The following is a 57,671-nucleotide window of genomic DNA, read 5'->3' as shown; positions in this document are numbered from 1 at the left end:
CAACAGGAGCGGCAAAAGCTGTGGGATTGGTCTTGCCAGAATTAAAGGGATTGCTTGATGGTGTATCGATTCGTGTTCCGACCCCTAATGTTTCTGTGGTTGATTTGACATTTATCGCTAAGCGTTCCACAACAATCGAAGAAATTAATACAGCTATTGCTACTGCTGCACAGGGTTCTTTGAAGGGCGTTTTGGACACTACAGAAGAGAAACTCGTGAGTTGTGATTTTAATCATAATCCTCATTCAGCTATTTTCCACAATGATCAAACCAAAGTGATTGATGGTAAGCTCTGTCGCGTTCTGGTTTGGTATGATAATGAATGGGGCTTTTCTAACCGTATGAGTGATACGGCAGTGGCTTTTGCTAAGACAATATAAGAGGACCTCAGGGTCCTCTTTTTATAGGGAAAAGTCTCATTTTTGTGCAATTTTGAGAAAAACAGATAGAGGCTGTTGTTCTCATGCGCTAGAGAGAAGAGGCTATTGAAAAATTGATGATGTGTTTTGTTTTAATACTGTGTCAATACGTGCTTTTAAAAGATGCATGAAAGAGTAAACTTTTAAAAAGTAAGATCTGAACGAGATACCTTTTGAGAAAACGTTAGAAAACAGAAACAGGAGATGTAAACTCTTTTTCCTAGAAGTAAAAGGAAGCTTTAATAGAGATCAAGTTGAGCCAATGCATTTGTTTGCCACAATGGAATATGAAGATTAAGAGCAATGGTGGGCTTTTGTACATTTGACGATAAAAGCTTTGGATTTTTATTAAGCAAAGGGTGAGAGATAGGCTGTCGTGGATCTCTTGTAAAAGCAAAGAGGGGGATAAGTGGAAAGAAAAGTGGGCAGGGTTGTTGGATGCGTTTTTATTTGAAACAATGGAAAGTGAAGAGGAAGCAGTGATGGGGTTTCGTACACTTGATGATGTTGATGTTTTGGGCAAACGTGTTCTGGTGCGCGTAGATTTTAATGTTCCTATGGCACAGGGCAAAGTTTGTGACGAGACGCGTCTTGTACGGCATAAAGAGACACTCATTGAGCTACAAAAATGTGGTGCTAAACTTATTCTGCTTTCTCATTGTGGTCGCCCCAAAGGAAAGGTAGAGCAAGAGTTTTCACTTCGTCCTGTTGTGCAAGTGCTGGAAAAGATCATTAATCAGCCGGTTGCTTTTGCTCCGGACTGTATCGGTTCGGCGGTGCAGGTTGCAGTTGAGTCATTACAAAATGGTGGTGTTTTACTGCTTGAAAATGTTCGTTTTTATGCTGGTGAAGAAAAGAATGATTGTTCTTTTGCAGAAGCTTTGGCTCATAATGGAGATCTCTATGTTAATGATGCTTTTTCAGTTTCTCATCGTGCCCATGCTTCGGTGGAGGGAATAACGCATTTGTTGCCTTCTTATGCAGGACGCTCTTTGCAAGGTGAATTGCAGGCATTAGAAAAAGGACTTGGCAATCCAGCACGTCCTGTGGTTGCCCTTGTGGGAGGAGCAAAGGTTTCTAGTAAGCTTTTTGTGCTCAATCATTTGGTGGAAAAAGTTGACTCCTTAATTATTGGTGGGGGGATGGCTAACAGTTTTTTAGCTGCACAAGGTATCCATGTAGGAAAATCACTGTGTGAACATGCATTGATGGAAACGATAAAAAAAATCATTAAAAAAGCGCAAGAGTGTCACTGTACGCTTCTGCTCCCTCAGGATGCTGTCGTTGGATTTCGTTTTGAAAAAGATGCACCGCATCGTCTTTATGACATTGAAGATATTCCACAAGATGGCATGATATTGGATATTGGGACGCGCTCTATTGCGCATATCAATGCTGCGATAGATGAAGCTGCTACTCTTGTGTGGAATGGACCCCTTGGTGTTTTTGAGATGTCTCCCTTTGATAAGGGAACCATTGCCGTTGCACGCCATGCAGCAGAACGTAGTTTGACGGGAAAGTTGGTTTCAATTGCGGGAGGGGGCGATACGGTTTTTGCCCTTAATCATGCCGGTGTTGCCAATGATTTTACTTATCTCTCGACTGCTGGAGGAGCTTTTTTGGAATGGATGGAAGGAAAGACTCTTCCTGGTATTCTTGCCCTCATGCAGGCTTAAAGGGCTTCTTTGAAGGGAAGGTTAAAGAAAAACTATACAGTCGTGTAGAGTGTTTTTTGATAGTGTTGCGCATTTTTAGAAATTAAGACAAAATAAAGAGGAATTTTTTATGAATGAACGGCTTGAAGATATTGCACTTGCTTTGGTGCATGCAGGTAAAGGTATTTTGGCGGCAGATGAAAGTACGGCGACCATTGGAAAGCGTTTTGAAAGCATTGGTGTTGAATCCAATGAAGATAAGCGCCGTGCTTATCGTGAAATGCTTTTTAGTACAAAAGAAGCGATGGAAAACGCCATCTCTGGGGTTATTTTATTTGATGAAACCATTCGGCAAAAAGCATCAACTGGGAAAATGTTGACGGATCTTATTCGGGATTCAGGCGCTTTGCCAGGGATTAAAGTTGATACCGGTGCAAAACCCTTGGCTGCTTTTCCCCAAGAAACAATTACCGAAGGGTTGGATGGTCTTCGTGAGCGGCTAAAAAATTATTATGCTTTGGGAGCACGTTTTGCTAAATGGCGTGCGGTAATTGCTATTGATGAACACACTTTGCCAACAAGAGGCGCCATAAGACAAAATGCACAAGCTCTTGCACGCTATGCTGCCTTATGTCAGGAGTTCAATATTGTGCCCATTGTTGAGCCGGAAGTGTTGATGGATGGATCATCGTGTGGGCATTCAATTACACGCTGCTTTGAGGTGACACGCACTGTTTTGCAGGCTGTCTTTAAAGAATTGTTTGAAGCTCGTGTTCTTTTGGAGGGGATGATTTTAAAGCCCAATATGGTGATTGATGGAAAGGATGCTCGCAAGGCTTCTGTTGAAGAAGTTGCTGAAAAGACTGTCCAAGTGCTTAAACAAACGGTTCCTGCTGCTGTTCCCGGAATTGCTTTTCTTTCTGGAGGGCAGTCTGATCAGGAAGCAACGGCGCATTTATCTGCTATAAATTCTTTGGGCGTATTGCCTTGGAAATTGACCTTTTCCTATGGACGAGCACTGCAAGCAGCTGCCTTAAAAGCATGGGCGGGAAAAGATGAAAATATTGCTGTTGCACAGAAGGCATTTCGTCATCGGGCTCGGATGAACCATCTTGCGGCTTTGGGACAATGGACAAAAGAACAAGAAAAAGCGTGCGATTGAAGCACAAGCCCTGTTTTTAAATGCGGAGAGATTTTGCATGTTTCTGCGTGATTTTTTGTGCCCTCATCATGATAAAAATGGCGGGGGCGTTTTAGACTTGAAAGCTTTCTCAGAGAGTTTTTTCCTTGGACCTTTTAAAAGTCTTTAATGGGTGCTATCGAGAGATAAGATTGCGGGAGAGGTGCAATTTCGAGAAGGGGAGATAATGCTAGGAAATTTGTGAATGCACAGCACTTTAGTATGGTGTCGTTCATGGGTGGGCACTTGCTTTTTGAGTGAAAATCATAAAGCTCATACTGTATTGAAGAGTTTGATATTGTGATATTTTTTCTTTTTCATGTTATCATTACTTGTCATCAGCAGAATTTATTTGATTGCAGTTTTAAAGGTGGATTAAGCGGGTAGATTAGAGAGTTGCGATTTCTGAGCGGATTGGAATACAGCTTATGAAGCTTTTCTGCGTCAGGATAGCTTCCTCTTCAATGGGGGTAGTTTTTCTATTGGCGAACGAATTGAATAACTCTTGCGAAAGAAAATAGATTTGTACCTCAATAAAACACCTATTTTTTGATGATATAATTAAAGATAACTAACTTCATAGCATCTTGGCTTAAAACGGGGGGAGTTGTGGACGGTATCTCTTCTAAGAAGATAAGCATCAAAAGAAAAAATCGATACGCAGAACAGAGCTTTTCTGCAATTATGATGCGAAAATTGTGCAATATGGTGCGTGGGGTATTCGAAGGGGTCTTTACAGTATTTACTTTCATAATTTTTATTATCTTGCTCAACATACGTGGGCCGGTTCATGCCGTACTAAGCTTCTTTGCAGGTGCGAGTGGATTAGCGTGCTTTTTGTTTTTTTCGGATACCTCATAGAACGCCGCGAAGCCACAGATGAAGCCCCGCTATATCGTCCGCATTGATGTTAACAATTGGTGAAGGCGTTTCTTCTATTTGCTCCCTGTCTGCTATTTGGGGTTACGACGCTCTCTTATTCTGTTTAGCACCTCCTGGGTATGTTCTTATTCTCCCTGAATAAATAGAGTGCACTTCGTTTGCATACAAATCAAAATGAGAGGCTGTCTGCCTCTCAAATTCTTAATAATTGCTCTCCAAAATAATGACATCAGACCCGCTTTTAATGAAGGGGCTAACAAGCTTTGGGTCCTTAAGCCTCAAGGCAACCCTTTACAAGTTGCGCCTAACGGCATTCTTGACCTTAAGACAGCAAAACGGCTTATGAACAAACTCTCTTATTAAGCCACATCATCTTTTATTCTTCTCATGCGGTTCTGAAATCATGATATAAAGGGCAAGCTTCTCATCGTGCCTAAATGGTAACTTATCGTGTGTTAAATGGAAAAATGAGAAAAAGCATCTTTATGCAATATAATCCAATTATGATTTTTTGATTTAAACATAAAGGACTTAAAGTTCTACAAGACTGATACAATAAAAGGGGGAAAATCGCCTATTCTTAGAAACTAAGTCGTATTCTCGGTGCTCTTGATATAGCTATCTCACCAAATGGTTTTGAAGACTTATCCTTTTAGCTCTATTTATTAAAAGGTCATTTTGAGGGGGCTTGGCTAATGAATGTAAAGGAAAATTAGCACGTAATATTTCGCTTTGCTGGTATAGATGCTGAATGAGTTAATTATCTAGAGGATCACTGAAGAGGGAGCGCTAAAAAATGATGAAAATCCTCCGTACTTCGGTGAATTCGTGGTTGAAGATATAATCGTAGAACTTGGCTTATCTGTTCCTGAAACAGCTGAATGGTTTGAAATGGTTAGGGTGTCAGTTCTGCATATGCTTGACTCGCTATACAAAAAAATTACGATTTCGTGCAAGCTTTAAAACATAAATACCCTAAAGATATATCCTCTTTGTACATGTTCTTATCATCGTTAAAATGCCTTCTTAAAGCACGACAGGGGATGCTATAAAATTGAGAGCTGTAAAATATATGGGGCAGGGGGTGAGAAGATGGTGTTCAATCGAAGTACTCTATCCTTATTTTTATGGGCTATGCCTGAAAGAGAGAGCTGGAGAGACGATTTGTGAGCAAAGAGAAAGTGTTTTGAGGTTGCGTGTCTGCAAGAGCAGAACAGTGGTCGTGGTGATATTTAAAAACAATAAATTTGATAAAATTTTACAATTTTGCCAAAAGCCAGTTTATTATAAAAGCTGTTGCTTATACGCGCTCATACAAAAGTTATAAGAAGCCCAAAAGTGCTAAAAAAGTCTTTGCTCTTTTTCAATAAGACGGATCTGCAAACAATATTCAAAAAGTGTTCGTGTTTTTGAAAGAGCATAAAAGGATACTCTTGCAATAGAGAGAAGCGTATTTGTGAGTTACAATTTGTCATGATTTTCGGTAAACACTATTGTTTAGAGCGGTGAGAGAGGGCATGAAAAAATTTTAATATTCAGTTTTTTAAAGAGTGTGGTCAGTCTTTAGGATAGAGCTTGTGTCCCTAGAGCCTATCAAGTGAGCCCGCATAAAGGCTTCAAGAAAGCGAGCACCTATTATACTTTTTGCCAGCGTATACTCTTTTGTCAGCGCCCCAATGTTTTGACAGCCCTTAGAACGTAAAGGGGCAAGGGAGGTATTTTACCTCTTTCTTGTACTGTTTTACTCCACACACCAACTCTGCTTGTGATGTGCAAGCCAAGAGATTTTGTTTGACTCACTATGAGGGTTTGACATGAGAAAATCCTATGGTATTCATGATCTTTCATGAAAAACAATGAATTATCCTTATAAATCAACGTGACAGTGCTGTTATGAAGAGAACTCCTTGCACATCTTAATAGCCCATAGAGATTAACTTGGTATCATTTTACATTCTGTACACAGAAGTGTCTTTATAAAATGCTCCATCTTGCGCAGAAAAAAGAACAGCCCGTTAAAAAAGAAAAACATCTCAATGCTTGCTTTTCTTTTTTCCATGAGAGATTTAAATTGATAAGCCTGTCTGAAAAGAGTGCTGTTTATGCCCTTAAAGATACTGCTCTTGTATCAAGATCACTTACTCAGGCGAAAATTGGAGTTTTGCGAGGTAAGCATAAACGCCATTTTTTGCCACAAGTTCGGCATGGGTTCCTTCTTCCACAAGGGCGCCTTTATCCATCACAAGAATACGATCTGCTTTTAAAATTGTTGCCAAACGATGCGCAATGACCAATGTTGTTCGATTTTGCATCAATCCTTCTAAAGCGTCTTGCACCAACTTTTCACTGTTTGCATCTAAAGCAGATGTTGCTTCATCAAGCAGCAACAGGGGTGCATTTCTTAAAATTGCCCGTGCAATACCAATGCGTTGTTTTTGCCCCCCAGAAAGCATGGTACCACGTTCTCCTACTTGCGTATCCAAGCCATCTGGTAAAGCTTGAATAAATTCAAGTGCATTAGCCGCTTTAGCGGCAGCAAGGATTTCCTCTTCATGGGTAGTTTCAGTTCCAAAAATAATATTATCACGCAATGTTCCATCAAAAATGGCGACATCTTGTGGAACATAGGAAATTGCACTGCGTAAATCTTGTAAAGAAAGGCGATTAATTTCCATGCCATCCAACCGAATTGTTCCATTTGTCGGATCATAAAAACGAAGGATCAAAGAAAAAATGCTGCTTTTTCCTGCTCCAGAAGCCCCAACAAAAGCAACCGTTTCGCCTGCTTTTACAGAAAATGAAAGCGAGCGTAAAACCTTCTCTTGTGGTCTAGAAGGATAGGTAAAATCAACCTGATCAAAAACAAGTTCACCTCGAACAGGTTGCTCTAATGATAAAGGATTTTTAGGTGCTACAATAGTAGGTTGTTCTTGTAACAATTCGGCAAGCCGTTCAGCAGCGCCTGCTGCTTGGATTAATTCTGCTCCCAGTTCCGATAATTGCGCAAAAGTAGAAGCTCCAAAAACCGCATAAAGGACAAATTGCCCTAATGTTCCTCCTGTCATCGTTCCATTCAAAACATCACGCGATCCAATCCATAAAACAGCAACCACACTGCTAAAAACCAAAAAAATTGCAAACCCCGTAAAAAAGGAGCGCAAGATTACAGAAGCACGTGCTGTTTGAAAAGCACGTTCTATCAATTGTGAAAAACGTATTGTAACGAGTTTTTCAGCGGTAAAAGCTTGCACAGTGCGAATAGCGCTTACCTGCTCTGTAGCAACAGCATTGGCATCTGCGAGACGATCTTGCGCCGCGCGGGTACGAGAGCGAACTTTACGTCCAAAGACTACCAAGGGAATGGCCACAACAGGAATAGCCGCTAAAACCAACAAAGACAATTTAGCATTGGTGATCACCATCATCACGACGGCTCCGATCACGATAATCAGCTGACGTAAAGCGGTAGAGGCGGTAGAGCCCACAGCTAATTTTATTTGTGTGGTATCTGTTAGAAGCCTTGAAACAATCTCTCCTGAATGTGACCGATCAAAAAAAGCAGGAGAAAGTTTCATAATATGGACAAACACATCACGCCGTAAATCGGCAACAATCCGTTCTCCCAAGGTGATAACACAGTAATAACGGGCTGCTGAAGCAAATGCGAGAAACAAGGCTAAGATAAACAAAATTCCAAAGTAAAAATTGATATGTCCATGGCTTGAAGTAGAAAACCCATGATCAAACATTTGGCGGATAGCCACAGGCAAAGCTAATGTGACAAGAGCAGCAACAGATAACGCTAGAAAAGCAAAGATAAACAACCAACGATAGCGCAAAAGATAAGGAACAAAAATTGCAAGCGAAGAGAATGAAGATTTCTTAGGGGAAGACTTTGTCGATTTTTCTGAACGAGAACGTAATGTCATAAAATTTTGCTCACTGTATTGGATTTGTAACACTTGATACAATGATGTATCTTGAACACTTGTTTTTTGATGCGTGCTCAGTTATAGGAATAAATACTTTAATCAATGTATCAAAAAGACAAAGGAAGTGCACTTAAAAAAACAAGCAAGTGCTATTTCATTCTATAAACGCAAAAGGTTTGACGCATGAAAGCGAATATTCACCCCAACTATCACAAAATTACCGTTGTTATGACGGATGGAACCCAATATACGACGCGCTCTACTTGGGGAAAAGAAGGCGATACTCTTAATCTAGATATTGATCCAAGAACGCATCCGGCATGGACAGGTGGCTCCCAAACGCTCGTAGATCGTGGTGGTCGTCTTTCTAAATTCAAAAATCGTTTTGGTAATATTGGCATGTAAAAGCCTCCTCTTTATGGGGTACAAGGGTTTTAAACAAAACGATTGCAAACGATGAGTTTTTGATCCTATCAAAGAGTGCACTTTAAATATTAATTCAAAAACGCATCCGACATAAACAGATGGGTCTATAAATCATTGTGGTTGCGTTTTTTAAATTCAAAAATCATTTTGAAATACACGCAAAAATCCTTTCTTCCCTAGAGTATAAAGACTTGAAATAAAATAATTGCAAACTTTTCTTCTTTTTTGGAACTGAACATACCCACGGAGAGGAAGTATTTTCCGCTTCTAAAGCTGCCAATGTATTTGAATTTATTCAAGCTTTACCAAACGTCTTTGATACGCAAGTAGAAGAACGTGGTACTATGCTTTCTGGGGGCAAAAACAACGCATCGGTATTGCACGGGCGATTTTAAGAAATGCAGCCCTCTTGTTGCAAGCCGGCACCATCATTGTATTTGCCAACTCGTGGATGTTGCTACAGCCCTTGGCACTTGAGACGATTTACTATAGGCATTTTAAGTCCTTTCTTAATAGTTTTTTTATTCACGCGGGCTCTCTCCGCTTGGTACGTGCAAAAGACATGGTTTTGATTGGTTCACCATGGAGCAGGTTTGAAATGAGAGAATCTTACGGTATTCGGGATTCTCATTCAACATACAAGACAATGAATTATTATTATAAATCAAAATTTTGCTACTTGATGAAGCAAGATTTGCTTTAGATGCAAACAGTGAAAAGTTGGTGCAAAATGCCTTAGAAGGATTGATACAAAATCCTAAATCCTGGTCATTGCACATCGTTTGGCAACAATTTTAAAAGCTGATCGTATTCTCGTGATGGATAAAGGCGCTTTTGTGGAAGAAGGAACACACAACTCATTATAAAAAATAATGTTTATGCGCATTTGGCTAAACTGCAATTCTCATCTGAGTAAGTGATCTTGATACAAGAGCAGTATTTTTAAGGGCATAAACAGTACTCTTTTCAGACAGGCTTATCAATTTGAAACTCTCATGGAAAAAAGAAAGGCAAGCATTGAGATGTTTTTCTTTTTTAATAGGCTGTTCTTTTTTTTTTTGCCTGAGATGAAGTATTTTTATAAAGACACTTCTGTGTACAGAATATAAAACGATATCCAGTTAAATCGCTATGGACTATTAAGATGAGCGAGGAGTTCTCTTTATAACAGTATCTTCACGTTGATTTATAATGATAACTCATTGTTTTTCATGAAAGATCTTACATGGAATTTCTCGTTTCAAATTTGATTATGTTGCATTAGTCAAAACCATGTCTCTTGCATATACCAAGCAGGGAAGATTGCGTGAAGTAAAAATACTTAAAGAAAGAATAAGTCTTCTTCATGAAGCGTCTCAAGTTTTAGGGGCTGTAGTAATATTGAGGGGATTAGGAAAGTGTATGATGATGTCGCTTTACTAAAAAAGAGCCGATAAATGAGTAGAAAGACGCTTTTTATCAATTTTATAAAACAAGGTGAGCACGCAGCCATGTTTTGCTGTGTTAGGCTTTTGAGTACTTTGAACCAATATTGTGGGAGTGCATTTTAAGAATTATAAAGCTCTTCTTAAAAGTGCATAAATCATTAGAGCAGTACAATTAAATACAAATTGTTTTATTTTACCAGAAAAAATATCTATATTTTATGTATTGTTTTTATTAAAATATAATATGTAGTTATTTTCAAATCATATGTACACATAATGATACAATATCGAGAAATCGATAAAAGAGCTGCGTTAAATATTGGTGGGAATAAAAGAGAGCAAGAATGGAAGAAGACATAAAATTGGCAATAGCTTTCATAATAGCTACAATTAAGGTCATTTGGAAATGGGGGAAAAAATGTGGGAGCGGAAGATTCGGCGTTATGATTTTGTGCATCATATGGATGGGGAAGTCGTGGTATTTGGGATACTCAGTGGATTTTTTGTTCGGTTTGGCAATGATAGTGTGTTGTGGGGGAAGCTTAATGCTTGCATTGGCAATTTATCAGAACAAGCATTTAACTAAACAACTTGAGCAAAAAGAGCAAGAGTGCGCTGGATATCAAGATATTATTGCTCAAGGGGAACAAAGGCTTGTTAAAAAAACTCAAAAAATATCGCAGGAATGGTTGAAACAATGGGATGAGGGAGTAAGGCTATGGGAAAGAGACGTACTGGGGATAAAAAATCCTAGGGAAGATATGAAATTCAGTGGAGATCGGCTTCCATTTGTAAAGGATATTTGTGTTCGAGGGGAGCACGAAGTGCGTTTATTGTACAAACAAGCACTCGAAAAAAAACTTACTTATGAACATTACAAAAAAATATGTAGTCTCTTGGATACCTCGTATTTTAGGAAATTTTTTATAAAAGCAGTGCGATTAATGAGAAAGAATGGAATAACTCTGCAAAAGTTTGTAGATCCTTTTACGAAAAAAAAACGGAGTCAACCTACGATGTTATTACTTCATTGGTGGTTATATGTTCTTGATGATATGATTACAGCTGAATGCAAACAGCACCAAAAGGAAAACTTTACAGGGGAGGATGAAAAGAAAAAATTTACAGATACTTTGTGGGACAACATATCTATAAGTATAGAACACAAAGAGATAGAGAAAATGCTAAAGCTTTCGGAATCTTGGTCTGGTGAGTGTACTTTATTATTATATTGTAAAAAGAATGTGTTGTTGTTGTTGTTGTGTGATATTTCCAGTGATTATAAGGCGGCAAGAGAAACTTTCATTTACTATAAGAAGCTTATTAAAACAGTGAAAAAAGGCTATGTTGCCTTTGATAATGGTTGCCATTCTGTCACAGTTAGAGATGTAATCAATACTTGTAAAGAGAATGACACAAATAGAGCAAAAAAGCTTTCCATAGCTGAGGGGAATCCAACATTTGAAGAAGCTTACAAATTAGGAGCCAGAGAATGGATAAAAGCAGCAAATGAGACATGTGATAACCGATTGATCTTTTGGGAGAAGCTTGTTGAGGAAAAAAAGTTAAAAGAAAAATTAAAAATTATCTTCGGTAATGAGAAGGTAAAGGCGCTGAAAGAGGCTGTTGAAAAAGATAAAGAGCAGCTTGCAAGTGAAATGCAGAAAGCAATTTTGGAAAACAAAGATTTTTGTTACTATAAATCTCGAGAGTATTTCATAGACTATCTGAGATAATGGTTAAATGAAGGGGGGGAATGGCTGTATAAATCAATGGATTTGCTAAAATTTCTGTTGTCATGTAGAGGTGAAAACTATGAGAGGCATATGTGATAGCCCTTAGCAGAGAGGGGATATTTTAAATTATAGTCAATCTTTTTTGCTGTGTAGGCGGTGATTTCTTAAGAGAAGTAGGGGAGGATGTTGGCTTCTGATGTCGTTGTTGCTTCTTGGGGCGTTTTGTTGTGATGATATTTTTTTTTGCGAAATATATCGCTGCTGCCTTCTTTATCAGTGACAAAACCACCGGTTTTGCGAAGCATCAGTATGCTGGTAGTTTTATCAAAAATGTGCAGATTATCTTCCCAAAAGCTATCGGTTTTTTCTGCGGCGACATAAGCTAAATTCGAGAGCAGCAGCACCAAAACGGCGAAGTTTGGCAACTTCCATCATTATATTGCGTAATTCAATAAGATAGGTTCCATGATTTGGACGACCAAAATGAGGCATTTCCCGTGGCAATGACACAATCTTCTAGTCTACGCCGTGCAGAAACGCGACAGCGTCGGTCATTGAAAAAAGCACCACACCCGCGTTCTGCGGTGAAGAGTTCATCACTCACGGGATTGTAAATGACACCAGCAACGATTTTTCCTTGGCTTTCTAAGGCAATGGAAACAGCAAAAAAGGGAATGCCATGGAGAAAATTTGTGGTGCCATCTCAAAGGGTCAATAATAAAACGGTGTTGTGAATCTTCTCCAATGATTTCTTCTGACTCTTCCATCAGAAAACAAAATTTGGGGCGCGCTTTGCTTAATTCATTAAAAATAATTTTTTCCGCTTTGCGATCTGCTTGGCTGACATAATCTGCTAGATCTTTTTAGGTTTAAATGCCTTTTTTGAGGGTTTTTTCTAATTTTAGGCGAATGTGTTCATTGCCGGCAATGATATTTTTTTTGCGGAATATATCGCTACCGCCTTCTTTATCGGTGACAAAACCACCTGCTTCACGAACCATCAGTATTCCAGCAGCCATATCCCAAATTTGCAGGTTATCTTCCCAAAAGCCATCGGTTCTTCCAGCAGCAACATAAGCTAAATCAAGCGCAGCAGCACCAAAACGGCGAAGTCCGGCAACCTCTGCCATCACATTACGTAATTCAATAAGATAGGCTCCATGATTTGGGCGACCAAAATGAGGCATGCCTGTGGCAATGACACAATCTTCTAGTCTGCGCCGTGCAGAAACGCGACAGCGGCGGTCATTGAAAAAAGCACCACACCCGCGTTCTGCGGTGAAGAGTTCATCATTCACGGGATTGTAAATGACACCACCAACGATTTTCCCTTGGCTTTCTAAGGCAATGGAAACAGCAAAAAAAGGAATGCCATGGAGAAAATTTGTGGTGCCATCTAAAGGGTCAACAATAAAACGGTGTTGTGAATCTTCTCCAATGATTTCTTCTGACTCTTCCATCAGAAAACCAAATTTGGGGCGCGCTTTGCTTAATTCATTGAAAATAATTTTTTCCGCTTTGCGATCTGCTTGGCTGACATAATCTGCTGGTCCTTTCAAAGACACTTGCAAATTTTGCACTTCACCGTAATCACGTACCAACGAGCGTCCTGCTTTCATTGCAGCTTGCACCATGACATTCATGACTGCAGAATGGGCCATTTTTTATTCCTTTATTTATCTTTTTCATTTGCACGACGCAAATAAATCAACTCATTGGTGTCTACAATGATACGTTCACCAGCATTCATAAAGGGGGGAACAAGAATACGAATCCCGTTTTCAAGAATGGCGGGTTTATAAGAGGAGGTAACCGTTTGTCCTTTGATGGCAGGATCGGCTTCCGCAATCGTGACAGCAACTTGATCAGGAAGTGAGATGCCAATAGGCTTTTCTTGATAAAGTTCAACTGTGACAGTCATCCCATCTTGGAGAAACGCAGCACGTTCACCAACAAAATCCTTTTGAAGTTCAAGTTGTTCATAAGATTCTGAATCCATAAAGACCAAAGCATCCCCTTGTTGATAAAGAAATGTGAAATCCTTTTGTTCAAGGCGCACGCGTTCAACGGTCTCAGCAGCGCGAAATCGTTCATTAAGTTTTGTACCATCAATCAAATTTTTCATTTCAACTTGGTTAAATGCACCACCTTTTCCTGGTTTTACAGCGTTGCATTTAACTGCAACCCATAAACTTCCTTGATGTTCGATCACATTACCAGGGCGAATTTCATTGCCATTAATTTTCATCGTTTCTATCCAATTCTATTCTTGCAAAAAGAACTCTCTTGTTGTCTTTATGGTGCTTTTCTTTGCTGCCTTTAACAGTCAAGCTCTTTTGTTATTTTCGGGCTAAAATCCCTTTGATTAACCTTGCGGCTCTCTCATGGTCCTGTGTGCTCTTTATGGGCTTTCTCCTGCTTTTTGCAAAGAGAAAAGCTTAAGTAAAAAAGGACCTTTATGTATTTTTGCTTTTCAGTTCTTTGCAAGACCATAAAAAGCGCTCAGACGCAAGCTTTTTAAAAATTTGCACAAAAATTTTTTAGAATTTTTGGGGAAATTTATCCCGTTGTGTCGTAAAATATCATCATTGATGGCAATGATATAATTGATGGTAATGATATAAGTTCCCTAAAACCATGAGGTGTTTTTAATTAAGAATATGTGAATACGGAGTTTATTATGAGTGTCTCATGGGATAGAGCGTGGTGTGTGTTATCGCGGGGTGTTCGTTTGTATTCTTATCAGAGATCAGCTGTAAAAAGGCTTTCTGTTTTATCGAGATTAGGACTCTAAATTTTTTGAGAAGCAGGTATTTTTCTGTACTTGATGCGATTTCATCATGAGAGTACGGGGGCTGTTGTTTTGTTAAGATATCAGCATAGAAAAAGGAAAGTAGAACATTTGAGATATCGTCCATTTCTTTTAAACGCCCTGCGCTGACACGATTTAAGCCGTTTTCATATTTCTGGATTTGTTGGAAAGTAACACCTAAATGTTGACCTAATGTTTTTTGAGACATCTTTAGCATTTTTCGTCTCAAACGAATTTTTTTGCCAATGAATGTGCCACTGAAAATGTCGTTATAAGGATTTTACCAAGACCCTAGAAAATGCTACACGGGATATAGAAAACTCTTCAGCTGCTTCAATCACAGATAGTCCAAGTTTTGCATTTACATCTTCGCGTAACAATTCACTAGGGTGTGGGGCATTTTCATTATTTTTAGTATTCTTCTTTTCTTAAATCTTAAAGCTATAATTTACACTATTTTGTATTGTCACAATCTATAATAAAATTTATCCACTCTGGCTAAAAATGAGGGTTTTTATTGAGGTGCAAATCTCTTTGCCTTTCGCAAGAGCTTTTAAGTCTTTACGTGTAAAATATAGAGAATGTTTACATTAAATAGCGGGTTCATTTGGGCTGAGTACTTATATGAGCACGTGGTTCTCCGTTCACACTATACTGAAGAAGAGACACTATAGTGCTACTATTTAATCTTATTCTATAACTCAAATTCACACCCATGTTTTGCTGCTTTTGAGGTTGATCTGTATAGATCACATTATATCCATTCCGTCGCAACAGATTGATAAATAAAGGAGTAAAGCTGTCTGCTGTATTATTTTTCTTTATAAGAAGTGTGGTTGTAGCTGGTGGTAGAGATCTCTTGATATCGCTAATAAATTTGTTAGCAACTAATTGTGCCTGACGCTTTGTAAGATTTTGATCAACATAATTTGATGAATAATTGCCTACAGATGCGCAACCAGCCACCAACACAACCGGTGACAGCAATAAATATTTTAACATCTTTAATTCCCCTTACTTATTGTTGCTCTTTATTTGCGAAGCTCCTTTTCCAGAAATAAGAGCAACTTTACTTATGGCACATTAACAACATATCGGTATCTAATCAATCGGTTAAGTAATCAATGAATAATGGTTTCAGCTGTAAAGGTTTCTTGAAGTGCTTCTGGTGGCGTATATTTTAATAAACTGCTGCTTTTAGTGATTATGATAAAAAAGCAAATTTTTGCGTTTGCATGTTAAGATCACGTCCTCTATCACCATTATAAAATGATGCGTTAGGTTCTGTTTCAGATTGATCAAAAAAATTTTCAAGCATTGCTTTTTGAGGGCTATCTTTTTTTAAATACGCATGAATGCTTATCCTGTTTGCTGTAAAATGCTATCGTTTTAGGTGTGGTGCTATAAGGTATCAAACTTTGCATATGTGATGTTTTTATGAGAGTGTGTGGTGAATATTTGAGGGGGGCTTGTCCGGATAATCTTGTGAAATGAACCACATAAAATGGGAAGCTAAAAGAGTTCTTTTCTGAGAAGATGGATTGTTTACCAACCGGATAGGGAAGGGGCTTCTGTCCTTTGAGGGGTGGGAGGCAAGTCAAGAACAGAGAGTGTAGTGCCCTATATTATGATGTTAAAAGTTCTCATTCTGATCAGAGAGTAATTGTAAAATGGCTCTTTGTTTTATCGAGGTTAGAACTCTAAATCTTTTGAGCAGTAGGTATTCTTCTGTGCTTGATGCGATTTCATCATGAGGGTATGGGGGCTGTTGTTTTGCTGAGGTGTCCGCATAGAAAAAGACAAGTGGAACATTTAAGATATCGGCAATTTCTTTTAAACGCCCTGCGCTCACGCGATTTAAGCCTTTTTCATATTTCTGGATTTGTTGGAAAGTAACTCCTAAATGTTGACCTAATGTTTTTTGAGACATTTTTAGCATTTTTCGTCTCAAACGAATTTTTTTGCCAATGAAAATGTCGTTATCAAGATTTTTGGCTCGCATTTTAAAGCCCCCTCCGAGTGCGAGCGCCCTCGCATTGGTATTCCGGGAGTTAAAAACACTGAGTCCGAATCAGCATTTTGCTTTTAGTGCTTAAAGCACCTGGACATAGCAAAATCTCCCGGAATTCCGGGATACCCACAGAGTGGGTTCATTTTTATGTATCGGACCTTAGGGTTTTTAATCCCCGTTGATCGTTGCGTATACGATCAAAAATACCTTTAAATATGTAAAGTAATTTAGGAGGTTTGGCAATAAAAAATAGTTTTTTTATAAGAGACGGCGTGTTTTTCATCTAAGCAAAAAGAATGAAAAAATAGAGCTTTCGGAATTTTCAGGATAGCCTAGCTCTTTTGCTTATTGGATATTGTTTGCTTAAGCAAATGATACCAGTGCGTTTTCTTTACCAATGAAAATGTCGTTATCAAGATTTTTGGCTCGCATTTTAAAGCCCCCGCCGGTTGCGAGCGCCCTCGCGTTGGTATTCCGGGAGTCTAAAAACACTGACCTCAAATCAGCATTTTGCTTTTAGTGCTTAAAGCACCTGGACAGAGCAAAATCTCCCGGAATTTCTATAAATTTTATCTTTTTGATGCAGAGAGGAGTATTTTAAAAAACAGGAAGGAGCTTTATTGCTTCTTTGTGCGCTTTTTCTAGTTGTGCCTTATCCATGCCTTGGAGCATTATTTCAAGATCAGGAGCTTGCATTTTTGCCTCCTTTGCGAGCATATACCATGCCGCTGCCATTATTATATCGCCTTTTGTTCCTGTGCCATCTCGATAAAGCCTTGCAAGGGAAATCTGTGCTGGTGCTACCATGTTGATAGCATTTCTTTGAAGTAAATGAAAAGCACGCTGAAAATCTGTTTCTCCTCCACGCCCCTGTACAAGCCATTGTGCTAAATGAAGTTGAGCTTTTAAGTGATTGTTTTGAGCCGCTACCTCCATGAGCTTGCGGGCATTGCGATCATCTTTTGGTCGCTTTAACGTGCCTAAGGAAAGAATTTTTGCAGCAGAAAAAGCAGCATCAGCATCCCCAAGAGCAGCACCTTTTAAGTACCATTTTAAGGCTTGCTCTATTGCTTCATTTTCACGACTTTGGGAAGAAACACCAGGGAGAGCTTGTTTTTCCTGTGAGGCTTTATAAAGAAGCAGTTGTCCATAATAAAAATAGGCTTCCTTGACGCCTGCTTTGACAGCTTTTTGAATGAATTTCTCACCAAGTCCTTGATTTTGTTTTATAAAGTTACCATCAAACAACATAAGTCCATAGCGTAGTTGTGCTTGGGGTTCCCCCTGTTTTGCAGCGCGTTCAAACCATAAAGCAGCACGCGCACCGTCAATAGGAACAGCACATCCTTCCATATAAATTCGGGCAAGAAGAGTTTGTGCAAAAGGATCATTTTTTTCAGCACGTCGGAGTGCTTCACGAAAAGCTTTTAAATAATAACCTTGGATGTAATAGTCATAGGCTTGGTCATAGTCTCCAGCTTTTAAGGGCTGAAAGGGTTCTTGAGTGTTTGAAGCTTCTTGAATCGTATTGAAAGAGCTTTCAGAATTTGAGATTTCTTCAGTGTTTCCCGCTGAAATTACAGCAGAACTTGCAAGCCCAATCACGCCTAAGATAAGCAGCTTCACGCTTCTCTTGATCATGGTGTTTTCTCCTCATTACCGATCAGAATTTTCACATTTTTTTTTCATCATTACAAGCCGTATAAGAATTTCATTTCTATATTACTTTTTATCTCTCAGTTTTTCGTCTTGGTTCAAGGTAGGGTTGGGTAAGTTAAAAAAGTAGCATAAATGTCGACGAGAGACAGACTGTTTAAAACAGTTCTGTTAAAAATAATACAGTCCTGTTAAAAATAATAATGATGAGGGGTTATCGTATGTAAAGATGCTTATCTTCTATTATATCAATGGCTTATCCCCCTAAAATGAAAAAATGCTTACAATGGAGGTTGCTTTTTAAAATACGTATGAATGCTTATGAATAGCGCACGCTATCCGTGTGATGTTAGCTTGCATTCTCATTAGAGATCAGCTGTAAAAAGGCTTTCTTTTTTACCGTTGTTAGAACTCTAAATCTTTTGAGCAGCAGGTATTCCTCTGTGCTTGATGCGATTTCATCATGATGATATGGGGGCTGTTGTTTTGTAATGATATCGGCATAAAAAAAGGCAATGGGAACATTCAAAATATCAGAAATTTCCATTAATCGCCCTGCGCTGACACGATTTAAGCCTTTTTCATATTTTTGAATTTGTTGGAAGCTTACGCCTAAAGCGTGCCCTAAAGTTGTTTGAGACATTTTTAGCATTTTTCGTCTCAAACGAATTTTTTTGCCAATAAAAAGATCAATATTAAGATTTTGAGATTGCATTTTTCCCCGCCGGTTGCGAGCGCCCTCGCATGAGTATTCCGGGAGCTTGAAAGTACTGAAATCTAATCAGCTTTTTTTGCTTTTAGTGCTTAAAGCACCTGGACATAGCAAAAACTCCCGGAATTCCGGGATACCCACAAAGTGGGGTAAATTCATGTTTAGATTTTCGGGCTTTCAAGACCCTCTTGGTCGTTGCGTATGCGACCAAAACATCTTTTAATTCATAAAGTAATTTTAGAAAATTTACAATAAAAATTAAAATAGTGTCTCTTAACGTGTCGTTTCTTAAAACAGGGAGTTGGCATGTTTTGCATTCAAGCAATAAAGTGTTCACAAAGGGGACTTTGAATAGCACACACTATCGCGTTATGTTAGCTTGCATTCTCATCAGAGATCAGTTGTAAAAAGGCTTTCTTTTTTACCGTTGTTAGAACTCTAAATCTTTTGAGCAGCAGGTATTCCTCTGTGTTTGATGCGATTTCATCATGATGATATGGGGGCTGTTGTTTTGTAATGATATCGGCATAAAAAAGGCAATGGGAACATTCAAAATATCAGAAATTTCCATTAAACGCCCTGCGCTGACACGATTTAAGCCGTTTTCATATTTTTGAATTTGTTGGAAAGTGACACCTAAAGCGTGTCCTAAAGTTGTTTGAGACATTTTTAGCATTTTTCGTCTCAAACGAATTTTTTTGCCAATGAAAATATCATTATCAAGATCTTTGGTTCGCATTTTAAAGCCCCCGCCGGTCGCGAGCGCCCTCGCATGAGTATTCCGGGAGCTTGAAAATACTGAGTTCTAGTCAGCCTTTTTGCTTTTAGTGCTTAAAGCACCTGGACATAGCAAAAACTCCCGGAATTCCGGGATACCCACAAAGTGGGCTCATCTTTACGCTAGAACTTAGGGTTTTCAAGGCCCCTTTTGGTCGTTGCGTATGCGACCAAAACATCTTTTAATTCATAAAGTAATTTCAGGAAATTTACAATAAAAATAGTTTTTTACTTACAAAATTTGTTTTTTATGAGAGGCTATCCGCTTCTTAAATCTCTCTGGAATGATTGTCAAAATCATGACATTAGCCTTCGTGTTTTTTGAGAGGGTTAAAAAGCCTTAAGTTTTAAGATCAAAAGAACTTTGGACGCTTAAAAGTTAAACATTTTCAATTCGCTAATATTGACAACATAGACAAGAGTAATTATCTCCAATATTCAGGAATAGAAAGGACATATATTATGAAGCCCACCCTTTCTCCGCTAATTTCAGAGTTCGAAACCGTTGAACAGGAAAGCAGCTACACTGCATGGCTGCGCGATAAGGTAGCGAGCAGTCTTGCAAATCCATATCCTCCTATTCCGCATGATGAGGTTATGGCTGAAATGGAAGTTATAATCAGTCAGCTTGAAGCTGAACAGGACAAGTGATGCTTCCGGTTGTTTGGTTGTCTTCGGCGCGTGACGATTTGCGTCAGATGTTACCTATATTGCTCGCGAAAATCCATCTGCTGCGCGCCGCCGAATGAAAAGGTTTTTGGAAGCATCCGTACTGCCATTGGCTGAACATTCATATTTATACAGACAGAGTGAGAAGGTATTAGGATTACGAGAAATTGTAGCACATCCAAATTACCTTATATTGTATCGAGTAGCTGCAAATCAAATCGAAATTGTAGCTGTAGTACATGCTCGACGTGAATTTCCTATTTTTCTTTAATCTAATCAGAGGCTGCCTCTTAAACCTTTCTGGAACAATTACCAAAATCATGACAACAGCCTCCGCGTTTATCAAAGAGACTAAAATGATCTTCTACGGTAGTGAATTCACGCGCGGTCTCTTCATTAAAATTTGCACAATCGCTTGCTGTTTGAATAAGAGTGGGGGGTGATCGTTTCTCTGTGCTATAGGATGTGTGTCTGTGGAATGTGGTGGAGTGCCTTGTGGTTTTGGGCGTGCGCTTTAAAAAATAAACATAAGCATTATTCAAATTGAATTTAATGCATGAGTAACTTTCTTTTCATCTAATTTCTTTGCATCTAAATTGAAGCCGGCTTCACATAGTCGATGAGAAAGATCTTTAAGTGTTTCTTTTACGTGTTCTTTAAAAGGAAGGTATATAATTCCATTAATATCTGAAGGGAGTTCAAGGTCTTGTTTTTTTAGAATAGCGACATTTTTGCGAGAAAGCGCAGACATTAACATGCCCATTTCGAAAATAACGTTTTGTCGCGCACGGGGTTGTGCTGCTTTTTTGCCGGCAGATTTGGCATAGCCTATATCATCGGGAGTAAGCAGCACAATACCAAATTTTATGAAATCGCTACAGATTCCTTTTTCTAAAGCTTCAATGATGGTTAAGCCATTCCCGCCAGTATTTTGTAAAATGTATGGTTCAAGATTAAAATCATTAAGAATAGATGTAAGTTGCTTTAGGGCAGTACGGTCATGACCATGAACGATAAAAATTTTTTTAGGAGAAGATTCTAAGGTATTGGAAGCAGTCTTTGGAGAAGGATTCGTTGATGTTTCTTGTATGTGTTTAACCAAAGCTTTTTCTAGATTTGTCACAGCGGATTCTTTGCCTTGAACGTTGATTGTTCCTGTGCTTTCATACCAATTAATAACGCCTCCTTCGGAGGTTTTGATCTGATATCCTTTAGAAGAATTAAGTGATAGAGACTTAGTTTCTATGATTTTATATCCAGCTGTTTTAACTATATCTTTAAGGTCTTCGAAGGTGCCGCTATATTTCACTGTTTATATTCTTTCAATATCGCTGGTTATTAATATAAAATGTTGATTTATTTTTATAACTATTTGAATTTAAATAGCTTTATGATTTCATTTTCTTATACAATGCACAAAAAGAGACGGTCACCTTCCATTCAATTGATTGAAACGTGGGAAAACTTGACTAAATGATGGGAAATTTTACTGCGTGATGAAGCGATCTGATTGAATTGTGAATGAACGAAACGAATTTTTCTCCTATTTATATATTCCATTATGTTCTCTATATAAGGAACACGAAAGTTAACGCTTTATTTATAAATTTTCTTCCTATATTACAAGGGGGTTTTCTCACATTTTTCTTGCATTGTTTTAAGCAGTATTAAGGGGTTGTCGTTCCCCAAAATGACTTCTTCTACAGCAATGAATTCACATCCAGTCTTTAAGACTTCATCAAAGGTTGAAAAATCGCTTCCTGCTTGGATAATGGCGGGGGTTTGCATAATTTCTGCCCACCATGTTGCTAACTGGAGATTGCGGGGGTGCGCTTGGGGTTTTTTATCAGCACCGAGTTTTCCAAAGAACAGGTAATCAACACCTGTTTCCGCTGCAAGCATAGCACTATGGCGATTGCGTAAATTGCCAAAGCCTATGATTTTTTGTTCCTTTTGCTGATTTTTGAAGCTTTCAAGAGCGTTAAGATCATCTTCTATGTGCAATCCATCAGCCTTTATGCGCCCAGCAATGCGGCTGTCATCAGCGATGAGAAGGGCTGCGTCATGATGTTGAATATCTTCTGCGTAAGTTTGCGCTTGTTGTTGTAAAAAAGAGCCATCATCTTTCAACCTTTCAGAATCATGGAGGATGACGCATGCAAAAGACTTTGTTTGCAAAATTTGCTGCAAAAATGTGTGTGGGGTGTTGCGCCGAACATCAAGTGTTAAAATCAACTGAGGGAAAAGAGGTGGATCAATTGGTTTATTTTTTTGTTGTGTCATGTCAAATCCCTATTTCTTAGAAAAAATAATGCTTAAAAATTAAAGTTTCATTCTATTATGCTTATTTGTGATAAAAGTGCCCACCATTTTCACGTAATTTAAAGGATTTGTGGGTGTGTGGGAGCCTGCTTATGAGAAATGAAAGTGTTTTAAAGCATAATATGTTGCCTTTTTGTTGTGATACACGTATGGACGCTTTTCGTTCTTTTGCCTTTAAAAAACTTTTGCCTTTTAAAAAATAAACGCTTAAAATGAAACTTGACACTTAAAAATTAAAATTTCATCCTGTTCATGCTTGTTGGCAATAAGGGTAAGCACCATTTTTATGGGACTTCAAGGGGGGTGTGACGTGTGGGAGTCCACTGATGAAATACCAAGGTATTCTTGAGCATAATACTCAACCTTTTCGCCGTGATACACGTATTGATGTTTTTCGTTCTTTAGCCTTATTGACGATTTTCATCAACCATATTCCCAGAACGATCTATGAGTCTTTTACTTATAGAAATTTCGGTTTTTCTGATTGTGCAGAAGTGTTTGTTTTGCTTTCAGGGATTGCTCTTGGGTTAAGCTTTCATGGACGGTTACAGCAAAAATCCTTTGCTTTTATTATCCGAAAACTTTGGTACAGAGCTCTGCAGCTCTATGGTGCATATCTTTTTACTACTTTTGTCACGTTAAGTCTTTTTTTTGCTGCCTTTTTATTATGGAAAACAGAAAAACTTTTATCGATGAACAATGTGGGACTCTTTTTTAAAGAGCCTGGTATCGCATTTTTGAGTACCTTAAGCTTTGGGCATCAATTGGGATATAATAATATTCTTCCTCTTTATATCGTTTTGATGTTTTTTGCGCCTTTTATCCTTTATTTGAGTTGTAAGCAGACAAAATGGCTGCTTTTGGGCTCCTTTACACTGTATCTTATCTGCGGATTTTATAAAATTGCTCCTCCTTCTTATCCTTTAAAGGGAAAGTGGTTTTTAAATCCTTTGTCTTGGCAATTCTTATTTGTCATAGGATTGACCAGTACTTTAGCGCTTAAACAAGGAAAAAAAATCGCTTTTCAGTCTTTTTGGATTGTTTGTGCGGCAGCGTATCTCTTGTTGGCGCTGTTATGGGTTCGCTTAAACTGGTGGGGCATTTTGGGGTGGCTTGGCTGGTCTTCCCCATTGTTGAACTTTAATAAAACCTTTTTAAGCTTGCCACGTTTACTCCATGTTCTTGCATTAGCCTTTCTCATTCTTTCTTTGCCGTGCATCAATAAATGGTTTTATGTCTCTCAGAAACATCCTTTAGCAATTTTAGGAAAACATAGTTTACCGGTCTTTGTAACGGGAACCATTTTTGCGATGTTTGGACAAATTATAAAAACAGTGATGACAGAAACGTTTTTTTCCGATACCCTCTTAATAATAACGGGTATTGCTTTGCAATTTGGAGTCGCTTATTATTGTGAAAAACGGCAATCTTGGCAGTGGTCATTTTCAAGGAAAATGATCCGTTTATAAAAAACATTCCTATAGTGTTTGTTGGGCACGTTAACCTTAGTATAAAAAGTGCGTTGCGCAAAAAAATTAAAAGAGGTAGCAGTTTTAAAAAAAGCGTTCTATACAGCAACAAAAGAAACTTTTTAATACTCTGTTCGTTGAGTGGTATAATTTTGTGCTGATACTTGGAGTATAAAAGCGTGAGTGTACATAAACGTCCATATGATGAACCTATTATCATGATTGAGCATAATGCTTTTGAAAATGCTTTTAATCGTCTCTATGAAGAAACAATGGCGCTGATTGAAAAAACCGCAGCGTATATTGACTCAGAAGGGAAATTAGTAGCACGCTCTCTTTCGGCAGAGGTTTCTGCAATCTATGCAAAAGAGGCTATGTATTTAAGTACACGACTTATGCAAATCGCTTCTCAACTCCTTCTTCTTCGCGCAGAGCGTGAAGGGGAAATGTCATCAGAACAAATAAAAAAAGAAATTGTAAAAGTGTCACTTCATACACCGACATTGGAACTTGAAACCCCGCATTGGCATGAATTGCCAGAAATTTTTCGCCAATTTGTTTCTCATTCATTGCGTTTAGAAGCGCGGATAACCTATATGCGTGCTGGGTGGGAAACTGCGGCCTCCTGTGCTCTAGAAGATGATAATCCAGTGGGAAAACAAATCGAATTGCTCAAAACAGCCTTTGGGCGTTCTTAGAGGTACTCCCTTGCTTTGTGCGAAGGGGAAATGTCATCAGAACAAATAAAAAGAAATTGTAAAAGTGTCACTTCATACACTGAGCATTGGAACTTGAAACCCCTCATTGGCATGAATTGCCAGAAGTTTTTCGCCAATTTGTTTCTCATTCATTGCGTTTAGAAGCGTGCATTTTTTTCATTTAGAGATGCTGCTGTAGTTTAAGCACTTTGGTCAATAAGCGGCGGCTTTATCTTGAACGATGATAATCCAGTGGGAAAACAAATCGAATTGCTCAAAACAGCCTTTGGGCGTTCTTAGAGGTACTCCCTTACTTTGTGCGAAGGGGAAATGTCATCAGAACAAATAAAAAGAAATTGTAAAAGTGTCACTTCATACACTGAGCATTGGAACTTGAAACCCCTCATTGGCATGAATTGCCAGAAGTTTTTCGCCAATTTGTTTCTCATTCATTGCGTTTAGAAGCGTGCATTTTTTTCATTTAGAGATGCTGCTGTAGTTTAAGCACTTTGGTCAATAAGCGGCGGCTTTATCTTGAACGATGATAATCTAGTGGGAAAACAAATCGAATTACTGAAAACAGCTTTTGGGCGTGCTGAGAATAATAGCTCCTTGCTTCTTTCTTGCGATATTTAGAGCAGTATACCCATTTTTTTTTACAACCGAAATTTCACAACTAAAACTAATCTAGAGTGCTTTTTTCTGCCTAATTTCTATTTGAGCGTAGGAAATATCTTGAGCTTATAGCTGAAGGGTATAGGTATTGATTGTAAATTATGGCATGGGATGGAGTATGGTTGGTTTTGTGGGAAATCGGCTTTGGTTGATTGCATCTGGAACACTTTCTGTTGATCTATCGTGTGATTTTGTTTTGGTTATGATAATGATCTGGCTCTAAGATAGAGTAGGGGCTTGTACATCAATTTATTTATGCTCTATAATTTATGCCTATAAAGCTGCTGTAAAGTGTGTGTTAATGAGGATGATACACATTGTTACAGTTTTTGGGCTTCTTTTGTTTTGAATGGAAGGTATTTTCCTTCGCGTAAAATAAAATATCCAAAATAAAATGCCATATAGTGCCATATAATGAATGTCCCATGGGTTCCTTGTGCCCCTATGCATGTTCCTCTCTATGAAATGTCCCTCTCTACGCAATGTCATTGTGGTGTGATGAGTATATTCAAAAATATCTCTCAGTTCTTATTCACATCCGTTGAGCCTCTCTCATTTTTACGCTTGCAAAGGAAAAAGCCGGCACTATCATCATCTTTACCACTCCCCAATGTTGCGGCAGCCTTTGGAACTTGAGACAATTCATTAGAAGCATTATTTTTAGTCCTTTCTTGTACAGTTTCACTCTATACGGCAATCCCACGTTTCATATGTAAGAGAATGGTTTTGATTGCTTCAATATAAACAGATTTGTAATGAGAAAATCTTAGGATATTCGGGATTCTTATGCAACATACAAAATAATTAATTATCTTTATAAATCAACGTGTTGTCGTGTTATGGTAGCGTCATGCTATAATGTAAAAAGTTTTCGCAAAGTGTGTAGCATCTGTTTCATAGCCTCTTTATACTTATGAATGTACAATCCAGCACTGATCTATTTGCTCGCTTGCGATGTTTAACCGTTATGGCATTGGATATGATATAGAAAGGGAATTTTTATGCTTTAGAGGGTGCTTGATAAGGTGCTTGCTTGTGATGTGTGAATGGTTTTGATTGATTTCAGTTATGCTTCATAAAGTATGTTTCATAAAGATGCTGTTCGTTGCGTGTTATAATTGTATAAATTTGGGGGGATGATTATCTTTTTACTGGTTTTGTCTTGGGTTGCTGTTTTCTTTGTGGTCTTGTCTTTATTCACATCTTTATTCACAGGGGGGAAAAGTGTATAGACTGTAGTTTATGGCAGAGACGATTCGTATTATAGGCATTGATCCCGGATTACGGCGTACAGGGTGGGGCGTTATCGATGTTGCGGGTAATCGTCTTCAGTTTATTGCAGCAGGGACGGTTTCTTCTGATGTAAAGTGTGAGCTGGCTTCCAGACTATGTCAGATCCACAAAGGTCTTTCAGAGGTTGTGCATCAATTTATGCCCCATGAAGCTGCTGTAGAACATGTGTTTGTCAATAAAGATGCTACAGCAACTTTAAAACTTGGGCAAGCACGTGCAATTGCACTGCTGGTTCCTGCGCAAGCAAATCTTCCTGTTTTTGAATATGCGCCCAACAAAGTGAAAAAATCGGTTATTGGTGTTGGACATGGGGCTAAAGAACAAATCCATATGATGGTCAAAGTTCTCCTCCCACGGGCTGAATTTGATAGCAGTGATGCGGCTGATGCTCTTGCTCTTGCTCTTTGTCATAGTATGCACCGTAACAGTATTGACCTATCTTATCAGGCAAGGAAGGCGATATGAGTGGGGTGGCAACATGATTGGCAAATTAAAGGGCACTCTTGAACATATCTTTGATGATCATATCCTTCTTGATGTGCACGGTGTGGGTTATGTTGTTTTTGTGTCAAATCGGCTGCGTCCTTCTTTACCCTCTGTTGGGGAGGCGTTAAGCCTTTTTATTGAAACGCATGTTCGGGAAGACGCAATCCGCCTTTTTGGTTTTGCTACAAGAGCTGAACAGGAGTGGTTTTGTCTTCTACAAAATGTTCCTGGAGTAGGGGCAAAGGTTGCTTTGGCAATCTTGGGTACTTTATCGCCAGATGAACTTGCACAGGCTATTGCCTTAAACGATGTTGCGATGATTAGTCGAGCGCCGGGCGTTGGTAAAAAAGTCAGTGAAAGAATTGTGGGTGAGTTGAAAAGTAAAACACTCCCCTTTGAACAAGCGCTCAAGACTGTTTCGGTTCCTCAGCGTGAGATGACCAATCAACCTGCGCATGATGCGCTTTCCGCGTTGATGAAGCTAGGGTTTGAACGGGAGCATGCATCCCGTGCTCTTGCTCTTGCGATGAACGCTCTTGAGGGGGAAACTGTTTCTTCTGCCCTGCTGATCCGCCATAGTCTCAAATTGCTTTCTTCTCCTACTTAAAATCAAGGTAACAATGCATAAAGATGAAGATAAACGCCTTCTGGGTTCCGCTTCCCTTCCTAACGATCCAGATCGTTCCTTAAGACCACAAGTTCTCGATGACTTTATTGGTCAAGAAGCGGCACGGGCTAATTTAAAAATATTTATTGAAGCAGCAAAAACGCGGCAAGAAGCGCTGGATCACGTTTTGTTTGTAGGACCACCGGGGTTGGGAAAAACAACGCTTTCACAGATTATGGCAAAAGAATTAGGCGTTAATTTTCGCTCTACTTCAGGGCCGGTCATTGCTAAAGCAGGAGATTTAGCCGCTCTCTTGACCAATCTTGAAGAACGTGATGTCTTGTTTATTGATGAAATTCATCGCTTAAATCCGGCGATTGAGGAAATTCTTTATCCAGCCATGGAAGATTATCAACTGGATTTGATCATTGGGGAGGGGCCGGCCGCACGCTCGGTGAAAATTGATCTGGCTAAATTTACTTTGGTAGCGGCAACCACACGTTTGGGGCTTTTGACCACACCGCTGAGAGACCGTTTTGGCATCCCAATTCGTCTCAATTTTTATACGATAGAAGAATTAGAATATATTGTGCAGCGTAATGCGCGGCTTTTTGCCGTCAAGATTAGTGATGATGGTGCCCATGAAATTGCACGCCGAGCACGGGGGACCCCTCGTATTGCCGGACGGCTTTTACGACGCGTTTGTGATTTTGCTTTGGTTAAACAAGCAAAACAAATTGACCAAAAAATCGCCGATGAAGCGCTTTCGCGCCTTGAGGTCGATCATCTTGGTCTTGATCCGCTTGACCGTCGCTACTTGCTTCTGATTGCGGAAACTTTTTTAGGGGGACCGGTGGGGATTGAAACGATTGCTGCTGCTTTATCAGAACCACGCGATGCCATTGAAGATATTGTTGAACCGTATTTGCTCCAACAAGGTTTTATTCAAAGAACTGCTCGTGGACGCATTCTAACTGAAAAGGCTTGGAGCCATTTAGGGCTTTCTGCTCCAGCCTCTACAACGTCTATACAAAGGCGTTCTCAACTTTCTGATGCTCAAGACAATTCATTACTTCAGACGTCTTTATGGGATGGGGAAGATGACTAAGGCATTTCTTCATTAAAAGAAACTATTTGAACATTTTATAGCAAGGTCATAAAATACAAGAGACGTGCTTCCTTTAACATATTCTGGTCGAAAAAGTTTGGCACTATTGAGGGTTTTTTGCTTTTGCTTTCCACAACTTCAACACAAAAATGTGTTCAATCTTTTGATTGATAAACAATTTGCTATATTAGCTATATTAGATGATTTTATGGGGCATGAAGTCGATGACAGAAATAACACCTTTTAAGAGCAATCATACAAACGCTTTTCATAATTTTCAGGTCCGCGTTTATGTTGCTGATACAGATTTTTCCGGTGTGGTTTATCATGCGCGTTATCTTGAGTTTTTTGAACGAGGACGTTCAGAGTTTTTACGAGATGCCGGTTTTAATAATAAGATGTTAGCAGCAGGGGTTGAGGGAGAAAAACTGTTTTTTGTTGTTCGTCATATGGAAATTAATTTTTCAAGACCAGCTAAAATTGATAATCTTTTAGTCGTTAAAACACGTGTTACTCATATCCAAGGGGCACGCTTTTTTATGGAGCAATCTATTTTGCATGAGATGACCACGTTGGTAACAGCCAAAGTTGAAATTGCTCTGATTAATGAGGAGGCAAAACCGCGACGTTTACCCAAAGAACTTTTTGCAAAAATTCTTGGTTAAAAGTATTATTCATTGAACCAGCAGCTTTAGGAGAGATCGGCAGATATAAAGTAATCTACAATCTAAAACTATACATTTATCATAGCCTAAATGTTTTCCAACAAGGTTACACGATACAGCAAAAGAAAACAGCTCTGCTACAACACTACAATAAATTGAAGATGATATTTCACAAAATTAAACACGCCTCATCCATGTTATGATTCAAAAACAATGTCGCCTCATCCATTTTCTGCTATAAACTCAAGATATTTTCTTTCTTTTGAAGAAAGGTTTATTGGCATCGGAAAACAGCGAAAAGTACAAAAAAATAAATAAAAAATGGATTAAGATTTGTTTTTATAAAAATGCACATACCCAGCGCAATATTGCAATAAAGTGATAATAAGCCATTAGGTCGAAAATTGTCTAAAAACGCCCAAAGGGTGTTTTTAAGCAATTTGATTTGTTTTTTTACTGGATTGTCATTTGGCATCACAAGAGCGCGTGTTTCATCCATTTCTATCTATAATGCATCACTTTATGTGCGCTTCTAAGCGTAGTAAATGAGTGAGAGATCAATGTATATAAAGCAGAAATGCATTCTTGATTTAAAGTTTCAAAAGCATATTATTATATAATATATTGACTTAGAAAGATAAATTATCACTTCTCACGGGTACAAACCCTAATAGAGGAATAAAATACTTTGCATTTCAAATCTGTTCATGTTGAAACAATTAAAATCATTTGCTTACACATCATAAGAGAGCAATATAAATCATTGAAAAAATTGTAAAAATGTTCCTTATGTATCATTTTCAATGCAATAACGATCAAATATCGCAAGAGAGCAAAGAGAGCGAAGAAGCTGGTTTTCATGAAGTAAAGACGTGAAAAGGCTTTTTTCATATCACAGAAGCTTTTACGTTATACCATAGTGCCAGAGAGATGATAGGCATTGAAAGAGGCAAATTCACAACACAATGAGATTACATGAGACTTACACTAGATTATATAGGACTTGTAGGGGTGCGTGGGGGAGGCGCATTGTCGTGAGGTATGGTAGGGTGGTTTAGTGTCGTTTTTTTGCCCGATGGTGTGATCTTATTAAAGAATGAGAGAAACAATAGCCTGAGGCAAAGCATAATTTTTCATGATGATAACATATTTATTTATAATGATAATTCACTGCGTTGCAATTTTTAGATAATTCTGAAACTTGTAAGATTTTTTCTTTTCAAGCTCTATTGCTGCGAATTAATTAAAAACATTTTCTTACATGTCACAAGCGGGGTTGATGAGTGGGTACAAAAACACTTAAGAAAGGAATAAAATGCTTCTTATGAATCTTTTCAAGTGCTAAGACTTATTGCAGCATTTTAAGCTTAAAACGCGTATGATGGTTTAGCGTTCTTTATCATAAGCGTAAAGATGGTGGTGCATAATAGATTTTATATTATGCATTTTTATATCTTTTATTTTTATAGTATTTATGGAGAAGTTCTTATCGTTATATTTTTCATAAATGCTGTTGTGAAATGAGGAGGGGCCTGCATTGAGGGATGTCTCTCGTCATCACTTTTTAAGGAAATTTAAGAAACAAGTCTTGTTTTAGCGCATGGATTTATGTGAGACTAGAGTTTTTACTTAAATTTAGAAACTATAAAATAATCTGTTTTATAAAACTTTTAAAAATACACCTTTCATTTAGAGGGACAAAAATTATGCCGCATGGTGAACTAACAAATCCGGAAACAATTGGAATGTTGCATTTGTTTATGCAAGCGAGTTGGATCGTGAAAGGTGTTATGATTGGGTTGCTGCTCGCTTCCATCTGGAGTTGGGCAATTATTTTTGATAAAATTTTTACGTATCGGAGAATACGGCGTGAAATAAAGCAGTTTGAACGTACATTTTGGTCCGGCAAAGCGCTAGAAGATCTTTATGCATCATGCAAAAGTCAACGTACAAATAGTATATCCGCAGTTTTTATAGCAGCAATGGTTGAATGGAAAAAATCTCTTGAAAAAGGGACCCATACATCGAAAAGTTTGCAGAGCAGAATTGATAAGGCTATGGATTTGACGCTGGGACGTGAAAGTGAAAAAATAGAATCAAAATTAAGTTTTCTTGCGACACTGGGGTCTGCTGGACCTTTTATCGGACTTTTTGGAACAGTTATTGGTATTATGGAGTCTTTTCTTTCTATTTCAGCTTCTCAAAATACATCACTTGCCATTGTCGCGCCGGGGATTGCAGAAGCGCTTTTGGCAACCGCTATTGGTTTGTTTGCAGCAATTCCAGCCGTTATTGCTTATAACAAGTTGACTCATGAAAGTGCGCGCATCATTGCACAAATAGAAAATTTTGCCGATGAATTTTCAACAATTGTATCGCGGCGTATTGATGAAACACGCACAGCACCTTCCTCTTTATAAAAAGGAGCTTATCCATGGGCGTTTCTGTTGCTTCTTCTTCTCGCAAAAATACACGTAGGCGGCATCATTCACGAAGCCAACTGATGAGTGAGATCAATGTCACTCCTTTTGTGGATGTCATGCTGGTCTTGTTGATTATTTTTATGGTCTCTGCTCCCCTTTTAGTGAACGGTGTTCCTCTAGATTTGCCTCGTAGTCAAGCGGGTCCCGTACGAGCTCAAAAAACACCCCTTACGGTTTCACTTGACGCGCAAGGGCGCTTTGCCATTAATCAAGATTATTATGAAACGTCACAGGCCCTGATTGCACACCTGAAAACTCTTCTGGAAGCAGATGTTACACAAAAAGATCAACGGGTTTTTGTGCGGGTTGCTAAAACTGTTGAATATCAGCAGGTATTAAAATTGCTGGCGGATATTCAAAAAGCGGGGTTTTCTCAAGTTGCGTTAGCAAGTCTAGCACAATAAATAATAAGTAATAAAATTGCGCATAACCGGTTGTTTTTAATTTTTTTTTTAAAAAGAGCATAGAGTGATTAAAAATGAAAAAATGTAAGGCATAAATAAGGCATAAAGAATGAATAAAGACTCCTATCATAGTATGAAACGAGGCTTGGCTTTATCCCTTGTGGTCCATGTCATTTTTCTCAGTTGGGGAGCCATTCAGTTTACAAGCTCTGTCTCTTTACCACAACCATTGGAAGCAATTCCCATTACTCTTGCTCCTTTAGTGGACGAGTTTTCTTCTCAACAAGGAGCCGTGAAGGCTCCTATCCGTGCAATCCCTGCCATAAAACCAACTATGCAGCCACAAGAGAAAGAAGATGCACGCCATATTGGAGAGGGACAAATAGATAGTCTTGCACCATTTCAACCAAAGGAAAAGCCGCGTCCCGTTGAAACAGCATCGCCACCATCAAGCGAGAACACATCAGAAACATTTGCACCAGAACTTACAAAACCAGAATTATTAGAAGCAAAAACAGAGGATGCGCCCAAGGTTGCACCTGAGATGCCTTTGGAGGCACCACCGGAGGATGCGCCCAAGGTTGCACCTGAGATGCCTTTGAGAGCGCCGGAGGATGCGCTCAAGGTTGCACCTGAGATGCCTTTGGAGGCACCACCGGAGGATGCGCCCAAGGTTGCGCCTGAGATGCCTTTGGAGGCACCAGAGGATGCGCCCAAGGTTGCGCCTGAGATGCCTTTGGAGGCACCAGAGGATGCGCCCAAGGTTGCGCCTGAGATGCCTTTGGAGGCACCACCGGAGGATGCGCCCAAGGCTGTACCTGAGATGCCTTTGGAGGCACCAGAGGATGCGCCCAAGGTTGCGCCTGAGATGCCTTTGAGAGTGCCGGAAGATGCCTCTAAGGTTGCGCTCAAGCTTGCGCACAAAAATGAAGAGATGATATTGCCAAAAGAATTGGCTCCAACGGTCCCAAAAGTACCAGCAGAGCAGATTGTTCATCAAGCGCCCAAAATTGTACTTCCAGAAAAATCTCTTCTTCCACAGTTTAAACCAAAGTTTGACGAAAAATCTCCAAGGAAGAATGAGGCTGCATTGAATCAAAATACGCCAAAGCTTAACAAGAAAAACCAAGAGAAACAGACCATTGAAGATATTTTAGCTCTGGAGGAAAATAATTTGCTTAATCGTGCGCGGTCACAAGGAGGGGGGGCAAAACGTTCTCATACACCAGAAGCTTTGGGTGCAAGAAAAAATATTAATGATACCACAAAAATGGCACAAACATTGGTCAATATTGCGGGGGGATGTATTCAACAGAAGCTTAAACTTGTGGCGCTTGGCGGCGATTTAAAAAACCGTCCGGTTGTGCGGTTGCGATTTTACTTAGACCGTGAAGGGATGGTTGTGGGTGATCCTATCATTGATCCCGTAAGCGGCCTTGAGAGTCAACAAGCTATTATGATAAGGCAGGTGTACGCTGCTGTCTTTTCATGCCAACCTTATGCAGATCTCCCACGTGATCAATATGATCTATGGGGGCAAGGTTTTGACTTTAATGTTGATCCCCTCCAAGAAATAAGATGATAAACGAGAAAAAAGCGCTTAACGAAAGGACACATTCCATGATGACTATAACGAGACATAAAGTTTTTGCTTGGTTTATTGTCACTTGTGGGTTGTGGCTTTCAAGTATTTCATCGGGTTATGCGCAATTGAAAGGAACTATTTCGAGCGCTGATTTTAATCCCATTCCCATTGCAATTACAGACTTTATTTCCAATGATTCGATTGGGTTGAAAATATCTGCTGTGGTGACAGCCGATCTTGAACGGTCGGGGCTTTTTTTACCGCTTGATAAAGCAAATTTTTTTGAAAACATTTCTAATCCTAATAAACAACCGCATTTTGCTTCTTGGCAGAAAATAAAAGCGCAAGGTTTAGTTACTGGGCAAGTCATGAGAGAAATCGATGGACGTTTGAGGGTCGATTTTCGTTTATGGGATGTTTTTGGACAAAGACAATTGAAAGGACGGCGTTTTTATACCGCGACAGAACGTTGGCGGCGTGTGGCACATATGATCGCAGATGAGATCTATAGTGAGATGACAGGAGAAAGTGGTTATTTTGATACACGAATTGTTTTTATCGATGAAACAGGACCCCAAAATGCACGCATTAAACGCTTAGCAATGATGGATCAAGATGGCGCAAATTTGATTTATATGTCTGATGGAAGTGAATTGGTGCTTACGCCGCGTTTTTCTCCAAAAAGACAAGAAATGACCTATATGGCTTATGAGGACAATCAAGTACCTCATGTTTATCTCCAACAAATTGAAATGGGGCAAAGAGAGTTGATCGGAACGTTTAATAACATGACAATTGCTCCACGTTTTTCTTCTGATGGACAAAAAGTTATCATGAGTTTGTTACAAAATGATGGGAGTGCCAATCTTTACACCATGGATTTACGAACCCGTACGATGACGCGACTTACAACAACTTCTGCTATTGATACTTCTGCTTCTTATTCACCGGATGGAAAACAAATCGTCTTTTCTTCAGATCGTAGTGGAAAGCCGCAAATCTATAAAATGAATGCGGATGGGAGTGATATTCAGCGTATTTCTTCAAACGATGGGAGTTATTCAACACCTATTTGGTCTCCACGGGGTGACTATATCGCCTTTACAAAACAATTAAACGGACAATTTTCTATCGGTGTTATGCGCCCTGATGGACAAGGAGAACGAATTTTAACCACGGGGTTTCACAATGAAGGACCAACTTGGGCCCCTAATGGTCGTGTGCTGATGTTCTTTCGCAAAAATCCCGGTATGGGACCAAAAATTTATACGATTGATATTACGGGTCGCAATGAACGTCAATTACCCACCCCCAATGATGCTTCAGATCCAGCATGGTCGCCTTTGCTCAATATACAATAAAACAAAATGCTTAAAAATAGAATATAGAAGGAATACAGTCTCAAGTTTAAACAATCTCAATAGTTTTTTAATTATTTAAAAGAAGGAATTGATTATAGTGGGCATGGGGAGTTATGTAGGTTTCATCTATCATCTACGGTTGTTGATCGATAATGGAATTTCCTTGGGGGAAAATGCTTAAAAAAATTCAAAACAATACCTTGAAAAAATAGAGTCGAAAATTCTGAGATCTCTAGATTTCAATTTTTTATTCAAAGTGTCGCTATATATATTTTTTTAAGCTTCCTCTTCGATTTTGTTTGTGAAGAGTCCTCTTGTCAGGGGGGGCTGTTGCTCTTTGATGTGTTTTATTCAAGTACGCGGTTGTTTTAGGTCTGAATATTGATTGATTGGTAAGAGCAAAAGGACAGATTTTTAAGATAAATGACGTTATTTTAGAAATATACGATGCTATAAAGTTAATGCCATAAAGTCAAAAATTTATCCGCAACAGATTAGAGAGATGTACCGCCTTTTTGTACAATACTTTGCTAAACAATCAGCTCTGGCTTTCTATTTGCTTATTTTTATTCTGTGATGTTGTAAAAACACTGTCCTTTGAAGTGTGGTGATATAGGGCGTATAAATAGGACGTATAAACCTCCTTGATATATTCTAAGTGTTTTTAAGTGCGTGGCGAATATTTAGGGGAGTGCATGTTTGTTGAGCCTTAAGTTTCAAGTGAATTTTATGAGTGATTCGTCATAGGAATACGTTAGGAAAATCCCAATTGTTTAGAGGCTAGATCATTTTCATCACTTGAGAGCGGAGAGGAGGTTCATCTTAAAGAACAAAAAGATCAAATAGAGAGGGGATATAGGGATAATTTTTGGGGCATGTAAGAAAGGCGTGAGGCTACAGAGTTTTGTATGCTTTCTTTTTTTTGGTTATGTTTTCTGAAATTAATTGCGGTTTTCTTGTTGCACTGACAGCTTTTCCCCGCTATTGACGCGGGGCTTTTATATGTGGCGGATAAAGAGGAGAAGTGACAGATGCTTTTGAAGCCCTCATGAATGAAGAGAGGGCTTATGCAAATGATGGGAATTATACAGACAATTTTGCCAAAATCTCATCACTGACATCAAAATTGGCATAAACATTTTGCACATCATCATCTTCTTCTAATGTTGAAATCAGCCGTAAAACGGACAAAGCTTTTTCTTCATCTATTGGTGCAAGGGTGGTGGCTTTCCAAATCGTTTTAATCGATTCTGCTTCACCAAGTTTTGCTTCAAGTGTTTTGGAAACTTCACCAATATCTTCAAAGGCGCAGGTAATATGATGTCCGGTTTCTTCTGATTGCACATCTTCGGCACCGGCTTCAATTGCTGCATCCATGATGTTATCGGCTGTCCCTGCTTCTGGCTTATAGATTATTTCACCAATCCGATTAAACATGAAACTGACCGATCCTGTTTCCCCTAAGGCACCTCCTGATTTTGTGAAGGCGGCGCGCACATTTGAAGCGGTGCGGTTGCGGTTATCAGTTAAAGCTTCAACAATGACGGCAACGCCACCTGGTCCATAACCCTCATAGCGTACTTCATCATAATTTTCGACATCGGCGCCTGACGCTTTTTTAATCGCGCGTTCAATATTATCTTTCGGCATCGATTGTGCTTTGGCATTTTGAACAGCCAGCCTTAAACGTGGATTCATGGCTGGATCAGGAGCACCTTGTTTTGCTGCTACGGTAATTTCGCGTGCAAGTTTAGAAAATATTTTCGAGCGCATTGCATCTTGACGCCCTTTACGGTGCATAATATTTTTAAATTGTGAATGGCCTGCCATAGTTTTCCTTCCTATTTGAGGGCTTTCTTTCCAGTTGGATACTCTTTAGAATTTAAGGCGATAAAGCACGCATCCCACCAGAATAAATGTGCCACAGCATGAGGTGAAATAATCGAATAAACCCTTTATAAGAAAATTCATCTTAAAGGTAAAGACACCTTAGTTGAGGATCATTACAAGAGAGATCTCTTGTCGTTGAGCAAAAATAACGCTATAACAGAATGTAATCTCATAGCAAAATGGTTTATTCCATGCCTCGCTTTGTTTTAGGAGTGGTTGGAGAGACCTAAACATATAAAAAAGTTCCAGTGCTCTTGAGTGGGCGGTAACCTGCCTCATAGAAGAGGCGCAGAAGAGGATTTATAAAAATGGCAACGCAACTTTTGATGCCCAAAGCAACAGCTGTTTGGTTGGTTGATAATACAGCTCTTTCTTTTGATCAGATTGCAGAATTTTGTAAATTGCATGTCTTGGAAGTAAAAGCTATTGCCGATGGTGATGCGGCTTATGGTATTAAAGGTTTAGATCCGATTAGTTCTGGGCAATTGACGCGCAGTGAAATTGCACGGGTGGAGGCTGATCAAAACGCACGATTGAAAATTTCTCAATCTAGGGTGCATATTCCTGAAAAAAAACGTAAAGGGGCGCGCTATATCCCTCTTTCTCGACGCCAAGATCGTCCCAATGGTATCCTATGGTTGGTTACAAACCATCCCGAGTTGAAAGATGCACAAATTGCACGGTTGATTGGGACAACAAAAGCGACAATTGAACAAATCCGCCTTAGAACCCATTGGAATAGTGCAAATTTGGTTCCTCTTGATCCTGTAGGGCTTGGTTTGTGTTCGCAAATCGATTTAGATTTTGAGCTCCAGCGTGCGGCGAAAAATCGCCCTGTTGCTGCAGAAGAAGATAGGTCGTTGCTTCCCGCTTCTGTGACGGAAAACGCTGCTCTAGAGGAAAATGAGAGTGAAGACAATCTGCATAAGACTTTTGACGCTGATAAAGTTTTTGCAAAGCTGAACGCGCTGCAAAAAAATCGTCAAGATCAAGATCAAGATGATGCATAAAAAGCCATGACGCATAAGGGAAACATTTCTTATGGAAATGTTAGAGGAATGGCCAAAGAGAAGAAAAATTGGCAGAGACTTAAAAGTAAAAATGAGGACGAAAAAAAACAGAAAAAATTTCGTCTTCATTAGGAATTAACGGTTATTCTTAAAAATATTTTTAAGAATTGACCCTTCTTTACCAAATTCAAGGAGAAACGGACTATGCGCTCTACCAAAAAAACCATCTCTCATTCCTTAGCTATCCTCTTTCTTTTCTCACTATGCTTGGGTGGGTGTGGCAAAAAAAATGTTGGTGCACTTAACGGTATGAATGGCGCTTATATGAATGATGCTGGTTTGAATCAGATGTCACCAGGTTCAGGACAAGAATTTACGGTTAATGTGGGTGATCGCGTGTTTTTTGGTCTCGATTCTTCTTCACTTGATGCTGATGCTGAACGTATTTTAACGCGCCAAGCAGAATGGTTGCTTCATTATCCTTATTATTCTATTATGATCGAAGGTCATGCTGATGAGAGGGGAACACGTGAATATAACTTGGCACTTGGACAGCGCCGTGCTGTTGCTGTGCGAAACTATTTGGTGTCTCTAGGTGTGTCTGCACAACGGATTCAAACAATTTCTTACGGAAAAGAAAGACCTGTAGCAGTATGTGATGATATTTCCTGTTGGAATCAAAATCGACGTGCTGTGACAACGTTGAATGACATGAATAGTCATTAAAAAGAAGATTGTTTGTTTCAACTATTTAATAAGCTCTTAAGGGGAAAAAAGAATGTATCGTAAAATCAATTGGAAAACACTCTTTTATATGGGGGTTTTCATAGCTTGTTCTACTTCACTTGTTCAAAGTGCGGCACGAAAGGCTTCCGAATATCCTGCACATGATACGGATAAAGTTGATGCAGTTGATAAGGCAACTGATGATGTTAAGAAAGCGCCTGAAGCAGCCGATAAAGCAGCATCTGATGCGGCGGAAAAAGCCACTGACGCTGTTGATAAGGCTGTCGATGATGTGAAGAAAGCACCTGAAGCAGCTGATAAAGCAGCATCTGATGTGATAGAAAAAGCCACTGACGCTGTTAATAAGGCTGTCGATGATGTGAAGAAAGCACCTGAAGCAGCTGATAAAGCAGCATCTGATGTGATAGAAAAAGCCACTGACGCTGTTAATAAGGCTGTCGATGATGTGAAGAAAGCACCTGAAGCAGCTGATAAAGCAGCATCTGATGTGATAGAAAAAGCCACTGACGCTGTTAATAAGGCTGTCGATGATGTGAAGAAAGCACCTGAAGCAGCTGATAAAGCAGCATCTGATGTGATAGAAAAAGCCACTGACGCTGTTAATAAGGCTGTCGATGATGTGAAGAAAGCACCTGAAGCAGCTGATAAAGCAGCATCTGATGTGATAGAAAAAGCCACTGACGCTGTTAATAAGGCTGTCGATGATGTGAAGAAAGCACCTGAAGCAGCTGATAAAGCAGCATCTGATGTGATAGAAAAAGCCACTGACGCTGTTAATAAGGCTGTCGATGATGTGAAGAAAGCACCTGAAGCAGCTGATAAAGCAGCATCTGATGTGATAGAAAAAGCCACTGACGCTGTTAATAAGGCTGTCGATGATGTGAAGAAAGCACCTGAAGCAGCTGATAAAGCAGCATCTGATGTGATAGAAAAAGCCACTGACGCTGTTAATAAGGCTGTCGATGATGTGAAGAAAGCACCTGAAGCAGCTGATAAAGCAGCATCTGATGTGATAGAAAAAGCCACTGACGCTGTTAATAAGGCTGTCGATGATGTGAAGAAAGCACCTGAAGCAGCTGATAAAGCAGCATCTGATGTGATAGAAAAAGCCACTGACGCTGTTAATAAGGCTGTCGATGATGTGAAGAAAGCACCTGAAGCAGCTGATAAAGCAGCATCTGATGTGATAGAAAAAGCCACTGACGCTGTTAATAAGGCAATTGATGATGTGAAGAAAGCACCTGAAGCAGCCGATAAAGCAGCATCTAGCGCGGCGGAAAAAGCCACTGACGCTGTTAATAAGGCTGTTGATGCTGTTAAAGAAGCGCCTGAAGCAGCCGATAAAGCAGCATCTAGCGTGGTGGAAAAAGCCACTGACGCTGTTAATAAGGCTGTCGATGCTGTAAAAGAAGCGCCTGAAGCAGCTGATAAAGCAGCGTCTAGCGCGGTGGAAAAAGCCACTGACGCTGTTAATAAGGCAATTGATGCTGTAAAAGAAGCACCTGAAGCAGCTGATAAAGCAGCATCTGATGTGATAGAAAAAGCCACTGACGCTGTTAATAAGGCTGTCGATGCTGTAAAAGAAGCACCTGAAGCAGCCGATAAAGCAGCATCTAGCGCGGTGGAAAAAGCCACTGACGCTGTTAATAAGGCTGTCGATGCTGTAAAAGAAGCACCTGAAGCAGCCGATAAAGCAGCATCTAGCGCGGTGGAAAAAGCCACTGACGCTGTTGATAAGGCAATTGATGCTGTAAAAGAAGCACCTGAAGCAGCCGATAAAGCAGCATCTAGCGCGATGGAAAAAGCCACTAGTGTTGCGGAGCACCAAGGGATTATTTTAGAGAATCAACAGGCTTTATTTAAAGATTATGATTTAGATAAGCTTTTGCATAAGATACGAATGGTGCTTGAGCATAACAGTCTAAAAAATGTTAACAAGCAGTTTCACGAGCTTTTTGATACAGAAGCCTCTTCTGTTTATTCTTGTTCTTTTGAAAAGTCTGCTGTAGATGAAAAATCTCAGACTGTAAAAGAAGAGATAGAGCAGGACCATAGTACAGGTGATCAGACAAAGGTTGCTGCTGTGGAAGCTAAGGTGGAGAGCCATGATCATGAAAACAGTCAACCTTTTAACAAAGCGCATGAAGTAAGTGCTCCAATTGAAGCACATCAGAGTGACAATCTTTCTTCTTCTAAAGCTTTGTATAAGGAAGGGTATGATTTTATTCGTTCTGCTAACTATGTTGATGCTGAAAAAAGCTTTTGCGCTTTTCAAAATCGTTACAAAAAAGATTCTTTGAGTGATGATGCTTTATTTTGGTTGGCCGAATCTTTGTTGGGGCAAAAACGCTATCATGAAGCAGCACAAGTTTATCTTACCGCATGGTATGCAGATAAAAAGAAGCTCTATACCTCTGAGATTTTGCTGAAATTAGCAAGAAGTATGGTCGCTCTTGAGCCAAATAAAGACGATTGTGCTCATTTTGTGAAAAAATCAAAACGTCAACAAACATTAGCATCTGTTTTTTGTAAACCTGCAAAATAAACAGCGAGGTCGTTTTCGGTGTGCGTTAGACTGGCAAGAAATCTCTTTAAAACATCGGATTTTATTCAATGTCAGAAGTTGATTCTTGCCGTCTCAGGGGGAAGCGATTCTTTGGCTTTGATGTTTTTGGTCAAAGAGCATTTGGAAACTCTCGCATTTCCTCCAGAAATGATTGTTGTCACGGTTGATCATCAATTGCGTAAAGAATCGATGCGTGAAGCAGAAACTGTTGCGAAAATTTGTCGTGTCCATGATATTCAACATATCACTGTGCGATGGGAAGGCGAAAAGCCAAAGACGCATATTGCTTCCAGCGCGCGTGTTGCACGCTATGATCTCTTGGTTAAAGAAGCACAAAAACAAGGCGCATCACTTATTATGACGGGGCATACACTCAATGATCAGGTTGAGACCTATCATATGCGGTATCAACGTCTCCAAAAGAATAGAGGTGCTTTATATAGTGAAGCTGTTGCTATGCGCGATGAGGTTTATGCCAGTGGTTTTGCTGGTGCTTTGCGCGGTGAAGCCGAGGGTATACGTGATGAGGATCATACCAGAAAAACGAGAAAAAATATTGCCGAAAAAAACTATGGTCCCCTTTATGAGCGCGGTTTATCCTGTATTCCGCGTGAGGCGTTGTTGCATAGAAAAGTGCGTTTGATTCGGCCACTCCTTGGTGTAAAACGCCAAACATTACGGAATTATTTACGCTTACAAGGACAAACATGGATTGATGATCCAACCAATGAAGATCGCAATTTTGAACGTGTGCGCGTGCGTCAATCTCTTTCTCCACAAAAATTGGCTTATATTGCTCAAAAAATAAATGAAGCCGCATTGCAGCGTCGTCAACAAGCCAAAAATATTGCTGATTTGATCTTAGCGCTGGATATTACTGTCCAACATGGGCGTTGTTTCATAGCAAAGCCTGCGCTATTTTTACAGAAACATTCCAGTTTTCCTTTCGTGGTGGGGCTCTTTGCTGTGCTGATGGGAGGGGGATTTTATTTGCTCCCCAATCAGAAATTAAGCATGCTTGTTCAAAAACTCTGTCTCGATTCTCCAGAAAAGAAGCGTTTTACTTATGCGGGTTCTGTTATTGAATATAACAAGCACGGAATTTCTTTGTGGCGTGAAGGGCGAAATATGAAAGAGGCTATCGTTGAGCCAGATAAAACTTTTATATGGGATGGGCGCTATCATATCACAAATCATGGATATGAGGCTATAAAGGTTGGAGCCGCAAATTTAGAACAGCTGAAATTTTTATTAAAAAATAGCGATTTTGAGCTTGAAAAGCCTCATTTTCCCTCTTTACAATCGCTGCTGATGATCTCAAATCATAAAGGGTATGATATTCCAGAGTTGATTTCTCAAGCAGTTGTTCATAAACATGTTATCGTCAAGCGGATTATGGCACCTTTCGATTGGCTTTCCTCACGAGAAGATGCTGCCTTGGTGAATGTTGTGGAACCTTTTTTTAATATTGAGGTGAAAAGATAAAGGAAAATTACTCTAAAAGAAAATAAACAGCTTCTCATCCCTTGGCAAGGGGCTGACAAGGTTATATGTTAAGGGGAACTGTTTGAAATCTATATTTGATTAAGTGGGCTGAATATGAATTCCAATTACCGCTCTCTCCTTATTTGGGGAGTTATTGCCTTGATTTTGATTGTGTCGTTTTCTCTCTTTAATGGAGATAGCCAACGTTCTGGTGGTGGAGAAGTCTCCTATTCTGAATTTTTGCAAAAAGTTGAGAATAATGAGTTGAAATCTGTGACCATTCAAGGTCAAAAATTAACAGGGAAAACCATTGAACATAGAGCTATTTCAACCTATGCTCCTCGCGATCCAGGTTTGATACAAAAGTTGGAAAGCAAAAACGTCAATGTTAAAGCTATTCCTGAAAGCTCTGGAAATAGCATTTTCCTCAATCTCCTCTTTTCCTTATTACCTGTTATTATTATCGTGGGGGCGTGGGTCTTTTTTATGCGGCAAATGCAAAATGGATCACGTGGTGCAATGGGATTTGGGAAATCGAAAGCAAGATTGCTTAATGAAGCGCAAGGACGTATTACCTTTAAAGATGTTGCTGGCGTTGAAGAAGCAAAGCAAGATCTTCAAGAAATTGTTGAATTTTTACGCGAACCACAAAAATTTCAACGCTTAGGGGGGCGTATCCCACGCGGTGTTTTGCTTGTTGGTCCTCCAGGAACCGGTAAAACTTTGCTAGCACGTTCTGTGGCAGGTGAAGCCAATGTGCCATTCTTTACCATTTCAGGGTCTGATTTTGTTGAAATGTTTGTTGGTGTTGGGGCAAGCCGTGTGCGCGATATGTTCGAACAGGCTAAAAAAAATGCACCTTGTATTATCTTTATCGATGAAATTGATGCTGTTGGACGCCATCGGGGGGCTGGTCTTGGCGGTGGAAACGATGAACGTGAACAGACCTTAAACCAGTTGCTTGTCGAAATGGATGGATTTGAGCCCAATGAAAGTATTATTCTTATTGCCGCAACAAACCGTCCTGATGTCCTTGATCCTGCTTTATTGAGACCAGGGCGTTTTGATCGGCAAGTTGTTGTGCCAAACCCTGATGTTTCTGGGCGTGAGCAAATCTTGAAAGTGCATGTGCGCAACGTGCCTTTAGCGCCTAACGTTGATTTGAAAATTTTGGCAAGGGGAACACCAGGATTTTCCGGTGCGGATCTGATGAATCTGGTCAATGAAGCTGCTCTTATGGCTGCGAGCCGTAATAAAAGAGTTGTCACGATGCAAGAATTCGAAGATGCCAAAGATAAGGTGATGATGGGGGCTGAACGTCGTTCAACCGCTATGACACAAGAGGAAAAAGAACTCACTGCTTATCACGAAGCAGGACATGCTATTGTGGCTCTTAATGTGCCGGTTGCTGATCCTGTCCACAAAGCAACAATCGTTCCAAGGGGAAGAGCATTGGGAATGGTGATGCAATTGCCTGAAGGCGATCGCTATTCTATGAGTTATCGGTGGATGATTTCTCGTTTGGCTATTATGATGGGTGGACGTGTGGCTGAAGAATTAAAGTTTGGAAAGGAAAATATCACCTCCGGTGCTTCTTCTGATATTGAGCAAGCAACGAAATTAGCACGTGCAATGATCACACGGTGGGGATTTTCTGATCTGCTTGGAAATGTAGCTTATGGCGATAACCAAGATGAAGTCTTTTTGGGTCATTCTGTTGCGCGAACACAAAATGTCTCTGAAGAAACAGCACGCATGATTGATATGGAAGTGCGTAAGCTTATTGATGATGCCTATAAAAATGCGACAAACATTTTGAAAACAAAAAGAAAAGAATGGTTTGCTTTGGCACAAGGTTTGTTGGAATATGAGACTTTAACGGGAGCTGAAATTAACGAAGTTATTGCAGGAAAGCCTCCTTCACGCACACAGAAAGATGAGGGTGCTGCGCCACGGGGGTCTTCTGTTCCAAAAACTGGAAAAATGAAGACAGAGACAACAGTGGTAGATGAAAAAAACGCTGAAGCAGTCTCTAAAACAGCGCCTCATAAAGTAGAGACCGATAAAGGCGAGGCAGACAAAGCAGAGGCAGCTGTTGGGAAAAAAACAGCAAAATCCAGTAATGTTGCGCTTAAGGAGGCTCAGTCTAAAGAAGTGCAATCGGATGAGACTGAGAAAAAAGCACAAAGCACAAAAGGTACTACAAAATCAGTCAACCGCTCTAAAAGTAATGCTGAAAAGAAGTCCAATACTGCGGGAGATGATAAAGAAAAATAAGAATTATTTAATACCGCTTGAGTGACGATGTTTTAGGAAAACTTCTAATTTTTTTGAGAAAGGCGCAAGTTTTGTTTGCGCCTTTCTTATAATATTTGCAAAAATATGGAAGCAAAAAATTAAGCAAAGCCGTTGTATTATGACGGCTTTAGCATGCTACAAGGCGAGGTGGACTGTTGCTTTTCTAATGTGGTAGGGTTGTGAGGTTAGGCGATAGATTTCCTTGCTGATTTTGTAGGGTATGAGGTTTGGTGCTGGGTTTCTTTACGGATTTAGCAAGTGTGTGAGATTATCCGTTGGTTGTATTAAAGGGGTGTATAGAGCATTTTGAGGAGATAATATTGCTTTTATGTGGAAGGGTGTAAACATAATTGCTTGAGAGTGGTTTAGATGTGTAGATGGTGAATAGGGGGCTTGATTGTTTAAATGCATGAAGGTTTAGATCAATGATCTGATTTTATACGGGGAGCGGGGGGACTATTGTACCAAGGGGGCTTGTTAGGGGTTTAAGGAAAAGCCAAGGGAAGAATTATATATTAAAGGAAAGAGGCATGGTGCAAAAATATTTTGGTACAGATGGAATTCGGGGGAAAGCCAATTCATTTCCTATGACACCCGATTTTGCCATGAAGGTAGGGATGGCTGTAGGGGTTTTATTTCGCTCACAACATCAATCTCATCGTGTGGTGATTGGCAAGGATACACGATTATCTGGTTATATGTTGGAAAACGCTTTGGTTTCAGGATTGACTGCTGCGGGGATGGAAGCTTTTTTATTGGGTCCAGTGCCAACCCCTGCTGTTGCAATGCTTTGCCGCTCTTTGCGAGCGGATCTTGGAGTGATGATTTCTGCTTCTCATAATCCGTTCTATGATAATGGAATTAAACTTTTTGGTCCTGATGGTTTTAAACTTTCAGATGATATGGAAGCCAAAATTGAACAATTGATCGATACAGATCTTTCAAAATCTTTAGCAAGTTCTGCCGAAATTGGTTATGCAAAACGGGTTGAGGGGGATATTTATCGTTATATTGAATATGCCAAACGAACTTTGCCGCGTGATGTTCGCTTAGATACTGTGCGTATTGTTGTGGATTGTGCCAATGGGGCTGCTTATAAAGCGGCTCCCCGTGCTTTATGGGAATTGGGGGCTGAGGTTTTTGCTATTCATGATGAACCCAATGGGACCAATATTAATCAAAAATGTGGATCAACCGATTTAAGCTCTTTAAAACGAAAAGTGCATGAAGTGCGTGCTGATGTGGGGATTGCTCTTGATGGAGATGGAGATCGTGTTCTCATTGTTGATGAAAAAGCACAAACGGTTGATGGAGATCAGTTGATTGCTGTAATTGCTGAAAATTGGCATAAAATGGGACGATTACGGTGTAATGGTGTTGTCACAACGATTATGTCAAATCTTGGACTGGAACGTTTCTTGAATAGCAAAGGGTTGCACCTTGTAAGGACAAAAGTTGGAGATCGTTATGTTGTCGATGCCATGCGCCAAAAGGGATATAATGTTGGTGGTGAGGCTTCTGGCCATATCGTGCTCAGTGATTTTGGTACAACGGGTGATGGCTTGGTGGCTGCATTGCAGATTTTAGCCTGTATGAAGGAAAGTCAAAGCCCTATGAGCCAATTGTGTAAACGGTTTGAACCTGTACCGCAAATTTTAAAAAATGTAACGATTAAAAATAAAAATGTCCTGAAAAAAAATCCAGTCAAAACGGCCATTGATCAAGCAGAGAAGCGGTTGGGAAAAGAGGCACGGCTGGTGATCCGCGCTTCTGGAACTGAGCCGGTTATCCGCCTTATGGCTGAAGGCGATGCACGAGAAGTATTGGACACTGTCGTGACAGAGTTGATGGATGTTATTATTCATCATGATGTACGCATGGGGACTGCACTTGAGGAATCTTGATTTTTTTGAGAAAATTATCAGATCATCTTTGAATAAAGGTCTGATTTTAATGCGGGATTTTGGCAATTACAAAAGGTATGATTATTAACTTTGTTAGTGATGTAATAACGGTAATGGATACTCTATCTACGAACAAATTAAATAAAAAAGGGAAAAGTCTAATTCTAATAACTACAATGCGTATAGAGTTCTCTATAGTTCGTAAGATATAAAAAATATGCCTTTTTTTGATTTTCCTTTTTCTTTTACTTATTCGTAAACCGGTTATTAGTTTAACAGAGTTTGTAGGGGGAGTTTATTAGTGTTATTCATTCTTTTTACTGGACATACAGCGGGTGCAGCGCCCCATGAACATCAAACAGCAATGGTCATTGTGGTTATATCATCTTGATGTTTCTAAGTGCCGCTGCCAATTGGAGATATGATACGCTCCTATTACGTTTAGCTCCTCCTAATTATGAACTTATACTTTTCCAATAATTAGTAGAATAATGAGAAAGAGATGAGAATAAGCAATTTTTTCACGACAGTTCTAATGTTTATAAAGTAAAAAAAGCCGTGTGATGTAAAAAATAATGAACATTTTTTGGATCTTGGAGGGGGACACTCTATATTCATTTATGATTTTAGGATTTAAACATAAAAGGATTGAAGCCTTCTATAATACTGGTACGACTGAAGGGATTAGAACCGCCCATGCTCAAAAATTAAAGCGTATTCTAAGTGCTCTTGAAGGAGATGTATCGCCAAAAGATTTTGAGTTATCCGTCCTTTTGATTACATCTGCTAAAGGGTGATTTCAAGGATTATTAGTCAATTACTGTAAATGGAAATTGTCGCGTAATATTTCGCTTTGATAGCATAGATGTCGAAATGGTTGATTATCTGGATTATCATCAAAAAGCAGATCTAAACAATGATGAAGAATCCTTCACATCTCGGTGAATTATTGTGAGAAGATGTGATCAAAGAGCTTGGTTTATCCGTTAATGAAGCAGCAGAGTAGCTTGGTATATCTCGTGTAGCACTTTCTAGAGTTTTAAATGGAAAAGCCGCTATGAGTGCTAATCTTGCTATTAGGCTTGAAATGTCTGGTGTAAGCACAGCACGTGCTTGGCTTGCTATGCAAACAAATTATGATTTATCAAAAGCAATTTTTTAACAACAGTCTCATGATCAAGATTGCATAAAAGAGTTTCAAATGGCAGTTAAGTTTTTGCAACAGAGACAACAGGAGAAAATCAACGCAATAGCGCGTGCAAGATCAATAGATATGATACGGTAAGGGCAAGGATAAAGCCTTATGCTGTATAAGCCCTATTAAGCCATACGGTAAAAGAGAGGTAATCAAAGGAGGTGTTTAATATGGGTGTGACAAAAGATGTTGTATGTGCCTGCATAGATAGGGCGTTAAAAAAAATCCGATGAAATATTAGCAAGTTTAGGACTTCCGGTGTCTGATTTTATCCGGATTGCTTTGACAAAAGTTGTTCATGAAAAAGGATTGCCGTTTGATATGTCTATTTCTAATGCGAAAACGCTTAAAACTTTCGAGAAAAGTGACAAGGGTTAAGAGAAGTGACAAGGGTAAAGAGGTATGTATTGCTAAAGATAGGTAAGATTTGTTTTGTCATTTGGATATTTGATATTTCTGATCATTCACTTCAAATTAGCTTTTCATTTACATCATTATCGTTATGGGTGTTTCCGTATATTGAATGATGTATGCAAACCGTGATTGAAATGGCAGCTTATTGAATTTCTGTGAAAGAAGAAGGCATATCGCCTGAATAATTATTTGATATTGTTTCTTTTATTGCTACTCATTCAGATGCTGGTGGTCTTATGCAAGGGTTAAGAGAAAGCCAAGGAAAGTTAGGTTTAAAAGCATAAGAGTAAAAGTGGGGGATATAAGGTTATACCCTTTTTTGGTGGTTAAAATATTCCGGTGTTGATCGAAGATATTTACAGTCAATCATCTTGAGGTAATTTGACAAAATCAGAGAGGAATGCGTTGAAGAAAATTTTTATATTGCGCCTTGATGAATATCGAAAAGAATAATAATGGATAAGGCACATAAAGCAGGATCTCGTATATTACAAGGTGCTCGTGAAGCTCTTGTCTGAAGTTAAAGGTGAAGCGGATACTAAATTTGGTATCTATATTCCTGCAAATGTTGATGTCAAAAAAAATCAGAAAAAATATAGGGTTATAGATATCATTTTCGGCACGTTTTGGTTTTCCTGTGGGGCGCATTCGTGATTGGGAATGGGGATGATATTTTTACTTCTTTTTACTTGTTGTTTTCGATTATTGACACTGAACTTGAAGCGATTAATCGTGTTTTTAAGAAAGCTCTATTGGTATAGTTTTTGCTTATAAAAAAGGGTGTGAGGGGTAGCGTTTTTTTTTAAAAAGCATCACGGCGTTTGAAGGGGTCGTAATAGATTTCTGTTACACGAAATTTTCCTTCGAGGCGTTTACATTGGATGATGACATCTATCATCGAGATTAATAAGCCGCGGATATCATCGCGTGCTAAATTACCACCACCGTCACTTTCTTTGACTAAAAGGGTCATTTGTTCAAAGGCTGCAAGGGCTGTTGAGGCGTGGACGGTGGTAATGGAGCCGGGGTGACCAGAATTGACATTACGGATATAGTAAAAGGCTGTACCATCACGCAGCTCTTGTAGAAGGATTCTGTCGGGGCGCATGCGTAAGCCTGATTCAAGCAGTTCTTTTGCACCTGCTTTTGCTAAGCCTTGGTTATCTTTTGAATAAAAGAGCTGCACTTTGTTGGCGTGCGGAACGACAAGTTCTGGCGTGTCTTCAATGGTGAGAATTCGTTCATAGTCAGGGATTTTTGCAATCAAAGCTTTGGAGAGGGTTGTTTTACCAGAACCGGTTTTGCCCGATATTAAGATATTTTGTTGTGTAATAACGGCTCTTTCTAAAAAGGTGCAAAAATCTTTAGCGATAAAGAGATCTGTTAGCTCTTTGTCTGTATCAGAGAGTTCGGATAACCGTTCTGTCATTTGTTGCGTGGGTGTGAAACTGGTGTTTTGGGCAACAGAAAAAAGATTGTTTTCATGTAAACTTTCAAGAGAAAAAGTGCGTGATGAAGGTTTACGAATGGTCATGCTAATGGTATTGGCTGCAACTGCTGGAGGCATAACAATTTGTATGCGTTCGTTGTTTGGCAGTGTTGCGGAGAGAACGGGGTTTTCTACACTGATTTTTTGTGTTGTGTAGGCAGCAACAACTTTTGCAATCCCTTCTAGTTCGCTGTAGGTTAGCTCTTTTAAGATGTGGGTTTGCCAACCATTGGGACCCTCAACGATTACTTCGCCAGGGCGATTGATAACAATTTCAAATAAATTTTCATCATTGAGGAAATCATCTAAGATCTTTAATTTTGTTAAAACGATGGAGGCGCGTTCTGCATTTTTTGCTGATGGCATAATGTGACTTTATTGGCTTAATGAAAAAAGGAATAGCTGGGAGTAGAGCGGTTTCTTTTGCTCTTTACGACTAGTTTATAGACAGAGGAAAAATCGAGATCTTTTGCTACGAAAATGTTGACGAGTTCGCCTTGAAATTTTTCTAGGGTAGGAGGGATGTTGATTTGATTTTCAAGAGCAATACTGGCGGCCTCTTTTCCAGTGTTGTTTGCGCCTTCAAAACCGCCGCCTCCAGAGTTGTTTGAACCTTCTTTATTGGAATTGCCTACTATTTTATTTGTTAAAACTGTTGTGGCACCATCAATAACGGTGAGTAAAAGGGAAGAGCCAAAGCGTTCCCACCAATGGGTGTTGATGTTGCCATCAAAACCGGCTCTGCCTAAACTGTCGGTTGCGGGTGAGGCAAGGTCGATGATGACACCGGTTGGGGTTTTTGCTCTTGTCCAGAGCACAAAGAGGCGAGATTGACCTTGTTTTATCCCTCCGCGGTATTCGCCAATCACTTGGGTTCCTTTATCAAGCAAAACAACGCGCCCATTGTCAGAGAGGATATCACGGTTGATGATGCAGCTTGCAAAGCCTGGTTGCTCACTGTTTAATGCGGTTTCTAAGATACAGGGGATAGAGGTTCCCATGGCGATGATAAAGTTTCTATTGCCGATGAGTTTTGCTTTTGCTTCTTCTGTTTTGGTAGGCTTTAATAGGGTTGCAAAATTTTGTGTGTTTTGAAGGGCAGGAGAATTTTGCGCATTCGCGAGATTTTCAAGGGTATGGAATTTTTCAAAGGGGTTGAGAGTCGTGTTGACGATGTCTTTTAATTGAGATTTAGAGCCTTTGGCAAAAGCGAGAACAGGGGCACGTCTTGCGGCATCAAGTAGTGGGTCATCTTTTTTGGGTTCTTGTGCGAGTGGTTGTGGGGGTGGTAAGGTTATTGGCGCTATGTTGGCACGCGGGTCAGAGGGCGCGAGCTCTAAAGGGGCGAGGGAATTGTGAAAGCTTTTTTCTTGTTTTTTATGAGCTTTTGCGGTGTCTTTTTGTTCTGTGGGGGAGGATAAGATGTTCCAGAGCACATAGCCGCAGATTCCTATACAAGCTATTGCGACAACTATTTTTTTGCCAGCGCTTTTGGCGCTATTGTTTTTGCCATCCCCAATAGATCCGCGATCTTCGATGATTGATTTATCACTCATGTGTTGTCCCCTTCAATTCCCGCTTATTTAAAGATCTGATGCAATTTTACGTTCAACAGATGGTGAGGTTGTTCCGGTATTTGGATTTGTGCCTTTTGGTTGATAGGCTTCGTTAAAGACGCATAGGACGTTTTTTCCATGTCTTAGGGTGAAGCGTGCGCTAATGGCATGGACAATCACCATGTTGCCTCTTGTGGTTTTGGGAACCAGCGATTCTGTACCGTCATTGCTGACAATGTAAATGGCAGGGATTTCTTGGTTGTCTGGAAATGTAAATGTTGTTGTTTTGCCATTGTCATAAACAGAGGAGGGTTCGAGAGTGATAGAGCCTTGAGCGGTGTAAGCCCAATTGCGAGGTCCGTAGGTTTCAGAAGCGTTGAAGACATTATCGATACGCTGGGCTTGTTGTTTTTCTTGTCGCATAAGGGCTGCGAGTCTTCTTTGTTCTGCTTCTTCTTGTGGGTAGCGAAATTTCACAAGGAAATATGTTTCTTGTCCAGATGAAATTTCTCCATCTTTGACCATGAGTTCAAATTGATAGGAGCGCTTTGAGCCATCAAGCTTTGTTGTGACGACTTGGAGATTGGTAATGGGTTGGACTTCCCGCGCTTTGAGGAAAAGAATATTGCCAGCGGGGGCGACTTCCCATGCAACGCTGTTGCCAATTGCTACATGGGCAATTTCTTCATTGGGAGAAAATTCTATTTGTACCGATGAGCGTATGGAGCCAATAATTTTTGTGACATTATAGGCATCATAGTTGATAAAGCGAATGCGGCTATCGCTTGGCGCACGGGTGGGAAAAATACTGGCATGGCTAGGCGTTAAAGAAAGGGTAATAGCGATGTTAAGAATGAAAAAAAGAATTTTTTTTGTCATGATCAGTTGACCACTTCCGGATCGGTTCTATATTCACTAACAATAAACCCTAGAGGATTTATCAAACGGTTTTGGACAGAGATAGGGGCATTGATATATTCAAAGGTAAGTGTTGCAACCCAGTGGGTGATGAATTCTTTGTTGTTGTCGTTGTCGTGAATGGTTCTGTAGTAACGCACTTGGGCGACATCGTCATTGATAAAGGAGATTGATTTTATTGTTATTGTAACGGCGGCGTGTTTATAGAGAATTTGAGGACTTTGGGGATTTCTTGCTCCATACCAGCTGGCAAATCTTTCCTGTTCTTCTGAAGAAGAGAGGAGAGAGACGGTTTGGAAGTTGTGTTGTGTTTCTTCTGTGGTGAAGCCTTCACGGGAGCGGACATATTTTGCAGCAAAGTAGCGTGTGATTGCTTCGTCGACATTGGTGGGACCTTCTTTTAAGGCTTCCACAACTTCGGTGATGCCGGTTGAATTGTCTACACGGATCACAAAAGGTTCCACGGTTTTAAGGGGTGTGAGGGTGATGACCGCGAGAGAAGACAGTATTGCAACCGCAACCGCGATGCCGGCAATGGCAAGGGAGACGCGGGTGGTGCGGCGTGAGGCGAGCATGCGATCTTGATCAAACGAGCGTGCTTCAGCAATGTATTGTTCTATGTCTTTTTCTTTCATGCTTTTTGCCCGCAATTTTTGTAAGATTTGATTTCTTCATCCGTTAATTTTTGTGCCAGAAGCATTTCCAGCTTCCCTTCTTTTAGGGGTGAAGGGGTGTTGTTATTGATGATAATGGGCGTGGGCGTGGGTTTTTTCCCTTCCCAATTCCACATCGATCTGTTGAGTGGACGTTTAGAATATCCATCACACTTTGGGAGTGACTTCAGTGTGTTTGGTGAAGACACACAGCCACTGAGAAAGAGAAATGGTAAGATAATCCCAATTTTTTTAAATTTCCGCATTTGAACTTAGGCCTTTGCTAATAGTGATGCTAATTTTTTAACACCCTTCATTATTGTGTTGCCTGCAAATTTAGCAGCGCGAAAAGCTTCTTTTCCAGCGCGTTGCGTTCCCGTTATTGCACTTGTGAGAGAAGCACCCCCAGAGGCTAAAGCTGATGCTATATCAGGTAATTTTATGAAAAGGTAAATACCACCAAAGCCAACAGCTGAGAAATTAATTAAGGAAAGCATTACATCTTTAAGACTTTCTGAGAAGATTTTTGTTGCAAGATTGACATACATACCGCCAAGCAACACGACTAATACCTGCAAAATAATGAAGTTTGCAACTTGACCTAACCATGCTTCTGTAAAACGCCTTGTTGGGGAAAACAGACCAAGGCTTATAAAAAGTGGCCCTATCGATAGGACAAGAAATAAACCAAGTTTAGCAAACATTGAGACGATAAAACCAATTGCAGACATTAAAATAGCATTCACTAAACAGCAAAAACCAGCAATCCATGCGGCAAGAAACTTACCCGTGTTAGTCCATCCTGTGTACTGATCTGATGCGTCAAAAACGTGTGCACCAGCTTTTCTTAGCATATTGTCCCATATATTTTGATCCGAGTGTGCTGTACCTTGTGTGACATTTGCAATGGCATTCGGCAGATCATTGAAAAATATATCCCTGACCCACGCATTATAAAGAGCAGCGTTTGTGGCAAGTGCAACAATAATGCCGAGTTTGAAAGCTGTCGCTATAAATTCCCATAAGGGTGTGGAAGAACGCCCATAGATGATATTGTACCCCATAAATATAATGTAAATTGTACAAGATGCTTTAAGTGGCGCACTTAAACCCGATGAAAGATGATTAATAGTTTCGTTCATTATATCTTCAAGAGACGCTATTACAACACTATCCATCTGAGTAAATACAGTTACATTTTCAAATGCCATTGCATATCCATTCCATCAAATTTTTGTAAATATGATTACTTCTGATTTAATTATTATCCTGTTGTTGTTTAGCTTTAGCGCGCTCTTCTGCTTCTCGTTCGGCTTGTTCTTTTGCTTTTTCTTCAGCTCTTCTTTTTTCATTTTTAGCTTTTTTTTTGGCTACAAGTTCCTCGATCTCTTTGTTGAAGCGCTCTATTGTTTTACGATCGCTTTCTTCATCTTGTGCCTGACGTTCTTTCTGAAGTTCTAAAAATGCTAACCGCATGTTTTCACAATTTTTTGAAGTTCCTGCAAATCCACATTTAGCATCCCACTCTAGGCGTAATTTTTCATCTTTTTTAAATTCTGCGACGCTATGGGTTTTTTCACATCCAGCGGTGATGAGCCCTGTGCAAAGTAGCAATGTTGTTATGAGAACTTTATTCATAGATATTTCCCCTTTTTCCTTTCAGTTTTACAAGGTTTGAGCACAATTTTTAAATTATGCTATGTTCTGGTTTTTTATAACCAGTGATGATAAATCTAGGGCAGCGACATAATCTTGCCATAAATCTATTGTATAGTCTGTAAGGTTCTTTAAGTTGAGCAGCTAAAGCGCAATAGCGATGTGTAATGGTGCTATCCATTATTTTTGTAAGGGAATGCATTACAGTATTATCTATCCAAGTAAATACGCCTTTGGTTACTATTGCCATTGAGATGCTCCGCTATTTGTTGTGTATTTTATAATTTAATTGTTATTTTGTTGTTGTTCAGCTCGTTCTTTTGCTTCTTGTTCGGCTTTAGCGCGCTCTTCTGCTTCTCTTTCGGCTTGTTCTTTTGCTTCTTGTTCAGCTTTAAATTTTTCATTCTCAGCTCTCATTTTTTCAATCCAAGCTTTTTGTTTAGCTTTAAATTCTTCATCTAGTTTGCGATTATGTTCTTCAGCTTTTTTCCGACGTTCCTTTTCAAGTTCTAAAGCTGCTACTCTTAGGTTTTCACAATTTTTTGAAGTTCCTGACCATCCACATCTTGCTCCCCATTCTTCCATCAATTTTTCATTTTTTTTAAATTCTTCTACGCTGTAGGTTTTTTCACAGCCAGCCGTGATGAGCCCTGTGCAAAGTAGCAATGTTGTTACGAGAACTTTATTCATGATTTATTGTCCTGTTTCTTTTCAGATTCTTGTTTATCGTCATTTGTCGAGCCAAAGCCTCTCCAATTTTTACGGGTTTCAAATTCAGCTTGCTCTGCATTTTTACAATTTTTCGAATTCAAATCCCCTGACGTCAAACATTTCACTAATACTTCTTCCATCAGTTTTTTATTTTTTTTAAATTCTTCTACGCTGTAGGTTTTTTCACAACCAGCTGTGATGAGCCCTGTGCAAAGTAGCAATGTTGTTATGAGAACTTTATTCATTATTTATTGTCCTGTTGTTTAGCTTTAGCGCGCTCTTTTGCTTCTCGTTCGGCTTGTTCTTTTGCTTTTTGTTCAGCTTTCCATTTTTCATGTTCAGCTTTTTGTTTAGCCATAAGTTCATCCATCGCTTTGTTGAAGCTCTCTGCCGCTTTCCGGCTTCTTTCTTCAGCTTTTGCGTCATATTCTTTTTGAAGTTCTAAAAATGCTAACCGCATGTTTTCACAATTTTTTGAAGTCCCTGCGAATCCACATTTCGCATCCCACTCTAGGCGTAAATTTTTATCTTTTTTAAATTCTGCGACGCTATAGGTTTTTTCACATCCAGCTGTGATGAGCCCTGTGCAAAGCAGCAATGTTGTTATGATGATCTTGTTCATGATTAATGACTGTCCTGTTTCTTTTCAGATTCTTGTTTATCGTCATTTGTTGAGCCAGTTCTCCCCCATCCCCATGTTGGAAGACTCTCACGATAAGCTTGCTCTGCGTTTTTACAATTTTGCGAATCGAGATCCCCTGATGTCATACATTTCATTTTCCATTTTTCGTATAATTTGTGATCTTTCTTAAATTCTTCTACGCTATGGGTTTTTTCACATCCAGTGGTGATGAGCCCTGTGCAAAGTAGCAATGTTGTTATGATGATCTTGTTCATATTCAAGCCCCTCTTTTCTCCCGTTTATTGACCACGCAGTGTTTTGGCTAAAGCTTTGTATCGCGCTTTAAATTCTTCCATTTCACGTTGTTTTGCAGCTTTTTCTTCTGCTTGTTGAATCATCATGGCGGCTTGCATTTGGAGTATTTTTGCTTGGAGGTCTGCTTGTACCGCTGATAATTGTGCTTGAATGCCTTGAATTTTACCCGCATCTTTAGTACTTCCAAGTTCGTCAAGGAGCTTGGTAATGTTTTTTTGTGTTTCACTGGCTTCTTCGTAGACGTCTTGGCCTTTGGCTGCCTGTCCTACCGTGTCCTGTTCGGCTTTTTTCACTTCTTGTGCGTAAAAAGCATCTACTGCTTCTTTTGATCCTGCACCCCCCGCGGGCTCTTTGTATTTAAGTTCTTCTTGCCATTTTTGCGTGTTTTTGCTGCCACCACCGCCGCCACCACCGCCGCTGCCCATCGATTGTTGAAAGTGGTTAAAGTCTGAAGGAAGGGCGCCACTGCTCCCTTGCTTGTTAAACATCTCTTTCAATCCCGAAATGTCAGGCTTGACATTTAAGGAGTTATATAATTGTTTCGCTTGATCGAGTTGGCTCTTTAATTGGTCAAGCTGTTGTGCACCTTGTTGAATTTGTTCTTGCAACTTGTTAAGCTGTTGTTGGCCTTGTTGAACTTGTTTAATCATTTGTCCAAAAGCCTTGGGATCAAATACAATACCGCCAAAACCAAATGAATTGGTTGTTAAACCAAAAGAAATTGCGCAAAGAGCTGTTGCCAATAAAAGTTTTTTCATTGCTTTGACCTTTCTTGAAAAATAGGAAGCCATT

50 protein-coding genes and 7 pseudogenes (2 of these 57 only partly in view) are annotated in these 57,671 nt (G+C 39.6%); 31 read left to right on the top strand and 26 right to left on the bottom strand.

What is annotated here, in order from left to right:
- The 3 genes from gap to ACFILN_RS00990 all read left to right on the top strand — a co-directional run.
- Positions 1-380 carry the 3' portion of a type I glyceraldehyde-3-phosphate dehydrogenase gene (gene gap / locus ACFILN_RS01000; protein ID WP_375611739.1) on the top strand. 628 nt of this gene lie to the left of the window's left edge, so 380 of the gene's 1,008 nt are visible here — the last part of the coding sequence; the start codon falls outside the window, past its left edge; the stop codon is at positions 378-380.
- 521 nt (positions 381-901) lie between these two features.
- Positions 902-2,095 carry a phosphoglycerate kinase gene (locus tag ACFILN_RS00995; protein ID WP_375630978.1) on the top strand — a complete coding sequence of 398 codons (1,194 nt, stop codon included), beginning with the start codon at positions 902-904 and terminating at the stop codon, positions 2,093-2,095.
- Between the two features lie 109 nt (positions 2,096-2,204).
- The gene (locus tag ACFILN_RS00990) at positions 2,205-3,236 is read left to right on the top strand and encodes a class I fructose-bisphosphate aldolase (protein ID WP_375658034.1); all 1,032 of its coding nucleotides are present in this window, start codon (positions 2,205-2,207) and stop codon (positions 3,234-3,236) included.
- 3,038 nt (positions 3,237-6,274) lie between these two features.
- Here ACFILN_RS00990 and ACFILN_RS00985 read toward each other — a convergent pair.
- On the bottom strand, positions 6,275-8,065 hold the full coding sequence (locus ACFILN_RS00985) for an ABC transporter transmembrane domain-containing protein (RefSeq protein WP_375637569.1): 1,791 nt from the start codon (positions 8,063-8,065) through the stop codon (positions 6,275-6,277).
- A gap of 186 nt (positions 8,066-8,251) precedes the next feature.
- Here ACFILN_RS00985 and rpmE point away from each other — a divergent pair, with 186 nt between their 5' ends.
- The 5 genes and pseudogenes from rpmE to ACFILN_RS00960 all read left to right on the top strand — a co-directional run bounded on the left by rpmE (position 8,252) and on the right by ACFILN_RS00960 (position 11,657).
- A complete protein-coding gene (gene rpmE / locus ACFILN_RS00980) occupies positions 8,252-8,473 on the top strand; it encodes a 50S ribosomal protein L31 (protein WP_005774581.1) in 222 nt (73 codons plus the stop codon).
- A gap of 245 nt (positions 8,474-8,718) precedes the next feature.
- Positions 8,719-8,903 (top strand): annotated as a pseudogene (locus ACFILN_RS00975) (ATP-binding cassette domain-containing protein); the annotation flags it as partial.
- A 260-nt stretch (positions 8,904-9,163) separates the two neighbouring features.
- Positions 9,164-9,410 (top strand): annotated as a pseudogene (locus ACFILN_RS00970) (ABC transporter); the annotation flags it as partial.
- Positions 9,411-10,339: 929 nt separating this feature from the next.
- Positions 10,340-10,507, top strand: a complete 168-nt coding sequence (locus ACFILN_RS00965) for a hypothetical protein (RefSeq protein ID WP_375630923.1) — start codon at positions 10,340-10,342, stop codon at positions 10,505-10,507.
- Positions 10,467-11,657, top strand: coding sequence for a hypothetical protein (locus ACFILN_RS00960; protein ID WP_375670665.1), 1,191 nt, complete (start codon positions 10,467-10,469; stop codon positions 11,655-11,657). Before ACFILN_RS00965 ends, ACFILN_RS00960 begins: the two co-directional genes overlap by 41 nt.
- Positions 11,658-11,821: 164 nt before the next feature.
- Here ACFILN_RS00960 and ACFILN_RS00955 read toward each other — a convergent pair.
- The 9 genes and pseudogenes from ACFILN_RS00955 to ACFILN_RS00915 form a co-directional block, all read right to left on the bottom strand.
- Positions 11,822-12,520 (bottom strand): annotated as a pseudogene (locus tag ACFILN_RS00955) (inositol monophosphatase family protein); the annotation flags it as partial.
- 6 nt (positions 12,521-12,526) lie between these two features.
- The gene (locus ACFILN_RS00950) at positions 12,527-13,318 is read right to left on the bottom strand and encodes an inositol monophosphatase family protein (RefSeq protein WP_273790481.1); all 792 of its coding nucleotides are present in this window, start codon (positions 13,316-13,318) and stop codon (positions 12,527-12,529) included.
- A gap of 11 nt (positions 13,319-13,329) precedes the next feature.
- Positions 13,330-13,905 (bottom strand): elongation factor P, encoded by a 576-nt coding sequence (gene efp, locus ACFILN_RS00945; protein ID WP_015856958.1) that lies wholly within the window; start codon positions 13,903-13,905, stop codon positions 13,330-13,332.
- Between the two features lie 430 nt (positions 13,906-14,335).
- Complete coding sequence (locus ACFILN_RS00940; protein WP_375670669.1) at positions 14,336-14,734, bottom strand: helix-turn-helix domain-containing protein; 399 nt, start codon at positions 14,732-14,734, stop codon at positions 14,336-14,338.
- Positions 14,735-15,072: 338 nt separating this feature from the next.
- Positions 15,073-15,471 (bottom strand): hypothetical protein, encoded by a 399-nt coding sequence (locus ACFILN_RS00935; protein ID WP_375670663.1) that lies wholly within the window; start codon positions 15,469-15,471, stop codon positions 15,073-15,075.
- A gap of 631 nt (positions 15,472-16,102) precedes the next feature.
- Positions 16,103-16,471, bottom strand: coding sequence for a helix-turn-helix domain-containing protein (locus ACFILN_RS00930; RefSeq protein ID WP_375670661.1), 369 nt, complete (start codon positions 16,469-16,471; stop codon positions 16,103-16,105).
- 606 nt (positions 16,472-17,077) lie between these two features.
- Positions 17,078-18,121 (bottom strand): tetratricopeptide repeat protein, encoded by a 1,044-nt coding sequence (locus ACFILN_RS00925; RefSeq protein WP_375670660.1) that lies wholly within the window; start codon positions 18,119-18,121, stop codon positions 17,078-17,080.
- Positions 18,122-18,485: 364 nt separating this feature from the next.
- Entirely contained in the window at positions 18,486-18,851 is a 366-nt protein-coding gene (locus ACFILN_RS00920) for a helix-turn-helix domain-containing protein (protein ID WP_375670658.1), read from the bottom strand.
- A gap of 371 nt (positions 18,852-19,222) precedes the next feature.
- Positions 19,223-19,622, bottom strand: a pseudogene (locus ACFILN_RS00915) (helix-turn-helix domain-containing protein).
- A 465-nt stretch (positions 19,623-20,087) separates the two neighbouring features.
- Here ACFILN_RS00915 and ACFILN_RS00910 point away from each other — a divergent pair.
- Positions 20,088-20,276 (top strand): antitoxin, encoded by a 189-nt coding sequence (locus ACFILN_RS00910; RefSeq protein ID WP_375613201.1) that lies wholly within the window; start codon positions 20,088-20,090, stop codon positions 20,274-20,276.
- 58 nt (positions 20,277-20,334) lie between these two features.
- Positions 20,335-20,565, top strand: coding sequence for a type II toxin-antitoxin system RelE/ParE family toxin (locus ACFILN_RS00905; protein WP_375670667.1), 231 nt, complete (start codon positions 20,335-20,337; stop codon positions 20,563-20,565).
- A 267-nt stretch (positions 20,566-20,832) separates the two neighbouring features.
- Here ACFILN_RS00905 and ACFILN_RS00900 read toward each other — a convergent pair whose 3' ends face one another.
- Positions 20,833-21,603, bottom strand: a complete 771-nt coding sequence (locus ACFILN_RS00900) for a TIR domain-containing protein (protein WP_375670657.1) — start codon at positions 21,601-21,603, stop codon at positions 20,833-20,835.
- Between the two features lie 311 nt (positions 21,604-21,914).
- Positions 21,915-22,577 carry a thiamine phosphate synthase gene (locus ACFILN_RS00895; protein ID WP_375670655.1) on the bottom strand — a complete coding sequence of 221 codons (663 nt, stop codon included), beginning with the start codon at positions 22,575-22,577 and terminating at the stop codon, positions 21,915-21,917.
- A 365-nt stretch (positions 22,578-22,942) separates the two neighbouring features.
- Here ACFILN_RS00895 and ACFILN_RS00890 point away from each other — a divergent pair, with 365 nt between their 5' ends.
- From ACFILN_RS00890 to tolB, 12 genes and pseudogenes are all read left to right on the top strand, one after another.
- Positions 22,943-24,085 carry an OpgC family protein gene (locus ACFILN_RS00890; protein WP_375658041.1) on the top strand — a complete coding sequence of 381 codons (1,143 nt, stop codon included), beginning with the start codon at positions 22,943-22,945 and terminating at the stop codon, positions 24,083-24,085.
- A gap of 179 nt (positions 24,086-24,264) precedes the next feature.
- Positions 24,265-24,783 carry a DUF1465 family protein gene (locus ACFILN_RS00885; protein ID WP_375649927.1) on the top strand — a complete coding sequence of 173 codons (519 nt, stop codon included), beginning with the start codon at positions 24,265-24,267 and terminating at the stop codon, positions 24,781-24,783.
- A gap of 21 nt (positions 24,784-24,804) precedes the next feature.
- Positions 24,805-25,083: pseudogene (locus tag ACFILN_RS00880) on the top strand (DUF1465 family protein); the annotation flags it as partial.
- Positions 25,084-25,104: 21 nt separating this feature from the next.
- Positions 25,105-25,419, top strand: a pseudogene (locus ACFILN_RS00875) (DUF1465 family protein); the annotation flags it as partial.
- 1,281 nt (positions 25,420-26,700) lie between these two features.
- On the top strand, positions 26,701-27,216 hold the full coding sequence (ruvC, locus tag ACFILN_RS00870; protein ID WP_273790468.1) for a crossover junction endodeoxyribonuclease RuvC: 516 nt from the start codon (positions 26,701-26,703) through the stop codon (positions 27,214-27,216).
- Between the two features lie 13 nt (positions 27,217-27,229).
- The gene (ruvA, locus tag ACFILN_RS00865; protein ID WP_375626548.1) at positions 27,230-27,844 is read left to right on the top strand and encodes a Holliday junction branch migration protein RuvA; all 615 of its coding nucleotides are present in this window, start codon (positions 27,230-27,232) and stop codon (positions 27,842-27,844) included.
- A gap of 13 nt (positions 27,845-27,857) precedes the next feature.
- Complete coding sequence (ruvB, locus tag ACFILN_RS00860) at positions 27,858-28,952, top strand: Holliday junction branch migration DNA helicase RuvB (protein WP_273790466.1); 1,095 nt, start codon at positions 27,858-27,860, stop codon at positions 28,950-28,952.
- Positions 28,953-29,176: 224 nt separating this feature from the next.
- Positions 29,177-29,617 carry a tol-pal system-associated acyl-CoA thioesterase gene (gene ybgC, locus ACFILN_RS00855; protein WP_273790465.1) on the top strand — a complete coding sequence of 147 codons (441 nt, stop codon included), beginning with the start codon at positions 29,177-29,179 and terminating at the stop codon, positions 29,615-29,617.
- A gap of 1,706 nt (positions 29,618-31,323) precedes the next feature.
- Positions 31,324-32,037 carry a protein TolQ gene (tolQ, locus tag ACFILN_RS00850; RefSeq protein WP_273790464.1) on the top strand — a complete coding sequence of 238 codons (714 nt, stop codon included), beginning with the start codon at positions 31,324-31,326 and terminating at the stop codon, positions 32,035-32,037.
- Between the two features lie 14 nt (positions 32,038-32,051).
- Positions 32,052-32,504, top strand: coding sequence for a protein TolR (gene tolR / locus ACFILN_RS00845; protein ID WP_375670653.1), 453 nt, complete (start codon positions 32,052-32,054; stop codon positions 32,502-32,504).
- A gap of 109 nt (positions 32,505-32,613) precedes the next feature.
- Positions 32,614-34,086 carry a cell envelope biogenesis protein TolA gene (locus tag ACFILN_RS00840; RefSeq protein ID WP_375670651.1) on the top strand — a complete coding sequence of 491 codons (1,473 nt, stop codon included), beginning with the start codon at positions 32,614-32,616 and terminating at the stop codon, positions 34,084-34,086.
- A gap of 38 nt (positions 34,087-34,124) precedes the next feature.
- Entirely contained in the window at positions 34,125-35,450 is a 1,326-nt protein-coding gene (gene tolB, locus ACFILN_RS00835; protein ID WP_375654367.1) for a Tol-Pal system beta propeller repeat protein TolB, read from the top strand.
- Between the two features lie 1,083 nt (positions 35,451-36,533).
- On the opposite strand, the gene ACFILN_RS00830 is transcribed toward tolB, so the two are convergent.
- The gene (locus ACFILN_RS00830; RefSeq protein WP_254492472.1) at positions 36,534-37,280 is read right to left on the bottom strand and encodes a YebC/PmpR family DNA-binding transcriptional regulator; all 747 of its coding nucleotides are present in this window, start codon (positions 37,278-37,280) and stop codon (positions 36,534-36,536) included.
- 368 nt (positions 37,281-37,648) lie between these two features.
- Between ACFILN_RS00830 and ACFILN_RS00825 the strand changes: the two genes are divergently transcribed.
- The 9 genes and pseudogenes from ACFILN_RS00825 to ACFILN_RS00785 all read left to right on the top strand — a co-directional run bounded on the left by ACFILN_RS00825 (position 37,649) and on the right by ACFILN_RS00785 (position 48,923).
- Positions 37,649-38,350: a DUF1013 domain-containing protein gene (locus ACFILN_RS00825; protein WP_273790461.1), complete on the top strand. Its 702-nt coding sequence runs from the start codon at positions 37,649-37,651 to the stop codon at positions 38,348-38,350.
- Between the two features lie 204 nt (positions 38,351-38,554).
- Positions 38,555-39,076, top strand: coding sequence for a peptidoglycan-associated lipoprotein Pal (gene pal / locus ACFILN_RS00820; RefSeq protein ID WP_273790460.1), 522 nt, complete (start codon positions 38,555-38,557; stop codon positions 39,074-39,076).
- Positions 39,077-39,128: 52 nt separating this feature from the next.
- Entirely contained in the window at positions 39,129-41,642 is a 2,514-nt protein-coding gene (locus ACFILN_RS00815) for a tol-pal system protein (protein WP_375670649.1), read from the top strand.
- Between the two features lie 18 nt (positions 41,643-41,660).
- A complete protein-coding gene (tilS, locus tag ACFILN_RS00810) occupies positions 41,661-43,148 on the top strand; it encodes a tRNA lysidine(34) synthetase TilS (RefSeq protein WP_375667329.1) in 1,488 nt (495 codons plus the stop codon).
- Positions 43,149-43,262: 114 nt separating this feature from the next.
- Positions 43,263-45,425: an ATP-dependent zinc metalloprotease FtsH gene (gene ftsH, locus ACFILN_RS00805; protein WP_375637580.1), complete on the top strand. Its 2,163-nt coding sequence runs from the start codon at positions 43,263-43,265 to the stop codon at positions 45,423-45,425.
- A gap of 551 nt (positions 45,426-45,976) precedes the next feature.
- Entirely contained in the window at positions 45,977-47,350 is a 1,374-nt protein-coding gene (gene glmM / locus ACFILN_RS00800) for a phosphoglucosamine mutase (RefSeq protein ID WP_375617881.1), read from the top strand.
- 575 nt (positions 47,351-47,925) lie between these two features.
- Positions 47,926-48,147: a hypothetical protein gene (locus ACFILN_RS00795; RefSeq protein WP_375670647.1), complete on the top strand. Its 222-nt coding sequence runs from the start codon at positions 47,926-47,928 to the stop codon at positions 48,145-48,147.
- A 164-nt stretch (positions 48,148-48,311) separates the two neighbouring features.
- A pseudogene (locus ACFILN_RS00790) lies at positions 48,312-48,512 on the top strand (HigA family addiction module antitoxin).
- Between the two features lie 291 nt (positions 48,513-48,803).
- Positions 48,804-48,923, top strand: a complete 120-nt coding sequence (locus tag ACFILN_RS00785) for a type II toxin-antitoxin system RelB/DinJ family antitoxin (RefSeq protein WP_375630941.1) — start codon at positions 48,804-48,806, stop codon at positions 48,921-48,923.
- A gap of 838 nt (positions 48,924-49,761) precedes the next feature.
- Here ACFILN_RS00785 and virB11 read toward each other — a convergent pair.
- The 13 genes from virB11 to ACFILN_RS00720 all read right to left on the bottom strand — a co-directional run.
- Positions 49,762-50,814 (bottom strand): P-type DNA transfer ATPase VirB11, encoded by a 1,053-nt coding sequence (gene virB11, locus ACFILN_RS00780; protein ID WP_375655031.1) that lies wholly within the window; start codon positions 50,812-50,814, stop codon positions 49,762-49,764.
- A 17-nt stretch (positions 50,815-50,831) separates the two neighbouring features.
- Positions 50,832-52,004, bottom strand: a complete 1,173-nt coding sequence (virB10, locus tag ACFILN_RS00775) for a type IV secretion system protein VirB10 (RefSeq protein WP_375667327.1) — start codon at positions 52,002-52,004, stop codon at positions 50,832-50,834.
- Between the two features lie 27 nt (positions 52,005-52,031).
- Complete coding sequence (virB9, locus tag ACFILN_RS00770; protein WP_375662836.1) at positions 52,032-52,883, bottom strand: P-type conjugative transfer protein VirB9; 852 nt, start codon at positions 52,881-52,883, stop codon at positions 52,032-52,034.
- Positions 52,884-52,885: 2 nt separating this feature from the next.
- Positions 52,886-53,557 (bottom strand): virB8 family protein, encoded by a 672-nt coding sequence (locus tag ACFILN_RS00765; RefSeq protein ID WP_375613221.1) that lies wholly within the window; start codon positions 53,555-53,557, stop codon positions 52,886-52,888.
- Positions 53,554-53,841 carry a type IV secretion protein VblB7 gene (locus ACFILN_RS00760; protein ID WP_375670645.1) on the bottom strand — a complete coding sequence of 96 codons (288 nt, stop codon included), beginning with the start codon at positions 53,839-53,841 and terminating at the stop codon, positions 53,554-53,556. Before ACFILN_RS00760 ends, ACFILN_RS00765 begins: the two co-directional genes overlap by 4 nt.
- A gap of 6 nt (positions 53,842-53,847) precedes the next feature.
- Positions 53,848-54,786 carry a type IV secretion system protein gene (locus ACFILN_RS00755; RefSeq protein ID WP_375670643.1) on the bottom strand — a complete coding sequence of 313 codons (939 nt, stop codon included), beginning with the start codon at positions 54,784-54,786 and terminating at the stop codon, positions 53,848-53,850.
- A 46-nt stretch (positions 54,787-54,832) separates the two neighbouring features.
- Positions 54,833-55,213, bottom strand: coding sequence for an EexN family lipoprotein (locus ACFILN_RS00750; RefSeq protein WP_375670642.1), 381 nt, complete (start codon positions 55,211-55,213; stop codon positions 54,833-54,835).
- A 303-nt stretch (positions 55,214-55,516) separates the two neighbouring features.
- Positions 55,517-55,921: an EexN family lipoprotein gene (locus ACFILN_RS00745; RefSeq protein ID WP_375662844.1), complete on the bottom strand. Its 405-nt coding sequence runs from the start codon at positions 55,919-55,921 to the stop codon at positions 55,517-55,519.
- On the bottom strand, positions 55,918-56,187 hold the full coding sequence (locus ACFILN_RS00740) for an EexN family lipoprotein (RefSeq protein WP_375662845.1): 270 nt from the start codon (positions 56,185-56,187) through the stop codon (positions 55,918-55,920). The genes ACFILN_RS00745 and ACFILN_RS00740 overlap by 4 nt, the downstream gene beginning before the upstream one ends.
- Positions 56,187-56,564, bottom strand: a complete 378-nt coding sequence (locus ACFILN_RS00735) for an EexN family lipoprotein (protein ID WP_375670641.1) — start codon at positions 56,562-56,564, stop codon at positions 56,187-56,189. Before ACFILN_RS00735 ends, ACFILN_RS00740 begins: the two co-directional genes overlap by 1 nt.
- Positions 56,565-56,566: 2 nt before the next feature.
- On the bottom strand, positions 56,567-56,839 hold the full coding sequence (locus tag ACFILN_RS00730) for an EexN family lipoprotein (protein WP_375662847.1): 273 nt from the start codon (positions 56,837-56,839) through the stop codon (positions 56,567-56,569).
- Positions 56,840-56,863: 24 nt separating this feature from the next.
- Positions 56,864-57,637, bottom strand: a complete 774-nt coding sequence (locus tag ACFILN_RS00725) for a type IV secretion system protein (protein WP_375670640.1) — start codon at positions 57,635-57,637, stop codon at positions 56,864-56,866.
- Positions 57,634-57,671: the 3' end of a VirB4 family type IV secretion/conjugal transfer ATPase gene (locus ACFILN_RS00720; protein WP_375670639.1), read on the bottom strand. 2,323 nt of this gene lie beyond the right edge of the window; only the last 38 of its 2,361 coding nucleotides appear in the window; its start codon lies beyond the right edge, outside the window; its stop codon occupies positions 57,634-57,636. The genes ACFILN_RS00725 and ACFILN_RS00720 overlap by 4 nt, the downstream gene beginning before the upstream one ends.

It is taken from the genome of Bartonella sp. CL434QHHD (assembly GCF_042195145.1).
Lineage (GTDB): Bacteria > Pseudomonadota > Alphaproteobacteria > Rhizobiales > Rhizobiaceae > Bartonella.
The sequence above is the reverse complement of the archived record's forward strand: the minus strand, read 5'-3'. Positions and strand labels throughout refer to the sequence as shown.

Excerpts from the sequence above, each read along its gene's own strand:
- ftsH (WP_375637580.1), top strand. The coding sequence starts at position 43,263 with ATGAATTCCAATTACCGCTCTCTCCTTATTTGGGGAGTTATTGCCTTG.
- ACFILN_RS00755 (WP_375670643.1), bottom strand. The coding sequence starts at position 54,786 with ATGGCATTTGAAAATGTAACTGTATTTACTCAGATGGATAGTGTTGTA.
- tolQ (WP_273790464.1), top strand. The coding sequence starts at position 31,324 with ATGCCGCATGGTGAACTAACAAATCCGGAAACAATTGGAATGTTGCAT.
- ACFILN_RS00925 (WP_375670660.1), bottom strand. The coding sequence starts at position 18,121 with ATGATCAAGAGAAGCGTGAAGCTGCTTATCTTAGGCGTGATTGGGCTT.
- ACFILN_RS00740 (WP_375662845.1), bottom strand. The coding sequence starts at position 56,187 with ATGAATAAAGTTCTCATAACAACATTGCTACTTTGCACAGGGCTCATC.
- ybgC (WP_273790465.1), top strand. The coding sequence starts at position 29,177 with ATGACAGAAATAACACCTTTTAAGAGCAATCATACAAACGCTTTTCAT.
- ACFILN_RS00735 (WP_375670641.1), bottom strand. The coding sequence starts at position 56,564 with ATGAACAAGATCATCATAACAACATTGCTGCTTTGCACAGGGCTCATC.
- ACFILN_RS00890 (WP_375658041.1), top strand. The coding sequence starts at position 22,943 with ATGAAATACCAAGGTATTCTTGAGCATAATACTCAACCTTTTCGCCGT.
- ACFILN_RS00760 (WP_375670645.1), bottom strand. The coding sequence starts at position 53,841 with ATGCGGAAATTTAAAAAAATTGGGATTATCTTACCATTTCTCTTTCTC.
- ACFILN_RS00725 (WP_375670640.1), bottom strand. The coding sequence starts at position 57,637 with ATGAAAAAACTTTTATTGGCAACAGCTCTTTGCGCAATTTCTTTTGGT.
- ACFILN_RS00825 (WP_273790461.1), top strand. The coding sequence starts at position 37,649 with ATGGCAACGCAACTTTTGATGCCCAAAGCAACAGCTGTTTGGTTGGTT.
- ruvA (WP_375626548.1), top strand. The coding sequence starts at position 27,230 with ATGATTGGCAAATTAAAGGGCACTCTTGAACATATCTTTGATGATCAT.
- ACFILN_RS00965 (WP_375630923.1), top strand. The coding sequence starts at position 10,340 with ATGTGGGAGCGGAAGATTCGGCGTTATGATTTTGTGCATCATATGGAT.
- ACFILN_RS00830 (WP_254492472.1), bottom strand. The coding sequence starts at position 37,280 with ATGGCAGGCCATTCACAATTTAAAAATATTATGCACCGTAAAGGGCGT.
- ACFILN_RS00815 (WP_375670649.1), top strand. The coding sequence starts at position 39,129 with ATGTATCGTAAAATCAATTGGAAAACACTCTTTTATATGGGGGTTTTC.
- ACFILN_RS00990 (WP_375658034.1), top strand. The coding sequence starts at position 2,205 with ATGAATGAACGGCTTGAAGATATTGCACTTGCTTTGGTGCATGCAGGT.
- ACFILN_RS00750 (WP_375670642.1), bottom strand. The coding sequence starts at position 55,213 with ATGAATAAAGTTCTCATAACAACATTGCTACTTTGCACAGGGCTCATC.
- ACFILN_RS00745 (WP_375662844.1), bottom strand. The coding sequence starts at position 55,921 with ATGAATAAAGTTCTCGTAACAACATTGCTACTTTGCACAGGGCTCATC.
- ACFILN_RS00920 (WP_375670658.1), bottom strand. The coding sequence starts at position 18,851 with ATGCAATCTCAAAATCTTAATATTGATCTTTTTATTGGCAAAAAAATT.
- virB11 (WP_375655031.1), bottom strand. The coding sequence starts at position 50,814 with ATGCCATCAGCAAAAAATGCAGAACGCGCCTCCATCGTTTTAACAAAA.
- ACFILN_RS00935 (WP_375670663.1), bottom strand. The coding sequence starts at position 15,471 with ATGTTAAAATATTTATTGCTGTCACCGGTTGTGTTGGTGGCTGGTTGC.
- tolB (WP_375654367.1), top strand. The coding sequence starts at position 34,125 with ATGATGACTATAACGAGACATAAAGTTTTTGCTTGGTTTATTGTCACT.
- ACFILN_RS00910 (WP_375613201.1), top strand. The coding sequence starts at position 20,088 with ATGAAGCCCACCCTTTCTCCGCTAATTTCAGAGTTCGAAACCGTTGAA.
- ACFILN_RS00960 (WP_375670665.1), top strand. The coding sequence starts at position 10,467 with ATGCTTGCATTGGCAATTTATCAGAACAAGCATTTAACTAAACAACTT.
- ruvB (WP_273790466.1), top strand. The coding sequence starts at position 27,858 with ATGCATAAAGATGAAGATAAACGCCTTCTGGGTTCCGCTTCCCTTCCT.
- virB9 (WP_375662836.1), bottom strand. The coding sequence starts at position 52,883 with ATGACAAAAAAAATTCTTTTTTTCATTCTTAACATCGCTATTACCCTT.
- ACFILN_RS00765 (WP_375613221.1), bottom strand. The coding sequence starts at position 53,557 with ATGAAAGAAAAAGACATAGAACAATACATTGCTGAAGCACGCTCGTTT.
- rpmE (WP_005774581.1), top strand. The coding sequence starts at position 8,252 with ATGAAAGCGAATATTCACCCCAACTATCACAAAATTACCGTTGTTATG.
- ACFILN_RS00795 (WP_375670647.1), top strand. The coding sequence starts at position 47,926 with ATGAACATTTTTTGGATCTTGGAGGGGGACACTCTATATTCATTTATG.
- ACFILN_RS00730 (WP_375662847.1), bottom strand. The coding sequence starts at position 56,839 with ATGAACAAGATCATCATAACAACATTGCTACTTTGCACAGGGCTCATC.
- ACFILN_RS00995 (WP_375630978.1), top strand. The coding sequence starts at position 902 with ATGGGGTTTCGTACACTTGATGATGTTGATGTTTTGGGCAAACGTGTT.
- ACFILN_RS00950 (WP_273790481.1), bottom strand. The coding sequence starts at position 13,318 with ATGGCCCATTCTGCAGTCATGAATGTCATGGTGCAAGCTGCAATGAAA.
- virB10 (WP_375667327.1), bottom strand. The coding sequence starts at position 52,004 with ATGAGTGATAAATCAATCATCGAAGATCGCGGATCTATTGGGGATGGC.
- efp (WP_015856958.1), bottom strand. The coding sequence starts at position 13,905 with ATGAAAATTAATGGCAATGAAATTCGCCCTGGTAATGTGATCGAACAT.
- ruvC (WP_273790468.1), top strand. The coding sequence starts at position 26,701 with ATGGCAGAGACGATTCGTATTATAGGCATTGATCCCGGATTACGGCGT.
- ACFILN_RS00930 (WP_375670661.1), bottom strand. The coding sequence starts at position 16,471 with ATGCGAGCCAAAAATCTTGATAACGACATTTTCATTGGCAAAAAAATT.
- pal (WP_273790460.1), top strand. The coding sequence starts at position 38,555 with ATGCGCTCTACCAAAAAAACCATCTCTCATTCCTTAGCTATCCTCTTT.
- glmM (WP_375617881.1), top strand. The coding sequence starts at position 45,977 with ATGGTGCAAAAATATTTTGGTACAGATGGAATTCGGGGGAAAGCCAAT.
- tolR (WP_375670653.1), top strand. The coding sequence starts at position 32,052 with ATGGGCGTTTCTGTTGCTTCTTCTTCTCGCAAAAATACACGTAGGCGG.
- ACFILN_RS00840 (WP_375670651.1), top strand. The coding sequence starts at position 32,614 with ATGAATAAAGACTCCTATCATAGTATGAAACGAGGCTTGGCTTTATCC.
- ACFILN_RS00985 (WP_375637569.1), bottom strand. The coding sequence starts at position 8,065 with ATGACATTACGTTCTCGTTCAGAAAAATCGACAAAGTCTTCCCCTAAG.
- ACFILN_RS00895 (WP_375670655.1), bottom strand. The coding sequence starts at position 22,577 with ATGACACAACAAAAAAATAAACCAATTGATCCACCTCTTTTCCCTCAG.